Origin of the sequence: Azohydromonas lata (genome assembly GCF_034427735.1) — a bacterium.
In the GTDB taxonomy this organism is placed as follows: domain Bacteria; phylum Pseudomonadota; class Gammaproteobacteria; order Burkholderiales; family Burkholderiaceae_C; genus Azohydromonas; species Azohydromonas lata.
In genome coordinates, this window is the sequence record NZ_JAXOJX010000041.1 from 1 (window position 1) to 56,571 (window position 56,571).

A 56,571-nucleotide genomic window follows, 5' to 3' on the forward strand; every position below is an offset into this window, starting at 1 on the left:
CGTTGCGCCGCCTGTAGATAAAGGTCTAAACCCTATTGGGGGCCAAGGGGCTGCACCCCCGGCGTCTGTGGACAACCCACTGAACCCTGAACAGCCCGCGCCTGCTGAGCAGCTGCAAGGCACGGTGCTGGATGAGGGCGTCCACGTCCCAGCCGTGCTGGCGCCGCTGGTGCCGCTGCTGGGCGGCCGGCGCATAAGGAAGGCCATGAGCATCGCCAAAGCGGCCCAGGTGCGCGTGGAACACATCCTGGCGCACCGGCTGGAGGGTTTACGCAAAGCGCGCGACCCTGAAGGTCTGCTGGTCCACCTGATCTGCAGCGGCGAGGACTGGACGCGGCCCGTGGCGGCCCCGAAGGGGAGGAGGGGCGACGCCGCCACGGTTGATGGCCCGCCCGTGGCAGCTCAGGATGCCGCCGCAAAAGCCTTTCTTGCAGCGCATGCCGGCCAGTGGCTAGCGCGGCGTGACTGCACGGTACTGGTGGAAATCTGTGCCAGTGGTGCCTATGACCACCGGCAGGTGGATGGCTCATGGCTGCGCACTGAGATCCAGCGCCCGGCGATGCCTGCACTACTGCAGGCGGTTGATGCGGGTCGCTTGAAGTTCCTGACAGTGCCAGTCGCGGCGGCCATCCTCGGTGACGGAGAGGCGAAACGGCAGGCGTTTTTGGAGCGTCAGCGCAAACGCCGCTCACGCGGCATAGGTGTCGCGCTGGTTTGAGCAACGGCTACGCCATTGCGTGGTAACACGGTGGCCGCTAGGCCGCTGCATAAACGACAAGGATCAAGCCCGAAAGGTCGGAATCCCAGCACGAAATTTGGAGGCGAAGCGCGCAGAGCCCGGTCTTGAGCTGCAGGCTCAGGAGTTGCACTGGTATTCCAGCTAAGTATGGGTTTCTACCTTACTTAGCCTACCATCATGGGGTATGCATAAGTCCAATGACGACATGCCGACCGGTTGGGTCAAACCGGTGGCTAAACCTACCCGTGAATCTCTCAAAGCCCGTGTAGCCGAGTTGCGCGCAGAGCTGTCCGAAGCCGAAAGGCAACTGCGCGAAATTGAAGAGGGCGAGCGCTTGGAGGCCTTGGTGAAGATAAGGAACCTCATGCGCGGGTTCGACCTGACACCGGCGGACCTGGGTTTTACGCAAGCGCCAAAACGTCGAGGCCGGCCGCGCAAGGCGGCACCTTGATGTCGCAGGGTTCCACCGCAGTGACGCTGCGGAGTCCGGTTTCCGGCCCACCAAGGATCAGCTAGAAATTCTGACTTGATCGCCGCCTGTGTCTATGCGTTGCCCGGCCACTGCACGGCATCCGGGCCCGGCTCGACGAAGGAGAAATCAGCACGCCGCTGCTGGCCCAGCCCATTGCTCAGCGCGTGGCGTATCAAGTCGGCAAATTCTAAATATTTGCCAATAGGCTCTCCAGCAAAATAAGCCATGGAAGTAAGCTGGTGAGTGTTCACAGAAAGCTGGCCTTCTCTTCTATTACCCCTGAGGGCGAAACCCACTTTGCTCGAGTCGATTTATCCAGCACTTGCCATGCGCTTGCGGCAAATGAAAAGATCGATGCCGTGCTTGCCGAGGCCTTGGAGCGGTGGGAAAGGGTCTCTGGTGTTCAGGTCGTTGATTTGTCGCGTGAAGCGTCAGAGACGCCTGCCCGTGAAAATGAGGCGGCAGGCGCTTTTTTCCACTGAATTTGGCAAAGGCCGCGCTTTATTTTCGGTATGCGGCGTTATGTTAAATCAAGCTCTGCCAACTGAAAAACCTTGGTTGAATTAGCGGCCCAGTTTAGCCACTGGCTAATTCGCTTTTTACTTTCTCGTCCTTCATCTTAATTACAGCAACCGCACGGGGGCTTGGCGAGCCCGGACAGGATATGTAATTTATCCTTGATCCTACTTTAAGTATCCCTCCAGCGATGACCTCTTCGTTGTGTGTCATGACGCTTTCTCCGGTCTCCGAGCGTCCCCACCAAACACCGCCATATTTGCCCGCCGATGTGATTACTGCGCTTTCGCGCACTCCGCTTAAATATCCGAGTGCTCCCAAGTTGCTGGCCAAGGACTCAGCAGTTGGTCGAACGGTTGGATCAGAGACGAGACAGCCTTCAATGATTTTCTGTAACTTCTGCGCAAGATGGGACGTTATCCTTGATGCAGTAATTGACGGAGCCCACGGCTTGCGTTGTTCGGTTAGTATATTAACCGCCGCCTCTAATCCTTTGCCAAAAGGATGTTCCCCCGCTAATAGCCAGTAGCCTATTGCTCCAAGACTCCAAACGTCAGACGGCAAGTTTATCTGTGGTGCTCCTTGGTTGCCTTTCTTAAGAACTTCTGGAGCCAAAAAAGGGATTGCTCCCAGCATTGTGCTAGTAAGGCCTTCCGTGTGATTATTGTTCAGCCTTTCAATATCTTGGTCAATTTGACTTTGCGCCAGCTTTGCAATACCAAAATCTGTAATTTTTATATTGCTAAAGCTGAGATCGCGACTAACCATTATGTTGGATGGCTTCAGATCACGATGAATCACATTGACTCTATGTGAGGATGCAACCCCTTTGGCCAAATGATGCATCACTCTAGCGCACGTATCAGCATCCAAACGCGGGAAGTGAGCGTCCATGCAATCTTGTAAATTTATGCCGTCAATCAACTCCTCAACGTAATACTCCTTTCCGCCTTGATCTATATAATCAAGAGCGGCTGCGACGTTAGGATGACGAACTTTCGCGCTCAGTCGAGCACTGCTTGCGAATCTTTTAATTGCACCGGGCGAAAAGGGCGATTTGATTGCAATATTTCGCTCTAAACTTAAGTCTCTCGCTTGCCATACTCTTTGCATTCCGCCATACCCAATTTCCGACTCGATCTTATATCGATCGGCAATCACATCGCCAATAGCAGTACTCATTTATATGACAACTTCAGGAGTAAATTTTCGAAACGGGGCAAACCCACGGTCGCGTCCACGCGAGGGGTTGCCAAACATTATCAGACAGCCCTCGCTTAATGAGGCGCCGATAGTGGCTGTTATATTGTTAATAAACACCTCTCCCTCAACTTGCTCAATTTTAAAACTGTAGTCGTCATAGGATATTTGCAGTGAGCCAAGAGAACTCTTTATGGTTTTTCTTCTGTTTGAGGCATTGATTTCTGTAACGCTCTCAGGGAGTGATATGAATGCTTCATGCCGTCCTTTTGTTAACTCGGCGCAAAACACTGAAGCAATCGTCTTCATTCCCGGCCGCTTCTCCGGCTGCCATTGCAAACATGCATCTACTGTTGATACGATGCGCTCAGGAAGACGAGCTACGGTTGAAATCGACGGTAATGGAAAATACGAGGCATCTGGTAGATTATATTTCCCTACTGTAGGGATCGTTCCAGTAAATAGCTTCCAGCAGCATATACCAAAAGCGTAAACGTCTGACTTGAGGCTTACTGTTGCAGGTTTTGTATAATATTCGGGGGCGGAATAGCCGAAAGTACTTCTCGCTCGTGCTGTTTGTATAGAATAAGCAGCCGTCGATAGACCAAAATCAACTATTTTCAACCGACCGTTGCTACCTATTACCGCGTTTTCTGGTTTTACGTCCCGGTGAATAATTGGCACGGAATGCAGATCGGAAAGCCCAGAAGCAAGCTGGTAAAGCGCTTTAATTGATTCAATTTGGTCTAGCTTGCTATTTTCACCAAAAATCTCGTCCAAACGTTGTCCATCGATATGCTCCAAGATCACCCCGAAAAGGGTGCCATGATGATCAAAAATAAGCTCATATATCTCAACAACGTGTCTAGACATCGCGGTGGCAAGAATTTGCCATTCGTTTAGTAGTTGCTCTTCTCCTTCCGAAGAGTTTAGCCACTTTATCGCGACATTTCGATCCAGCATTTTATCGTGCCAGATCTCAATGACCCCATGAGCACCGGCTTTAGTCGGTAGACTTGTCTTTGTGTATCTGCTGGGCGGATTTGGCTTTGTCATCATTTGATTCTTCTTCGGCAACTACTTCTATTGTTTTGTTGAGCTTCTTGATGCTATTGCTCAGTGAGTCTTTTTCTTTTTCGGTGATGTCGGGTTCAAGCGTTTTCTGTTTTTTTATGCCCGCTGGCCCCCAACTTTGCACGGAAATGTTCTTGCTAAATTGAGGCGAAGGATGCCGCTTGCTGCGATTCTGGTTTGTCGCCAAGTTAGGTAGAATTATAGTCTTCCCTCCAGGCAAGCAGATCGCACAATTATCTGGAGGTAACCAGTTCTTGGGGTCTCTAAGTGAGTTATATATTTCAGGAATTGACGGCAGTAAAATAGCGGTCGCATTATCATTCCCGCCAAGCCATTCACTGGACAAGAGAAGCCTGCGCGCGAGTTCAGAGCGATCGCTACATGCGGAAACCAATGCAGTTAAGGCGGTTGACAGCGGTTTCCATACTCCGTCGGTGCAGAGTAATAAATGTGTTGCTTCTGGAGCTTTCCCAATCCAGCTAGTGCAATTTGGCCGGAATGGCATGTCTGCACCAATCGCCTGAGACAATCGCTCTGCGATATCGTCATTCAATTGCTGAGAAATCCCAATAGAAGCACGATTTAATGCAGCCCCCAGAGTATCGTCGGTGGTGATTTGAGCTTGCTCTGCTGTTATGCTATCCAAGAATTCATAAGCTCGAGAGTCCCCTGCCCACCCTAGAGCGGCATCAAATCCTTTAACAAGCAAGGCAACCACAGTCGTGCTTGATTTGCCGCCAAATCTATTTAATACCTCTAAATGTGCTTTGCTTAAAGAAGCTTCCAAAATGGCTTGAGCCGACCCTTCTCCGTCCAATTCAGCTGTATGCTGAACAATGGTTGCACTGGCTAAGGCCGCTGCATGTTGGCTAGCTTGATTTCCACCTACCCCGTCACATACTACAGCCAAAAACCAGTTTCGATTAGTATGGTTTGAGGCAGAATAAGCAATCAGAGCACGATCTTGATTTGTACTCCTATGTCTAGAAATATCTGTGAACCCAAATGTGGAAAAGTTTTCTAATTTTATTATGGATTTTTCTTCGGCTGGGAGATCAAGGATTTGTGACGCAAGCCAATTGGTCTGAGCGTGCCAACCCTTTCCAAAGCTGTCTTGAGTGGCGTAAAAGATCATGGTTTATTATACTATGGTTACAAAAGTTTGGCAATACCTATGCTCTGTCTTGCGCCAGAAGCTTCATATTAAAATATTGGCTTTCGTGGAAACATTAAAAGCATTAAACACTGCTTTAGAGCCTATCCCATTTGGAGATTGGTTCGCCAAACAACAAGCCCGCATGCTAAATGCATGCATAGCCAAGTAGGTGTCGGCTCGCTTTTCCCATCGCACCAGCAACCGGCGAAATCGATTGAGCCAGCTATGGGTTCGCTCGACGACCCAACGGCGCGCCTTGGCACCAGCTTCCTTCTTCAGGGCCTTGGCTTCTTCGCCCCGGCTGCGAATATGTGCAGTGAATCCGAACTCCAGTACCACGTCGCGAACTTCGTCGTAATCAAAGCCTTTATCTAAACATAAGCCTTGTGGCTCAACGATTGTCGGTATGGGGCGTGGAACCACGATTGACGATAACGTCGCCTTGGACAGTTTCATGTCGTGGCAGTTTGCTCTGGCCACTTCTAACGCTATGGGTAGTCCCACGCCGTTGGTCAGCGTCATGCCCTTGGTACTTCTTTGCCTCTGTTTGCAGGGTTGGGGCCGATTTTTCTTTGCCTAGGTAGCATTTGCGTAAAGCCGTGGCAAGTGTGCTGAGCGAGTAACCAAGCCATGAAGCAGGATAATCTCGAGGTGAACCTTTCGACCAAGCGCACGCGCAAGCGCGAGTTTTTGGAGCAGATGATCGCGCCCGAGATGCATCAGTCCAAAAAGGGCAATGTCTGGCATTTCGAGATGAAGGCCCATATCGGCGTGGACGCGGAATCAGGCCTGGTGCATACAGTGCGGGGCACTTCAGGCAACGTCAGCGACGTGGTGGAGGGAAACAGCCATGCTGCATGGCGAAGAAAACGAGGCTTGGAACTATGCCGGTTATCAAGGCGCGCACAAGCGTCCTGATACCAAGCAGGACGTGCGCTGGAATGCCGCCATGCGCCCGGGCAAACACGCGCAGCTGTTCGCGCTGTCCAACCTTTGGATGGTGCGGCACAAGCTCATGAAGGTGCAGGGATGAGTGCGCCCGGATGCAGGGCAAACAGCCGGGCTGGGCTCTGATCCCTGCTGTGAACGGCATTGAGCGGCGAAACCAGCGCCGAGTTCGCTGCTGATCCGCCGACGCCCCGTCCATCAACGTCAAAACCGGTTAATGCAGAGCATCCTTAGGGCTCGATGCACTGCAGGCGACTGGCGCACATAGCTCTAGCGGCCGTGCGCTTTGACACCAAGTCAACTACTACGCCGGGCAACCGGTGCATGCCAGCAAGAACCCCATAGAGACGAGAAAAATGGCAGCCAAGGCTGCGGCAAGTGCTTGTCGCGCCAAAGCAAATCGGCTGATCCACGTAGAAACAGCGACTTAAGATAAATTTTCACTATGCAAGATTATGGGCAATTATCTGCGTTACAAAAATGCGATCAGCTTCCTCAACTCCTGTTCGAACCACTTGATCCGAGCCCGCGTGGCTAGAAAGCGTTTTTTGCTTTGGTTCAGCTGCTTGACTTTGGAGTTAGCACGGACGTGGGGTTGGAGAAGATTTCGATCAACGCCGCCATGAATGGCTTGACTTGACAATGTCAGGCAGTGCAATCGCTTGGTTGATCCGTCATCAATCAAAGGATTTGAAATACTGCTGAGTAGGCGCGAAAGTCTGCTCTTGCCTACAATGGGCACGTTTTTGTTAACAGGAATCGACTTTATGCGAGCTCGAGACCCCATGAGTGAACCTTATGAAGTCACTCAGTTCATCACCGAGGTCGGAACACGTATCCGTGTGCAGCGTTTAGCCCGCACGATATCCCAGGCTGATTTGGCGCAGCGAGCCGACATCAGTCGCCAGACCCTTATTGCCATTGAGGCGGGAGCGCTGTCGACGCGGTTCTCGGATGTCGCCCGAGTGCTTTGGGCTTTAGACGACACGAGCCTGCAGGCGGCCCTCGCTTCTGCGGCGCAGGACGAGGCTTACCAAGACGCTGTGCGCAGCCGGCTTCCCCGCTTCAAACGCAAGTCCAAAAGCGACGCATGACTCGGCGCGCTCCTGTTTACCGCTGGATCTTCGACGAAGCCGCTGGCCAGCGGGAGGCAATCCGCGTTGGCGAACTCACCCAGGAAGCATCCCGCTGGGAGTTTCGTTACGATCGTGCCTACCTGCAGCTGGGGCCTAAAGCCTGGGAACTTGACCCGACCGGCATCCGAACGAAGCAAAGCTCCACGTACACGCAGGTGGGCGTGCTGCCGCACCCAGTATTTTGCGAGGTAGCAGTGTCGGGCTGGGCGCTGGAGGCGCTGAAGCAACGTGGCCGCGTAAAGGTGCCTATGGCCGAGGGTGACGAGCCCTGGGGTTGGTGGGAACGGCTGGTTCATGCTCCCGCCGACGGGTTCGGGGCCTTGTTTGTCGGCGAACCGGACAGTAAGGTCGCCCTTGATGCCATGCTGAGAGCCGAGTTGCGCGAGACTGCCCGGCACACCGTGGCATATGGGCGGGAATCTTCGTCCGGCGTCATGGGCGGCGAGCGGCCCAAGTTGCCGCTGTACCTACCTAGTATTGACGGCGAAGTACCCGAGGAAGCTGTCCTATTGAAATTCGCGATGTCCAATGAGCGTAGCGACAGCGTGGTAGCAGAAGCAAGTGCACTGAGTCTTGGTGATGCCTTGGGCCTGACTGTGCCGGCTCACCGCGTGAGCTGGTATGCAGACAAGCCGGCGTTACGCATTGAACGCTTTGATCGAGGTCCGGGAATACAGGGCAAGGTATTTCACTGCGTCAGTGCAGCTACGGCGCTTGGCCTACACCCAGGCACGCTGCCGGAGGACCCGCGTCGCAGCTACGTACACCTGCGGTCCAAACTCCGGCGCCCCGGCGACGGCTTGGAACTCTACAAACGCATTGTGCTAAACGCTGTGGTGGGAAACACAGACGACCACCCATGGAACACGTCACTGCGCCAGCAAGGATTGGGTGACTGGGAACTCTCGCCACTCTATGACGTGATGCCCTTCTTTAACCGCTCCGGGCGGCCGGTATTCCGGATGGCTATCACCAATAGGAACGAACGTACGGGTAGCGTCGCGAACCTCATCAGTGCGGCGCGTGCGCTGGCAGGACTCAAACAAGACGAGGCTTTGCAGATAATCGAACACACAACCTCATTTGTTCGCCAAAACTGGCGCGAAACATTCGAAATGCATGCTCAGGGACACCTGAGCCCTAGTACGGTACAGGAATGGAAACGAGTATTTGAATACGAATGGGGCGCGTCTTCCTAACCTTTCTGGTACACACGTCTACTTTTTAGGATTCAATCTTACAAGCGCGCCCCTGATGGCGACAAGCTATTAGCACTCAAATGTTAAAGCATGCCAGTCAAACATTCCCAGATGCAATTCTCAAAGTTATCACAATGGTTTGCAACTCCCTGACTGCATACTCTTCCAGTGGCTTTGACGACCACAACGGGGTAATTAGTCGGGCCTGCGAAATTCGTTTTGGCGCAGTAGTGCCGTAGTTCGGCGCCAGGGCGGACGATGCTCACGAGCCTGACCAGGTCGGCGCCATGGCGGTAGACGGTTTGGGGGCGATGGCACGCCATCCAGCGAATAAGGCGGCCAGGAATTGCAGGCGCAAAAAAACCGCCGCGATACCCAGCCGGGCAATGGCGCGCAGCAGCCAGCGCAGGTTGTAGCCCGCAGCGCACAGCACCGTATGCAGCGCGTCGCCTTCCAAGCCCTTGAGCCAGCAGCGCTTGAGCCCGTGGTCATGCTTGGCGTGGCCGATGGCCGGCTCCACGGCCTGGCGCCAGCGCAGCCAGCGGCGCTGGAGCTTGGTCAGGCGCTTGATCTTGCCGCGGTGGATGAGCTGCACGGGCGCCTTGTCAACGCCGGCGACTTTTGGCTCTGACGCACTCCGTGTGGGGGTAGGCGGAATTTCCGTGCAGACTGGTGCGCCTTGAGGCCGATAAGGGAGGCGGACCAACGACTTTGCGGTCAGCCTGAGCAGTTGTCGTACAATTTTCCATATGTGCTTGTCCGGAAAAGAAAAAATGGCAGTCACCGCACCAATCTGCACGGAAAGTCCCTCTACCCCTAGCTGCTCATATTTTCTGCGCGACTATGTTTTAGAAGCCCCAAAATTTATAGAATGATCGATCTCTTCAAGTAATTTAATTAAATTTTCAGGTCGTGCGCAGATAATTTCCTTTGATGATTTATCCCACCCCAAGAATACCCCAGAAAATCTTATACTCAAGCCTGCGGAGAAAAAATTGCGTGGGTCAATAACGGATTCAATCACCGGACCGCCGCTATTACCATTAAATCTTCCGCCATCAACCCTATTGCCATTTGAATCAGTCGCGGATTTTTTATCAAACCTGAATCCAATAGGATTCTTGATGTGTGTCTTGGCTTTAACATTTTCAATTTTTTCAAAGAACGAGTAGCCCATAAGATTCCTATCTCTGCTTCCGATGTTGCCATTAATAATATTTTTTGCCCCAGGATATCCAATTAATATATAAATATTTAAGGATTGATCTTGGTCAGCTTTTAGCTTGATTGGTAGCGCGTGGACGCCATGAACTTTATTTGTTGTCAACCAAAAATCATGAAGCAGCGCTACAGCAATGTCTGCGTCTCTCGATATCTTGAATGGCAACCCATTTATTAATACACCTTTTCCTCCGATATTCGCAATAAGAGCTTCCCCGCTCGGCAAGTCGTTGATAACGTGAAGTGCCGTGACCAAGTAGAGCCTGTTTTTGTAAGCAGCTAAGAAGCCGCTCCCACAACCTAGCAAACGGTGTTTTGATTTATTATCTGCTACATAAAACGGCACAACAGTGCGTCCCCAAGATTTTGTTATGTCATCAACAATTTGAAAAGCGCTACTCGGATCAATTTCAATTGAATCGCAATTCTGTTTCATAAATGACTTATTTCGTTTTTATGAATTCATGTGTGTCACGCTGGCTAAAATTCCAGCACTAACCCGCTTCTCCGCAAGGTGCAAAAATATTTGACTCGTCCGGCTAGGACGGTGAACGAGCAGAACGAGGTGCTGTGTTCAGAGGAGCACATCCTGCACTTCGTCACCCCAGAGTTCCCGGGCCAGCCAGTTCATGAAAGCCACCTCGGTCATTTTGGAGACGCGGGCTTTCACTCGCAGGTTGGGCAGGCGCTGCTGGGCGTTGTAGCGCTCGCGCAGAGCTTCCTTTTCCGTGGGGGGTTGCTTGTCGTAGTGGGCACGGGCGAGTTCGCGGCGCTTTGCAGCGGCAGCGTCGCTCGCGTCCGGCGCACCGACGATGTCGGCCGATTCAGTTGCGGCTGCAACAGGCGCCGCTGCCCCGAAGGACTGCGGCATTGAGTCGTCGCCGGTGTAGCCCCAGCCAAGCTCCAGAGCGCGCCTGAAGTACGCCGCAGGCACTTCCAGCGGTGCTTGTTCGGCATCGGTCTGGCGCAACTCGGTGTAGCGCAGCGCAGCATGCAAGCGCGGCACCGAGTAGAGGCTAGCCATGCGCTTTGCCTCGGCAGTCGGCACACCCAGCCGCACGATGCGCTCGACCAGTCGCTCTGCCTCGACGGGAACCTTGATGCCCTGCTTTTTCGGCGTCACGCGGAACTGAACCTCGGCTACGCGTCGCCCGTCGCGAAACTCGATCATTTCAATTTCGTGGTCCGAGCAAGCGTTGACTTCCGCGATGGCGGGCACGAGCGCGCGCTTCTTGAGCACCTTCCAGTCGGCGAAAGAGGACTTCTCCGCGCCGTCGAGTACGGCGTCACGCAGTTCTTCCCAGCGTAGCCGCCGCGTCACGCCGATGCCCTCGAAGCGCACGCAGAACTCCCACAACTGCAACGCCGCCGCCGTCTTGAAGCGACGCATGACGGACATGTTGATGAGCGCGTAGACCTCGGGGCGCAGCAGCTCGCGGTAGATGTTCTCGCTGATCTGCCAGCGGATGTAGCCACCGGAGATGGCTACGCCGTTGAAAAGCACTTGCGCTTGCCACTCGTCGGTCTTGCGCTCGCTAGGTGCGAACACATCAAACTCGAAGATGATGCGCATGAGCGCCTTGGCCGCTTCCTTCAAATGAACTGTGTTGGTTGAGGCGAAACCCGTTTCCTGGCGCAGCCTCACTATCGGCATTTGCCACCAGCCGTCTCGCCCCCTAGGGTTCTCGATTGCGTGCTTCATCCACGCGTTGGCGATCTTGCGCTGAGTCACGGTCAGCGAGTGTCCGCGCGGGACACTGTGGATCACCTTGACGGTCTTTCGCCATAGGTCGTCGGGCTCAGTGGGCGCCGCTAGCAGCAAGCTGCCTTGCTGCGAGTCAGAGACTTCGCGTGATCTGCGGTTCAAGCGGGGCTCCATGCACCGGTGACATCAATGCATCGCAGTGTACCGGCTCGTTGTTCTCACTGAGGCTTTTGTTGGCCTACAGGCACAGATACCAGCGACCCTGGCTGGAACGGTTTTGTTTTTCTTTGCCTGAAACCCAGGTTGGTTTTTAACTTTTAAGAACCTTTAATACGTTTTAAACCTTTAGGCGGAATTTTTCTTTGCAAATCAATGGCTTGCAAGCGTTTCGGGGACAACCTTTGAGTGTTTAGGGGGCAACTTTTGAGTGTTTGGGGGTGTGGATATGAGTGTTTGGGGGACATCTTTTGAGTATTTGGGGGTGTGGATATGAGTGCCAAGGGGACAACTTTTGAGTGATCCAGGCACATCGGAAGCCTTTCCCTACTCAACGGCGGCACTTGTAGCGGCCTGGAGGCTGTCAAGGGGACAAGTTTTGAGTGCTTGCAGGACCAAGAACGCTTCGGGGGCTCAAAAGTTGTCCCCGTAGCGGGCACATAAGGCCGAAGAGGGACAGGTTTTGAGTGCTTGAATGTCTTAAAAGTAGGCGTAGCACTCAAAAGTTGTCCCCGCTGCAAGCGTCCAAGGCCCTAAGGGGACAGGTTTTGAGTGCTAGCCGACCTTCACGGGGGTTTGAGCACTCAAAAGCTGTCCCTCTTGCGGGTTCTTAAGGCCTAAAGGGGACAGGTTTTGAGTGCTGAAGGGCCGTAAAAGCGCTCAGGCACTCAAATCATGTCACTTGAGGGGGCAGCCAAGCCGCTGGCAAACAGGAGACAGCCGTTACGGCACTTCGATCACTCAAAAGTTGTCCCCGTTGGGCTGAACTCGCTCGTTCCTGTGCGCTGTGGCGGATCAAGTGGGCTCCAATCTTCGTCATCAGTGCCAGGCTCGCGTGTCCAGTGTGCGCAGCCATGTGCGGGCTGTGCCACTACCAGCGCCGCACCGGGCTTGTTGCAGCGCGAGTTCATCTCATTGGCCAGCAGCCCGCCGTAGTGCTGGCAATACCAGCAGGGGCGGCGTGCCTCGCGGGTCATGAGGTTGCCGCTCAACATCGTGTTCTCAATTCAGGGCAATGACTGCGGCGTGAGCTGCTGCCTGTCCGGCCTGCGTGATTGGGCCTCGGTCAGCCGCCGTGCGATGGAAAACAACACTCCGCGCTCGGCCGCCTCGTCAACCTGGTGCTGGAACCCTGCCCAGCCCTGAAGTTCGGAGCCAGGCCCAGGCCACATGTTGCCCAGCGCTCTGAAAACGTCGATAACGCGCGCGTCCTGCGCGTGCAGCAGCCCCCAGCCCGGCGGCAGGTCGGCCACGCCGATCACGCCAGGCGGCGCCAGGTAGAACCGGTACAGACCCAGGCCGCGGCAGGTGCCCCGGCGCTCAGGCTTGAGCCGGTCGGCCAGGAAATCGCGCCGGCTGGCTTTGGCTTCGACCAACACCGAGCAGCTTGAGCGAAAGCCAATCACATCGGCCACCTCCCGGCTGCCGCCGGCGTTGATCTCCGAGGCCACCACCGCGAACCCCTGTTGTTTCACCCAACGCACGCCAAGGGCGACGAGCTGTTTGTGCTGGTGGCTGGTAGCCATGTCACTCCCAATCCATTGAGGCGCCGCGCTTGCAGCGCTTGGCGCTGCTCACGACGCGAACGGCTTGGCCAGCGCATCGAGCGCCAGCCGCAGGTTGTACCCCGGCACCCGCTCGCCTGCGCAAGCGCGCTGCACCATTTCAATTGCCCATGTGCGTTCACGTCCTGTCCACGGCACTAACGGGCGCAGGCATTTGCGCCGGACTTCAGCCGCGCGCTGCGCCTGCTCTACGTTTATGGCCATGGTCCACCCCACGAGTTTTATAGACCGTCACCCATGTTGAAGCATGCGCCTTTAGCGCATCTATTGGCCAGCCAAAAATGGTTGCTGCTCTCGGGGTCAATATGCGCCGAGCAGAGCCCCCATGGCCTCATTGCACACAGCGCCTAAATCGTCGTGCGCGGCATAAAAGGCTTCTGCAAGGGGCCGAAGGCCCCCGCATATTGGTTAGAGGACTTGAATCAAACCGGCGACGAATGCAGTCGCAGCGCCAACTACGAAGCTGCAACCAATGCAGCGAATCACGCTTAATTGAAAGCGTGTGCGGGCGACTTCAACTTGGGTTGGGGTGCTCATCTGCATCTCCTGTTGGGACAGCTTAAATATACGCTTTAAATCAGGTTGAAACCTATACTTTAACAAACTGTCGCACATTAGATAGGGCTAAAACCTATATAAATAGGGATATCAAATTATAATTACTCCATGCACCAGGGCAGGTGCAGTAGGAGATAGCAGTGAATTCTCTTTCCTCTAACGCTCTCAGCTTCAACAGCACCTTCGGCACCTTGCCGGTTGAAATCCAATACGAAGTCGAAATCAGCGAGGACCACCGGGGCTCTGATTTTGAAATCATTCCTCTGGCCTGCATCGTTAACGGTCACGAAATTGATTTGTGCGAGGACGCCGGCCTGTTCCACGCAGACCAACTGAAGTCTTGGCTGGCTCAGGCTGAAGCCGCCTACAAGGGCTTGCTGGCCGATGACAGCGAACCCAATCAGTTCGTTGATCTGGACTACGAAGCGGCACGCGCTGAGGACCGCTTCATTGCCGAACGCGAGCGCGTCCACCACGCCCGCATGGGGTTCTAAATGGAAGGGCTGTGCATCACGCGCAGCCCGTGGCCCCCGGTGCGGGGCCATGCGGCAGCCTTCGGCCGACAGCTTTCTTCCCATGGCGTCGGTTTTGAACCCGGCCCGTACTACCTGGGAGCCAGCGGGCGAACCTTGCATCACGACAACCTGCCGAGCCCTGGCGGTCTGGTCGCCGTGGTGCCAGTCCTGGCGAACGCGCATCTGCTCAAGGCCGCGCCCGATCTGTTCGCCGTTGCTCAAGCCCTGGCGCATCTACCTGCTGCACCCAGTACCGAAGCCCTGGCGGTGCTGGTTGAAGCGGCGCATGTGGCCGTGGCGCGTGCCCTGGGAGCTATCTCATGAGTGCCGCTGTCCACCAGTCCGCCATTCACTGGCTCTCCGCGCATTTGCCCACGGACCCGTTGGAGCGCCGCCTCGTTGAAGCACTGATCCGCGAGCACGAAGCCGCCTGTGTGGCTGAGGAAGGCGACGACCCGGCTTGCCCGCCTTGTCAGTTCGAGCACCGCTGCCAGCGCGGTGCAGGGTGCCCGGTGCGGAATCAGAAGGGGTAGGCCATGCGCGATCTCTACGAAAGCGACGACGCCTTGGCTGAACAAGCCATGGCCGACACGTTCACGCACACGCGCAACGACCGCACCCGCTCCGTGGCGTGGGAAGTCGCCGGCTGCATTGCTGGCCTCGTCCTGGCGCTGCTGTCCGCACCCACGTTCTGGCGCTGAGTTTCCCGGGCTTTGGCCGGCGGCCCGCATGCCGGCTTTCTACCGTCCCTTGGAGTTGCACCATGTCCAACGCTCTCGGACCCGTCGTCAATAACCGGCTCGCCGGCGCCAACAAGGCCGTGTCCAAGCCGCACCTGCGCGAGCGGCTGGCGCAGCAGTCCAGCCGCACCACACCGCAAGGCACTCTCACCACAGATGCCCAAGGGCGGAAGTCGTTTGCGCCGAGCTACTTGCTGAGTGCGTTGAAACGAAGCGAGGCAAAGCCGCATTCCATGGCGCACATGGCGTTCCAACCTGGTCAACGCGTGCGCGTATGCGCTGCTGTAACTGAACTGCTGGCGCAGGAAATTTTTCCGTTTGATCCCGAGGACGCCAAGGCGCTTTCGGGCTGCGAAGGGGTAGTGATCGCGGATAGGGAATGCACCGCGCTGGGGCTGGTGCTGCTGCTCCTGGCCAGCGGGCCGTGGGCGTTCATGCCCGCGTACTTGCAGCACTTGCCGGCGGCCGAGGGCGACGACGAACTGGCCGCCATGGCGGACCACACCTGCCCGTTCTGAAGCAGAGGGCCGCGCCATGCTCACCGATGCCCAAAGAGCACTGCGCCGCACTGGCGTGGGCGCTTCCGAGTGCGCCGCGGCCCTGGGCCTGAGTCCGTACCAGACGCGGTTCGAGCTTTACCAAGTCAAACGCGGCGAAGCCCCTGCGGCCCCCGACAACCTGGCGATGCGCTTCGGCTTGGCCGCTGAGCCTTTCATCCTGTCCGAGTTCCAGCGCGCGCACCCGGACGATCTGCTGGTGGTTGCGCCGGACACCATGCGGCGCGGGCGCATGTTCGCGCACCTTGACGCCTGGGTGCCGGGCAGCTTCAACGTGCAGGCCAAAACCGCGCGCACGCGCCAAGGTTGGGGCGAGTCGGGCTCGCCCGACATACCGCAGCACTACCTGCTGCAAGTGCAGCACGAAATGCTGTTGGCCAGCGTCGAGGTGTCGTTCGTGCCGGTGCTGTTTGGTGGTGCGGACTACGACGAATTCGTGATCGAGGCCGACCACGAGTTGCAGGAGTTGATCGAGGACGGCATCGCCGAGTTCTGGCGGCTGGTGGAGCGTGGCGAGCCGCCTGAGCCGGTCAGCCTGGACGACATGCTCGCGCGCTTCGGCGGCATCTGTCGCGCTGGACAGGCCAGGGCCGACACCGATGTGCTGCGCGCGGTGCACGAGTTGCGCGCCATCCGCGCGCAGCGCGAGCAGCTGGACGCGGCCGAGGCGGCGCTGAAAGCGCGGCTCATGGGCGCGCTGCGCGAGGCCGACACGCTGGTGGACGCCACCGGCCACACCCTCGCCACATGGAAAGCGACCAAGCCCGCACGGCGCTTCGACGCCGCAGCGTTTGAAGCCGCGCACCCGGAGCTCTATCGGGAGTTTCTGCGCACCGGCGAGCCCGGCCGGCAATTCCGGCTCAAGGACGACAAGTGAGCTTTTTTGGGAATCGGCAGCGCCTACAGCGCGGGCCATCCCTGTTTCCCTTCACTGGAGAGATTCATGAGCGACGTTGAAGTGGTTCAGAACCCGTTTGATGCCGTGCCCGGCGCATCGCGCGGCGTGGCCGAGAGCGCCGGCGCACGTGCCGTGCAGGCCCGCGAAAGCGCCGAGGTCATGGCGCTGGCAATGATGGCCAAGCGTTTCCCGCGCAACGTCATCCAGGCCTGCGACAAGATCCGCAATGCCTTCACGCGGCAGACCCTGGCCGAGAAAGCGCAGTACCAATACAGCCGCGGCGGCTCGGACGTGGTGGGGCCGAGCATCCGGGCGGCCGAGGCCATGGCTCAGCAGTGGGGCAACATTTCCAGCGGCTGGCGCGAGATCAGCCGCTATGTCGGGCCGGACGGCGTGGGCGTGTCCGAGGTCGAAGCCTTCTGCGTGGACTACGAGACGACCAACCGCGAGGTGATCCAGTTTTTCGTGCGCCACTGGCGCGAGACGAAAGAGGGCGGCTACCGGCTCAAGGGCGAGCGCGACATCTATGAACTTTGCGCCAACCAGGCCGCGCGGCGCAAGCGCGCGTGCATCCTGGCGCAGATACCGGGCGACGTGACGGAAATGGCCATGGAGCAGGCCAGCGCCACGCTGCGCGCCAAGGCCGACACTACCCCCGAGGGCATCAAGCGGCTGCTCGACACCTTCTCCAGCGAATTTGGCGTTACCAAGGAACAGATCGAGCGCCGCATCCAACGCCGCATAGAAGCGATCCAGCCGGCGCAGGTGGTGGGGCTGAAGCGGGTCTATGTCAGCCTGCGCGATGAAATGAGCACAGTGGCCGACTGGTTTGAGCCAGTCGAAGTGCCGCCGGCGGCCAACGATGCGCAAGGGGCGGGCAGTGGTGCTGGCGCTGTCTCCCCGGCTTTAAGCGCCACCGATAAGGCCAAGGCCGCGCTGCGCGAGCGCGCGAAGCCGCCAGCCGCGCCCGCTCCAGCCTCGGCAGCCGATGACCAGGACGCCGCCGCTACCACGCCGGCATCTGCACCAGCGCGCCCGATGGCACCGCCGCCGCAGGCTCGCCGTGGCTTTGACGGCGATGCCTTTGCCGAGCAGATGCAGCGCGCAGCCGACCGGGGCGATGGCGAAACGCTTGATGCCCTGGGCGAGCAGTTACGCGACGTGCCCGACGAGGACCTGCGCGCCACGCTCACCGACATGCATGAGCGGCTGCGTGCGGGCCTGGACCAGCCGCCGCGCCAGCAGCCCGCTGCAGCACCGGCCCCGCAGCCGCGTCGGCGCACCGCGTCCTGACGGCCAGGCTGACGCAGTCAATCAAGTTTTCAGGGTGACACCAGCGGCGGTGGGGCGCTCCCCCGCTTCCTGCCCCGCGCAGCGCATGCGCTGCCACCCTTTTTTCTTCCCTTTTCAGGGCGACACCAGCGGCGGTGGGGCGCTCCCCCGCTTCCCCCCTCGCGCAGCGCACGCGCTGCCGCCCTCTTTCTTCCCGTTTCTCGTGCCAAGGAGAGTGCTCATGTCCGCCGTTCCTCTTGCCGAGCCCGTGGGCGTGGCCACCGGCCTTGCCCACACCCCACTGGCGTCAAAGCCGCGTCGACGGCGCCCTGTCGTTGGATGCCGCCCTGCAGCCGCGCGGGCGGCGATCAGCCGCATTCAAGCGCTCATGCGTGAGCACAGCATCACGGTGAGCGACCTCGGCGCGGCTTACGCGCTGGCGCGCATTCACGAGTTGATGGATATCCACGGCATCACCATTGGCGAGCTGGGTGGTGGAGTGCCGCCGGCGGATCAGCAGCTACCGCGGCGCGAGGTGCGAATTACGCACTGTCCGAGCGTCGGCCATGACCCGCGCTATCAACTGCCGCCAGGGGCACGTGTAGTAGGAGGGTTCACGGCTGAGTGGAACCGGCTGCGCGGAGGTGAGCGGTGAAAGCCAAGCGCAAACACGGGGGCCACGCCACGCAAGCGCAAGCGCGGCGCCACGAGCAACGCCAGCTGAGGCAGGCGCGACAGATTTTCGACGGCGGCCGCGGCGGCAGCCGCTCTGACCACGAGGCCCGCGTTTGGCGCGAAAGCTGCCGTGACGCTCGCGCGGCAAACGCGCAAGCAAAGGGCCGCGATCCGCGAGGCGTGGCGCGCTTGGCCAGGCCCTGCGACGGTACTGAGCTTCCGCTACATCGTTGATCTACACACTGGCACTCTGGACCAGGGGCGCCAAGTTGCGCCGGCACGGCGTTGAAAACGCATGCGAGATGGACCATTGAACAGAAGGCCACCGATGCCAGGAAAACAGCAACAGTGGACCGTGGACGGCATGGACAACGTGATCGTGACCGCGGACGAGGAGCTGACTGCGGACCAGGTGCGTGCCGCGCTGCGCTTTGACGGTCGCGTCATGGTTCGCGTTGAACTGTCTCCGCGCGAAGCGCAGATGCCCAAAGGTTCAACGCCCAGGTCCGGTAAGCAGTCCGAGTACTGCGCTCCTGCACTGATCTATGCGCGGGAAGGCCTGGCTGTTGTCCAGCCGCGATACCGCGTCCAGTTTCCTCCAGCCAGGCTGAACACCCTAGGACCGAGGATCGGTGTCGAGCTTGCCCGCATCGCGGCGAGCAGCTGGGCCACGTGTGTGGTGCATTGACCGTTGTGCGAGGGCAGCAGAGTGAGACGCCATAACTTGGACCTCTTTCCTGAGTTGCTGCCGCCCCGGGCCCGGCCGCGGGTCTTGATGCACGTCTTCGATGCGGGAACAGCGCATTGCGGGCGGGCTGAAGACCTTGGAAAGCCGATTTGCCGTATGTCCTGCAGCCGCTGCAAGGTCAAGTCGGGGTGGCTGGTGTTCGACACGATTTCTGAAGCGAAACGCGGCGTCGCGTGCCCGAAATGCAATCCGCCTGGGACGCCCGGCGTGCTCAATGCTGACTACCTCGAACGCCAGGATCTCAATGGCAAACCACCTGCGGAGCTTTCACCATGAATTGCTTTTTCACTGCCAAGCACGCCGGCGAGCTGGAGGACGGCGCGGCCGGGGTGGGCTCCTGTGATTTGGGAAGCTTGACCAGGTCAAGGCGCTGCCTGCGTCGTGCTGCGCCAGCAGCTAGGTGCCATGGAACAGCGCACACGCCGGCGCGCGCTGGCCGGGCCGCCACGGCTCCCGAAATTTGCCCGGGAGACCGCATAGAACAAGGGCCTAACATTGGTGGCCAAATCCATTCGAGGGAACACATGATGTCTGCGACCAGCGATGGTGCTGCGCCGCCCGAGCGCCCCAAGCGAGGCCGGCCCAAAATCGTCATCGAGCCGATTTATCCCGAGCTGCCCGAGCCCACTGGAGAACAAGTCCGCGCGGTCCGGCTGCGTATGGGATGGACGCTGGATTTCACCGCCAGCATCCTCGGGCTGACGGACGCACAGGGAGTAAGCGACATCGAGCGAGCTTCTGATCGCTCCGGCAAAGCACGCAAGCTCAACAACTGGCGGTGGACGCTCATGCTGCTGGCGGCGGGTGAGCATCCGACGTTGATGCTGACGAAGCGCACGCAGCCGCTGGAGCAAGAAAGCCTGCCGCTGGAATAACCAGCGCGTGTAATCGCTCGGATTCCAACGGGAACAATGACTTACACGAGGGGCGATTGCATGTCTCCGTGTCGGCAAGACGACCATACAACATACTTGTTTCTTGTTGGCTGACTGCCTGAGCGTTTTCCGTCTCTGTGCGCTGTTGAAGTGCGGAGAAGGGAAGGGAAAGGGGAGTTAGGCCGTGCGGTATAGGACACCTCACCTTGTAAGGAGAATGGGGCTCCAAGTACCCAGTATGTTGTTATGTGGTGATTGCGCTGAGCCGTTCAACGAGACGCGCCGGCGGCTGCCTGCAGCTGCGCCAGTAGTTCAGCGCTGCGTTGACGCTCGGTCGCCAGCTCGGCACGCAGCGCCGCTGCCTCGGCCTCGGCCCGCAGTGCGTGGGAATGCCACCCGGTCCAGCTATCGGCTCACCACTCCTGGCCAGCGGGTGAGGCAGGTAGGGCGGCAAAGGGTTTGGTGTTCATCATGGCAACGGATCAGGCAACAGCCACGCCAGCGAGCTCGCGCGGATAGTGCTGCGCGGCATGGATGGCCCACGCTTCCCATGTATCCCACCAACACGGGAAGGAACCGTCGCGCCGCCCCGCGCTCACGCGCTCAATTTTGATGAGCCATGCCAAAGCGCCGCAGTCCAGTTGATCGCGCCACGAGAACCGAATGCCGATGAGGCCGGACTTGTCCAGATAGCGAGTCACGCTGCCGGCCGGGATGATGTGCGGCGCATCTAAACAGCCGTCAGCCATCTCGCGCCGCTCACTACGCGGAATGTCGCCGCGCATGGCGTCAACCAGGTTGGTGATGCGGTCGCGGCCTGCGGTGTGTTCAAGCATGGGCGCCGTGGTGTTGCCCAACGGGATCAGGCCGGGCGCGAAGCCGACGCCGGGGGCAATGGAGTCGTAAGGCACGGTCAGGCTCCTTCAAACGGCGCGCTGGGCGCCGTGCAGCAGTTGTTCAGGGGTGAGGCGTTCGATGCGCTGCAGCTCGTAGCGCAGCACGTTGAGCGCGGTGTCGCAGCCAGGGGAAAAGGGATTGGCGTCGCCGGCGCCGTGAACGCGCTCCGCGGCGCGCTCCCTTGCCACCTGCGCCAAAAGTGCTCGCTGGGCCTCGGCGGGAGAGACAGTGCTCATAGCTGATTTCTAGGGCGTGGCATTCATGGGTGCGGGGAGCCCGCAGCAGGCTCCCCGCTTTGCATCAGGAGGCGATGCCCTCGGCCGGCATCGCGCCCGCCGCCGTTGCCAGGGCGCGCACGCCGTCCCAAGCGCGCAGCTTCAGCCCCTCGCCGGCACCAAACCATGCTGAGGTCATGCGCGTGTCATCAGTGCGTCCGCGCTCGTGGTCTACGTAGTCGGTCACGGCGTTGAGCAGCGCCCATGCACTGCGCGTCCCGCAGAGGTCGGCGCCGATTTGCGCTCCGCCAAAGAGGCCCATCAGCCGCTTGTAGCTACGGCTAGCGCGCACGTCTGGCAACGGCTTGCCCTTGGGCGCGGCCTGGATCGACAGCAGCAGGTCCGCCACGAACTTGTCGGCCTGCGCCTCGGTAACGTCCACCTGGGCGAGCAGCCGGGCTTCGACCAACCAGCGGTCCCACGCCGTAAGCACGATGCCGAGTTGCTGACGCACAGCGCCCGCGTCGAACTTGCGCATGTGCGGCACCCGCACGCACTGCACGACCGGGCCTTCAGTCGTGTCCTGCTCGGACTGCCAGCCGGCACCATTCATCGAGCCGCCCGCCGCCATGGTCAGCGTGTTGTTGCACACGACCCTGATGCTGGTGAATTTGGCCGTGGTCGCCATGGTGCCGTCGTAGCTCGTGGCGAGCAGCAGATACGGCCGCACCATGTCCTGGCCGACGACCGGGGCGCCGTCGTTGACCTTCGCCAGCCCCCACACGCGCTTGCCATCCGACAGCGCGCCGGCCGTCTCCAGCACGAAGCCGCCGGCCTCGGCGAGCTTGCCGAAAAAGTCCAGGACCTCGCCCGGCTGCACGACCTGATAGCCCCGGCTCACGACCGACAGCGCGGTGCCCGTGTCGGAGCGGTAGAGCACGTCCCGCCCTTCCATCGCCTCGACGCGGTCAGTGGCGCCGGCATCGGCGCGCTGGAACAGGACCGGCGTGCGCTGGACCGTGTACGCCAAACCGGCTTCACGGCGCCAGGTTTCGAGATCCGCGCCAGCGGTCAGCCGTTGACCCAGCTTGTGCCAGGGAGCATCGCCAACAAAAGCCATCGCAGCTTGGCCGGTGGTGCAGTCGATCATGTGTGCCATCTGGGAATCTCCACGTAGAAGGTTGCAATCTGGAATCAATGAAGCATCACTAATTCAGGTGCGTGAGTCATTGGTTCCATGTCTCTAATATAGGGTTCAATCCTATTTAATACAGTTCTATTTGGTTTGGCTTGTAAGAGTTTAATCCCGATTCTCCACGCCCTCCCGGAAAGCAGATATATTTAGGTCTAGGTCATAAGTAATTCATTGATCTACGCGCCGGGAGACTTCCCGGATTATTTGCAAAGTCATTGCTGGGTTCAAAGCCCGATATTTTTTGGAGTAGCACATGGACTTCTCTGAAAAAACTCAGATTGCCGAAGCCGTCAAGCAGGTGCAAGGCCGGGAAATAACCGTGCCGCTGAAGTATCTTTTCAGGGATGCCCTAAACGTCAGAAAAAAGAGCCCGGCGCGAAGTGTCGAAGAATTGGCGGCGCTGATTTATTCGCAGGGCTTGCTGCAAAACCTCATAGTGCGCGCCGAACTCTCGGGCAAGAAGGCACCCAAGCCCACCGGTCGCTATGGCGTTGTTGCCGGTGGTCGCCGCTTGGAAGCTCTGAATCTGCTGTTCACTCAGGGCAAGATTCCTGCTGATTTCCCGGTGCGCTGCCTGGAGGTTTCCCAGGAGGACGCGCTTTCGGTTTCTTTGGCCGAAAACTGCGGGCGAGAAGCACTGCATGGAAGCGATTTGCTCAATGCCTTCTTAGCCATGCTTGACCAAGGCAAGACGGTTTCTCAAATTGCCGACGCCTGGGGTATCAGCGTGCTCACAGTAGAGCGCCGACTGAAAATTGCCAAGATTAGCCCCAAGCTCATGGCGCTGTACCGGGATGACAAAATCGAACTTGAACAGTTGATGGCGTTGACCCTGACGGAAGATCATCAGCTTCAAGAACAGATTTGGGAAAACTCGTCGTCCTGGGAGCGGTCTGCGCACAATCTGCGCCGGAAACTGACTGAGCGCGATATACCGGCAGACAATTTCTTGGCGCGGTTCGTCGGCTTTGCAGCCTACGAGGCGGCGGGCGGGAATGTGCGCCGTGACCTTTTTTCCGACGACGCAAACTCGCCGGGGTACATGACAGAGCCCGCCCTGCTGGAGCGGCTTGCGCTGGAACGCCTGGAGCGTGAGGCCGAAGCTGTGCGCGCCGAGGGCTGGCAGTGGGTGGAGGTCCGCACCAGCCTGAGCTACACCGACCGGCAAGTGTGGGAGCGGTGCCGCACTCTTGATGTGGACCCGACTGAAGAACAGCAAGAACGCCTGGACGCCATCGAGGCGCTGGTGTCGGAACTGGAAGGCCAGATCGAGGATTTGGACCCGGAGGCCGACAGCGCGGCCATCGACGCCCTAGAAGCGCAGCAGCAGCAGGCCGAAGCCGAGCGTGAGGCGATTGAACAGACCCTGCAGCAGATCGACCCCCGCGATCTGCCGCTGGCCGGCGCGGTGGTGTACGTCGATCAGCGCGGCGAACTGGCCGTGCTGCGCGCCCTGGTGCGTGTTGAATATCGCAAGGCACAGGCCGCACCGGGCACCACTGGCGCGAGCACGGCGCATGCCAAGGCAAAGGCCGACTACTCGGAAAAGTTGCTGCGGCAACTGACTGCACACCGCACGGCCGCACTGCGCGCCACGCTTGCGGACAGTCCGGCCGTGGCGCTGCGTGTCCTGGCCTATCAACTGGCCGTGCAAACCGGTTTGTCGTCGCGCTGCGCCTCCGGTGACAGGCCCGTCGAGATTCGCGCCGATACCGCCGATGTGCGAAAGGAAGGCGCGGACTTGGCCGAGTGCAAGGCGCAGCAAGAAATGGAAGCGCACCAAGAGCGGTGGGGCAACCTGTTGCCCGGTGATCAGCGCTCGTTGCTGGCCTGGGTGCTCAAAGCCGATGACTCGCAGGTGCTGGACCTGCTGGCCGTCTGTAAGCGGCTGGCGAAGTCATGGTTGAGCACCAGACGCTTTAACGGTGACGATCGTGCCCATGAGCGAACAAATGGGCACGATCGAAGAGAAGAGTGTGAAGCGCCGCCGCCGCTACAACGCCGAGTTCAAGCAGCGCGTGCTGGCCGAGTGCGCCGAGCCCGGCGTGTCGGTCGCAGGAGTGGCGCTCTCGCACGGCCTCAACGCCAACCTCGTGCAGACGTGGCGCCGCGAGGCACGGGAGGCCTGCGCGCCGCGGCCACCATCATCTCCACCACTGGCAACACCGCCAAGCGAACCGGCATTCATCCCCGTAGCACTGCCACCGGCTCCCGCGCCGGTGGCCAGCGACATCCGCATCGAACTGCGCCGCGGCGGCACGACAGTCGCTGTGACCTGGCCGTTGGAAGCCGCTGCCGAGTGCGCGACCTGGCTGCGCGAGATCCTGCGGTGATCCGCGTCGAAGCCCTGTGGCTGTCCACCGCGCCGCTGGACATGCGCGCGGGCATGGACACGGCGCTGGCCCGTGTGGTGGCCGTCTTCGGTGCGGCCCGGCCGCACCATGCGTACTGCTTCGCCAACCGGCGAGCCAACCGCATGAAGGTGCTGGTGCACGACGGCATCGGCATCTGGCTGGCGGCGCGGCGGCTCAACGCCGGCAAGTTCGTCTGGCCCCGGGACGGCAGCGCGACCTTGACGCTGAGCCAGCCGCAGTTCGACGCGCTGGTGCTGGGGCTGCCGTGGCGGCGCATCGGCGAGGCCGGCGTCATCACGGTGGTGTAGCGCGGCTCAATTGCCGGATGTGCCTATGGCGGCTTCGCCGCCAGAGCTGGCACGATCACGGCCGTGATCACCGACGACCGCTTCGACACGCTGGACCCTGAGCAGATGCGCCAGGTGCTGTTGGAGCTCATGGCCGAGGTGGCGCGCAAGGACGAGCTCATCGCGCAGCGGCAGCGCGAGATGGACCTCAAGCAGTCCACCATCGACAAGCTGACCTACGAGATCGCCCAGCTCAAGCGGCTGCGCTATGGCGCCAAGAGCGAGCACTTCGACCCTGGTCAGAAGCTGCTCTTCGACGAGGACATCGACGCCGACATCGCGGCCGTCGAGGCGCAGCTCGAAGCGCTCAAGGCCTCGGTGCCGCGCGACAGCGAGCCCAAGCAGAAGCCGAAGCGCGCCCCGCTGCCAGCCCACTTGCCGCGCCGCGACGTCTACCACGAGCCCGAGGACACGAACTGCCGCTGCGGCTGCGCGATGAAGCGCATCGGCGAGGACGTCAGCGAGAAGCTTGACTACACGCCCGGCACCTTCACGGTGGAGCGCCACGTGCGCGGCAAGTGGGCTTGCGCGCACTGCCGCACGCTGGTGCAGGCCCCGGTGCCGGCGCAGATCATCGACAAGGGCATCCCGACGGCCGGGCTGCTGGCCCACGTCGCGGTGGCCAAGCACAACGACCACCTGCCGCTGTACCGCCAGGAGCCGATCTTCGGTCGGGCGGGCCTGGCCATCCCGCGTTCCACGCTGGCGGCCTGGCTGGGGCAGTGCGGCGTGCGGTTGCAGCCGCTGGTGGACGCGCTCAAAGCCGAGCTGCTGCGCTGCGCCGTGCTGCACGCCGACGAAACGCCGGTAGGCCTGCTGGCTCCCAAGACCGGCAAGGTCCACAAGGCCTACCTGTGGGCCTACGCCTCCGGCCCGATGGAGCCGATCAAGGCCGTGGTCTACGACTTCGCCATGAGCCGAGCGGGCGAGCATGCCCGAGCCTTCCTCGGGCATGACGACGAGGAGCACAAGGAAAAGCGCTGGCTCGGCAGCCTGGTGTGCGACGACTACACGGGTTACTCCGCGCTGTTCCGGCAGGGCGTGACCGAATCAGGCTGCATGGCCCATGCAAGGAGGTACTTCTTCGACTTGCACGTGGCCAACAAGAGCACGCTCGCTGAGAAGGCCCTGGAATACTTCGGGCTGCTCTACGACGTCGAGCGCCTCATCAAGGGCAAGAGTGCGCAGGAGCGGCTGGAAAAACGCCGGGAGCTGGCCGTGCCCATCGCGAAGGCGTTGCTCAAGTGGCTCAAGGCCGAGCGTGCGCGCGTCACCGACGGTACGGCCACTGCCACGGCCTTCGACTACAGCCTCAACCGCTGGGCTGCGCTCACGCGCTACCTCAGCGACCCGGCCCTGCCGATCGACAACAACCACGACGAGCAGCAGATCAGGCCTTGGAGCACCGGTCGCAAAAATTGGCTCTTCGCAGGCACGCTCCAGGCCGGCAAGCGCGCCGCGGCCATCACAAGCTTGATCCAGTCAGCAAAGCTGAACGGACACGATCCCTACGCGTACCTTAAGGACGTGCTCACGCGGCTGCCGACACAGCGAGCCAGCGAGATTGACGCGCTGCTGCCGCATCGCTGGAAACCGGCCGGATGAGTTCCTCGGCCGTCAGCGCCGTCCCGGCGCTGCATGACTTCCCCAGCCGCTTACGGCCGTCTGCACCGCAAGCACGCTCAATGCGGTGCAGGGGCGCGAGGCTCCGCAGCCCATCGCGGACGCCATCGCCGCCGCCGTCGATCTGGACATGGGCGACTGGTGGGAGCCGACAGCCGAGAGCTACCTGAATGCCGTGCCGAAGGCCAAGGTCGTTGACGCGGTGCGCGAAGCCGCAGGCGCAGAAGCGGCGGCGGGCCTGGAAGGGCTGAAGAAGGGTGAAGCCGTCGCCCTGGCGCAGCAGCGGCTGCAGGGCACGCGGTGGTTGCCGCCCGTACTGCGGGCCAAGGGCTGACACCGCGCCTGCCCCTGCTGCAAAGGCAGGGGCCAAGAAATAGCAGGGCCGCGCTGTGCGCGTCACGGCGGCCCCTCTAGGCCCAGCGAGGACCAATAGATGGACAAGGTACTCACCGAGCGCCAGCGCGTGACGCAGCGCCGCGCTCTTGATGGCCGGCTTGTGGTGTTGTGCTTCGGCGCCGGCGTGGACTCCACCGGCCTGATGGTGGCACTGTGTGCCGCAGGCCTGCGGCCGGATGTCGGCCAGTCGTTCTACGACGATTTGGCCGACGACGACTGGCCGGAGTAGTCGCTTCGAGCAGGCCTTAACGCCCCGCCAGTGCGGTCTCCAGGCAGGGGGCTTCTGCAACACCCAACGCGATAAGTTCCGCGACCAGGTGGAGCAGGTCGGCGCCTAGAGTTGGATCGAGGGGTCCGTCATCGCTGCCAATCGCCGCCTGGACAACCTTGCACCACCGGGCGCCCATGCCGAAGTCCACCCAGAAAACCGGGAAGCCGGCGAATGCTTCAAGCCAGCGGCGGCAAGCCACCGCGAGCAGAGGCAGATGCTCGGCCCGCGGTGACACCGCCAGCAAGTTCAGCAGGACCTCGGCAACCTTGTAGGACGGACCAGCAGCAACGAGCTTCTGAAGCACCGGAAGGAAATCGCCCAAGCGATCGATATCCAATGCGTTGAGGTAGCAATTCGACGGCGCCATGATGCTTTGGCTGTTGAAGAACATCCCAGCGACCGCCATGCTGAGATAGCGCTCATTGAAGCTGTCCTTCTCTCCTTGTGCGCGACGCCAGCCCCAAGTGGTGATGAGATGGTCAGCAAGCGCCTCACGGATGCCGACGGCGACCGTAGTCGACGGACGGCGCGCCGGACCGAAGTAGTTCTCGTCGAGTGCGCGCGTGAAGATGCCCGTGAGGTCGAAGAAGTTTTGATCGCCCAGCTTGAACATGGAGCTAATCAGGGTCAGCGCCTTCTGTAGATCGTCGTGCGGAAGCGTCCGTGCGAGGAAATCGAAGAACACCTGATTCCATTCGCCTGGCGCATCACTGACTTCCCCGCCGTCGGTCATCTCGGCGCCGTTGGCCGTCATCGTCCAAGGCATGTAGGCCTCAACCATCTCCGACAGCCAGGGGAACCCGTCTACGGGCATGCCGCTCAACTGCTTCAGCCAGAGGGCGGCCGACTGCTGGCTGAACCACGGCGGGTCGATCTCGTCTTCGTCGTCAAAGAGATCAAACGGGACTGCCGGCTCGTCCTGTTCCGGTGCCGACAGCGCTTCTTCCAGCGTGACGATCTTCTCGGCGGCGGCTGGTAGCATCGGGATGCGGATGCCCGCGCGCGGGCGCGGCTCCCTGCGCGGGGGCATCGGCCAACCCGGTTCGGCACCGGCGCCTGCCAACCATTGCAGTTCACCGGTGACCGCCTGTTGGACTAGCTTGTCCCGCTCGGCCTTCAGTTCGGCCTCTACTTCCGGCTTGGTATTCCAGCGCCGACGTGGACTGGTGCAGCTGTGCAGCGCACAACGAATCAAAGACTTGACCACCCGCGGATCGGCAGCCATGACTGCATCGATTGCCGCGCCTAACCCGTGCGCAACTTCATGGACGCCGCGGGCAGCTACCGTCAACACGGACTCGATATCCGCGGGTGTGCAGCGAAACCGCAGCGCGAACAAGCGCCCAGCGAAGCTTGTCGCCAACGGGTTGTAGTTCAGCCCGTCCCGGACCTGTAGCACGCCGTCCGGCTTGGGATCACTCAAGACCGCGTCAAAGCAGGCGCAAGCCCACTCAGCGTTCGGCTCGCGAAGATCCGCGTCGGCATCCCTTATCACGAGCAAGGCCACTGTCAGGACGGCCATACGTTCGTCCTTTGCCGCATCGTCGGGGCTGGCTGCAGCGGTGCTTGGGTCTCGCTCGGGCATTCGTGCCCACTGAATGGCGCCCTGCAACTGGTCTGGTGCCAGCCGTGTAGAGGATCTCAAGATTTGGTTGAGCCCCAACGTCATTCTTACGTTCTGGTCTTCCACGGCCCGAGCAGCGCGCAATCCGGACAGATGCGCCTCCTCTTCGGCAGGCGACATGTACCTGCGCTCCAAGACCTTGGTGCCATCCTGACGTGTAGCTTCGACATCTTTCCAGTTGGACCTGTCTGCCAGATTCAGCGCGTGCTTAACCATGAACGGCGGATTGGCGAGCGCGTGATGCGCCCTGTAGGGCCCGAGTCGCGTCGCTGCTGCCGACAGGGCATCGACGAGCTGGTGGCCCTTCTCGGGTCCGGCGCTGGCCATAAACTCTTCAACCAGCTCCGACAGGCGGGTACGGCGTGAAGGCCGTTTACGCAGTTCAGCAGTGCTCACCTCACCCTGAGGCTCGCGCGCCAACTCGCCCAGACCGAACGCCCGGGAGACGTCGAACAGCTCGCTGGGTGCGATCTGGTCACGTGCAGCGCGCTCAACATCCAGGCTGAGGAGCTCGGGAGACGATAAGAATGGCAGGGCGCTATCCCGAGACGCTGGCCAGTGCGAAAGCACCAGGTCGACCGCGACCAGCACGTACGCCGCACAAGAGCCTGGCGGACCGAGCACGTCGGCAAGCACCGCCGCGAACGGCTCACCCGCATCCAGCCGCCGGTGGGCCCACGCCTCCATCGCCTGCAACGCGCTGCTCATCGCGTAGAAGTTGCTCTCGCGAGACCACTGGTAGCTCCAGGTCCACGGGAACTCCCGCTCCACGCCCCCAAAGTTCAAGACAAGGCGGTCTTCGCCGGCGTCCCCACCTTTCGCGACCCATCCGATGGCCTGGGAGACGAGACGACGAACCAAGCCGAGCCCGATGGCCGGCCGATGGGTGAGAAGTAGGAAGAATGGCCCCTGCGCTGGCGAAACCGGGATGAAGTTGCTGTCTAGGAACGTGAAGGGCTCATTGCGCCCGTGCCCTATGTCATCGTCGTCAGACTTCGGGTCTTCGATCAAAGCCAACGCAACCAGCTCTGCAAACTCCTCAGGTGCGGCGAGCACCAGGTTGAAGGGGCGACATACCACATCCTCGGCAAGCTGCTGGTTGCGGTCCAAGTCATCGATCAATGCGCGCGTGTAAGCCTGCGCCAGATCTGGCGCCCGCTGAGCAAACATCAGGAAATTGTCGTGCAGGTCTTGCCGCAGATGGCGCCGTTCCTCCTGACCCAACCCAGTCCAATCGACGAGAGTGGGAGCAGGCGGATCGCGCCAGGAGCGCTTCTCCTGGGGTTCCAAGTCACGCAGCCAGATGCCGAACTGGCGCGTGATCGCAACAACCAGCGGCCCGAGGCCGAGCGTGCCGTACAAGTAGACGCGAAAAAGCTTAACGACATCAGGGATGGCAATCGCGGGCAGCGCAAGTCCCAGCTTCAGCAGCCACGCGATTAAGCTTGGCCAGCCTTCTCCCTTGGGCACGCGGAGAGCCAAGAGGGGGGCGGTCAGTTCGACGGACTGCCCCGCCAGCATCTCGGCCAGCGACTTCACCTCCACGGTGGATACCGTGCTGACGAACTCCTTGAGCAGTTCCGCATCCTCGGACAGGAATGCCGGCTGTACGCGAGGCAAAAGGCTGTCCGCCGCTTCAGAGCGAATCACGGCCAACAGCGCGTAGCGCTTCCAAGACCTATGGGCGCCTGGCCGACTGACCTGCTGCAGCAGCCCACGCCACTTCTCGTCGTTCTTTTCACGCTCCAGGCTTAGCCGGGCGGCGAGTTCGATACCTCGCGCCATGGCTGCGCTGGCCGGCTTGTCCAGCGGCAGCGAATCGATCAGCTTCGGGTGGTCGTGCAGCGTGAACCCGATGGCCCATTCCCGAAGCACGTCATGTTGGAACTCCAACCGGTCGCGCTGCAGTTCTCGAAGAGTTCCACTGGCCACCAGCGCCTCAACAGCCGGCGAGGGTTCGTCAGTGCTGTCGTACGCTTCCTGATGCTTGAGCGCTTGCTGTCCCATGGATGCGAGAAGGCGGCCTCGATCGCGCCAGCCGGCATCCTTGACGCCATCGGCATAGCTCCACCACAGATTCGCAAGTTCAACTTCGGTGCGCAGCGCCTGTTCTGCAGCCGGGCGCCGTGCCAAGCGGTCGAGGCGGAACAGATTGCCGCTGACCTTTCGCGCGGGGTGCTCTGGCGCAAGCAGTGGTGCCAGCGCTGGTGCCTTCACGCGTAGCTCGTCTCGCTCACCTTCGGACAGGTCTGTAATGACGACTGCTTTGCCGCGTTTCAGCGTCGAGAGCGCGTCCGCCGGGAGCCAGTCCGTGTCATCGACGCCGAAGCCAATGCGCGCCGTGGCGATCACGGACACACCGGCGATGCCAGCAGCCGCCCGCATCAAATCGGCAACGGTCGCCTGGATGCCCTCGTCATAGAAATCGAGGTTGTCGATGAACAGCGTGGCGCCGCCGTCCGCTGCCAGCTCCGCCAGCAGTTCGCGCGCGCTGCCCTGAAATCCCATGCACGAGCAGAACGCGGTGCCGCCCTTCGCGGGGCAGCGGCTCGGGCTCAGCACGATCACCTGGCCTTCCCTCAGCATGAGCTCGGCCATTTGGCGCAATACACCCGATTTGCCGACACCAGGCTCTCCGCGAATCTCGACGTAGCGGCCTTCGCTCAGGGCGCTGCGGACTTGCTCTAGCCAGTGCAGGCGGGCCAACTGCACGTCGCCCACCCGGACCTCGATGTCAGCCAATGCCTCTCTGGACGCCTCGGCAAGCGCGCGCCTGGCCTCCACGTGGCGCCGTTCGCCAGCCAGCCTGAATCCGTAGGGCTTCAACGCCTCCAGCAACGCCAAGCGATCAACGGCTCCCCCCTGCTTCGCGGCATTGAAGGCGATCACGGTGAGGGCAGCCCACAACGCGTCGGCCTTTGCCACGTCTTCGGGAGCAAGGGCACCGCGGCAGCGCTCGCGGGCGAGGTCTCGGGACGCTGAGCCCGGCGCTTCAAAGTCGAAGACCAGAATCTGCAGCCGTTGCAGAAGCTGCCAGACCGCTTCGTCATCGCAGGGAACCTTCTTCGCCTCCAAGTGCCCTGAGAAGGTCGCGACGAACTGGCGCATGTCAGGATTCCCGACGCCGGGCATGCCGATGTTTCGGGCGAACGTCGCGCCGCTGTCGACTTGGCGAGCCAACGCCAGCACGTCTTGGTAGGGCCCCTCGATCTTGGCTGAGCCACGGCTCGCGGCGATGGCCATTTCCACCGTGGAAGATTTGAAGCGTTCGGTCTGGCCGGTGTCAGCAATCTGCCCGGCGACCTTGATAAAGACCTCGTCTTTCGGGCTGAAGGTGATTGTCCGCTTTACCTGGATTTCCAGCGACTTTCGCTGCCCGGCGGCGTCGAGCACACTCACGATGACGTCGTCCAACGGGTACCCGCTGTTGCCCTGCTGGAGATCTACCGTCTCGATCCGTGCGCCGGGCATCCCGCGCGGCGGTGCTCCACACAACATGGCAAGCAGGTAGGAGGCCGCAACCTCCTGCTCGAAATGCGCGCCCGCCGGTCCGGATGCCGCGGTGCTGACGCCTTTCTCGATGGGGCTGGCCTGTGGCTGCCCGTCTCCAACGGATGACATCTCAATCACTCCTCCAGCGGTGCGCCGGATCGGTACACACGCACAGCCGTTTCGATGGACCTCCCGCTCATTTTCCTTCACGGTTGAGGCCGAACCTGCCACCAAACGAGTTGGTGTTGTGGCCGACCGAATTGCGTCGGCGCCGACACAGGTTGGGAATTAAACAAGCGGCAACTTGCTACGCGCTGGACCGCCCATCCGATAATTTCGTTCATGGGTTCGATCATCTATAGCCACCTGAATAACAGCCTGCTACTGGACAAGACGCTGATTGCCGATCAGTTCCAGGGTGTCTCGGACGTCGCGTTGCAGATCGCACTCAAGCAGTACCGCGACTTCTGCATCGCCAATTTCGACGACCTGCTCGAGGAAGTCTCTCCCGAGGCAGGAAAACTCTGCCTCTTCGTCGGCGAAAACGCGGACGAGAGGATCTTGAAGCAAGGCGCCTTCTATCTGGACACGGTGATCATGACCGACCCGCTGTTCAAGTTGACCCGGCCGGACCATGAGATCACTTCGGCATGGTCCAAGGCGTTCGGCATGCCAAACCCAGAAAGACTGGATCGGGACGGAGTCGTCCAAGCGGCAAAAACTCTGCTGTCCTGTCGATCTCTGGTCGCGAACGGCTACGTCCGCTTCTTCCCCACCACCCTTGAAGACGAAGCGCCAGCTGAGATCCCGATCTACGCTCCCAGCGACGGCTTCGAAAGCGTCTTGCCACCTCACCTGCGGGCGCTCTACAAGGAAGCCGCCGACGTTAGGTCGGTCGTCGCAAGCCCGAAAGGCTTGTTGATTCAGCCGAACCTCAAGCTCGGTCGCAGGATTAGCATCGACTTCGATGGCATGGAGCGTGGAAGAGCCTTCGGCTACAACCTCGCTGAGCAGGAGGTTGTGTCGTGGGATCGGGAGTCCGGGCGAGCACAGGTCGCGATGCGCATGCCCAAGACGCTTCCATCGAGAGAAGTGTTCGACGCGTGGGTGTCGCAGTCGGTCAACAGTTCGGCGGGAATGCACTTCGAAACCCTCTGCCGCGACATCCAGTGGTCAGCACGCTTCGGCTCGCAGTACATGACACGGTCCCGCTTCGCGGCTTCAGTACTCGACAGCACTGAGGAGGTGACGTCCAGCAGCATTCCAACGGCGACGTCCAGCGGCTGGCTAAACCTCAACTTGCCGATCTTCGACAGCGTTTCGATGGGGCGGTTGATGGCCGCCCGGTCAGACGAAGAGGCGTTCCGGCGGTTTCGCCTGCAGTTGGAGAAACACTATCGGGAACTGCGGCTGGAAGCCGACTCTGAAAAGCGCCGTCAAAAGACCGAGAACGCCATGCACGAGTTGGTGGAGATCCAACTAACCGAAGTTGACAGCGCCATCCGCCGACTCAAACGCAAGGGAGTGTTGACTGGGTTGGGCGCGGTCGCCTGCCTTGCCGCAGCAACCGCCACCTCCGGTGCCAGCCTCATCGCCACGATGTACGCGGCCTACGCTGGTTACAAGACCTTCGAGGAGTACCGCATTTCCACGAAAGAGAGCCCAGCATACTTCCTCTGGCAGGCAATTGGGCAGAAACGGGTGCAGTAGCCGGGGCAAAGGCGGCGCATCAGGTGAAATGGAAAGTGCTGAGGTTTGCTCACGGCTGACAAGATATGGCAGCCGCGCCGAAGGTTTGCATATCCCTTTGAAATGTCTTCCGGACGATGCCAACTTACGGCCCTCACAGCACCCATTTAGCGTTGGCCGGAGTCCGATTGCGGGCCTTGCCGACAGCAGGCGGCCAGGTCGGAACGGCTTACATTAGCCTGGACCAGTCCTTCAGTCTGTTTGTCCGAAAGGCCGATGATAACTGCTGGATAGAGCACGGACGCAAGCGCGATTCTCTGCCACCGCTCGGGAGTTTTACCCCATAACGCACACCACACGCTAAATTTCGCAGTCCGAATATCAACAACAATCACCATTTAAGGGTCGCTTCGGATTTTAACGATAAATCAGCTTTCATGAATGGACTTTCCATGGCCTTTATCAATTCTTCGCTTACTCTAATGTCAGTTATGGTTAAAAACCAAATCTCTTCGATATCACCTAGAAGAATTTCACCTGGAAACCCTGACTCCAGATCCGGGACAACTTGTTGCCCGTAGGCCTTTTCTTTCTGCCAAGAGCGCCAAGTAATCAACTGCTTATGGGCAAACGGAGATAAAAACATAAATACAGTCGTCGCCCCCCACCCCTGGCCAAAAATTCGATAGTCTGACAAAAATCTCTGTCTAGTTACACGCGGCTTTTTATTATTAACGAGATCGCAGACCGATACGCAACCCTTGTTTGCAAAATAGCTACTACAATTCCAATTCTTCGGAAATACCCCATTTTGATTGTTGCTTATTGCCCCCGATTTTATTATCGAAATGAAGTTGGCTGGGCTCGTGATATGAAATACTCTACCCTTGAGTCGCGGCACAATTTTTCGGGTTGCCGATCCATAGGACAAGGAAATTGCTTCAAACTTCATTTCAAAAACACAAAAACATCAAGATATAGTTTGCGACTGACGTTCCAGCGGAGGCACCGAGCAATTTATTTTCGACTCACAAATGTTTCGCAAGTCCTTGATTTCATTGAATCGCATATTCTGCGACCTGAATTGCCCAGCGTTTTCCTAGAAACGCGTATTTTGGCGACCCATGGCAGACTGTTGCAGCAAACGGGAGGCAGATGGTTATGCCATGTCCACACGATTACCACCATATCTCTATCGCATAGGCCACAAGCGAGTTTTCCCAGTGTTCAGTTATTCATCTCAAGCAGCGTTTGCCCCTTGTGCTGCACCAAAGTGAAAACTGGTTTCGCACTGCAAAGTTCACACCGGAAGTGGACTCGTAAACCATGTCGCCGCCTGCTCGGATTACCATCGAGAGTTGTGCGAATCTCAGCTTTTTCGCCCTCGATCACTACAACGAGCCCGCGATTAGCGTCTTCAGCGCAATCGTATACTTCCACGCGCTCATGATGTAGGTAGTTGCCGTCGCAGCTTGGGCATAACAATTCGGCTTCCTCACTAAGAGGATCATCTGTAAATTTCGGAACCATGCTTTCCTCTCTACTGTTGCTGTAGCTGTTGCAAACTCAATATTGTAGACTTATCCAGCTTGAAAGCCAATAATTTTAGCGTTTTGCATATGGCTTGTCGTCACCTACGTTTGCCCCCCACTCCTTATGCACGCTCAATTTCAGAAATACCAAATGAACATCGCTCATAACCAAACATGACACCCACCCTGATTTCCCCATCTGGGGTACGCACTATGTAATCCACTTCTCCCAATTGGTTGTATCTTGAGGATTTTTTGTTGACCACTATAATATCTTCGCCCACTTTAAGATTTTCATTATCAATCACAAACCTTCTCCTTTCCTGCGAAACCACATACGACTTTAGAACTTGTTTCCATGCCTAGCTACCAGACCCCATCGATGGAAGGTACTCGCGCCGTTGTCAGCGGTTTCGGAGTTGCAACGTAGCTGTCGCCCATCATGATGTCTTTTCTCAGTGCCTTGGGTGGCCTGCGAAACCACTCCAAACAAATATTTTTGAGGTCTTCAAATTGGTTGGATTGCTGGTTATTGAGGACTATTTCCGCAAGTGAAATATCGTGCACGACAAAGAAGTCGCCGACGCGCTGAAGCTCCGAAAGACTTGCCTTTTGATCAGAGAGTCGTTTTTGCAGCATTCGCCGCGGAACTTTTATATTGCCTCCGTCCTCTCGAAACGCTACACCCATGATAGGAGCCATAAAATCAATCATCCATCCATTGCACTCGACCCATGCATGGAATCCATTCTCGTCGCAGACAAATTTATCTTCCTCTTCGCGCCCGTACACCACGACGCTGTCTTTTTCCTCGTCCACCATCAACGCCATGCATCCCACACTTATTGTGGCCGGCAGCTTATAATCCTTTCTGAGCAGCAGCATGCCAACTGAGGAAAAGAATAAGCAAGCCCTATGGGTAATAGCGATTTCCGATGCTTCAAGGACGCTGTAGGCGACCTGGAAAATCCGCTGATAGTCAGGCAAAGAGAGCAATGGTGTTCGCTTCATAAAACAGTGAAAACAAGTTATTAGTCTTCGGGACTTTGTATTTTGGCAATACCAGCCAAATGCTGGCCTATAAGGAAGATTCCAGCCATTGGAATTGAGCGGACAGGGCCAATTTCGCTGCCGTCATCAGCACGTGTCCACGTGATGCCATCGGTTCGCACCGCCTCAAGAACCGGAGTGAAGTCAAAAGCTTCTTTGCACTTCAGCTTGCCACCGCCGCGCACCAATGCGGCCATGGTGCTGTGGTTGCCGTTATCGACCCACACGACAGGCCAAGGCTTCCAAGCGACGGCGCGGTGATTGCGATCCTGTTTCCACGGTCCCCATGGGCGGCCCTGGCCAAGCCCCCCTATTGCCGCGAACAGGCGCCACCGTTCCCAAGGCGACGGGAAAATGGCCGTCTCGCTCATCTCGACGCTCGGCGCGCGGGGCAGCTTGCGCATCAAATCCAGCATGGACTGGCCGGCGGCGTTGAGCGGTAGGCGCTCGTCCCACAGTAGATCCTCGACGTCTTGCGGCGGCTTGTGATGTTCCTCGGCATTGAGGACGAAATCTTCCAACTCCCGCGCGACGATGATGCGGCCCAATGCGACCGTGAGTCCCTTGAGCCCGTGCTTGCCGCTTTCGGCTGCGGATTCAATGGACCACAGCAGCGACAGCCATTGGCGCTGGCGCTTCGCTGAGCTGCTTTTGCCCTTCGGCAGATCGGGATAGGGAACTCGCCGCGGCATGGTGCGTTCTTTTGGCAGCCGGTCTATTTGGTCCAACATCGCGCTCAGCGATTCAAGTTTGCTGCGATCCACCGTCGCGCCGCTAGGCATGCTGGCCCGCAGTTCGGGCTTGATTCAGCGCGAGCAGTCGGCGCAATATTTCCTCGTCGCTCAGCAATTCCACAGCTTCGGTCCAACCGTAGGCTGCGGCCACCGCAGCATCAAGAGCTGCGTGGGCTTCAGTAAGCCAGGCCGGTGGTTTGTTATAGAGATTGGTCAAAGTCCGCTTCTTCAACTCGTTCTCAAAATCCGATTTCGGAATAATGCGAACAGGATACGGCGACGTTTTTTGACCGAGCGGTGCCACCTCGGCTACCTTCTTGATCCACGCGGGCGGGTTGAGCCAGTTTTGTCGTAGTCTCTCCAGACGATAAGCAGCCAGGGCAATTGCCTCCGCATGCATTCGCACATCTGTTGGCAGCTTTGCTGGAATACTGGTTCCAGAAGACAGTGTCTTAATGCGCTTATGGACGGTATCCGCGGGCGTAAGACCAGCAGGAAAAGGATATGTTTCGAAGGTAGTAGTTGGCGTATAGCGAGGACGATCTTCCAACGACGTACCCATGCGCAATGCCCATACCATGTGCATCCTGCTCTGCAGGATACCAAAAGTAGCATCATCAGCGCGCGCGATGACGATCAAGTTTTTGTCTGGCATCACAGCGCTGGGCAGCCAAGCAAATATTCGATGCTTTGAAACTTCGGGCGTAACGATAAATCGAGAAAGTCCAGCAACCGCTTCCCTCATGGCAGGACGAGGCCGATGAAACAACCACCATTGGGCAGTTGTGCCAGCTTCGCGATTCCCTGCCCTAGTAGGCTTTACATTTTCCAGAACATAAGCAAAAGGGGCCTCATACATTTTGGCCTTCTTCAGCGGCATATCCACGCCGAAATCATTAATCCACATATCACGATTTCGGCGCACGACATCAAGCCCGTTCCACCATGGGCGCAATACATCGCTATTCGAGCAACCATCCGGATTAGGCAGCTTCAACCATTTACGCGCCAAATCTCCGTCAATTTCGAATGGTCCAGTTTTCTGGATGCCCAAATACGATGCACCGAAATTTTCATTAAGCGCTGCAGCCTGAGTTAAATCATCTTGACCATTTTTTCCTGCTGCAGTGAGATCAGCTGCAATGGCGGTTACTGCGCCACCATTTAACTTCGCACGCTGCTCGCTATTACCGAACGCTGCTAAGGAAACCCGTACTGCAGCGCCATTGTTCACCCAAGGTTCGTCACTCCATGCCTCAAAAATCCTAGATGTATTGACAATGCGGTGCAGAACCTCACGATTGCGGCCACCGCGAATGGAGCTAGTCGCAACGAGTCCGGCTCTTTGCAAGGTACCCGCTTCAATGTTGGCGCGAGCTTTCTCAAACCAATAGCACACTAAGTCTGCACCACCGGGTACACGGCCGGCATACAAAGCTCGTAGATTCTGCGTGTAGTCGTCGCCTAGTTCCGCACGCATGCGTTTGTCGCCTACGAATGGCGGATTACCTACCACGACGTCTGCTATTGGCCACGCTGTCTCTGTTCCATCTGGGGCCATTAGCGCGTCGCCGCACATGATGTGGTCCAGCGACTGCAGAACTGGGTTCATGCGAAATCCATAGCCGTGCTGGATGCGCCACTGCAGTTCGCCGATCCACACGGTCACACGCGCTAGCTCCGCGGCATATTCATTAATCTCTAAGCCGAGCATGTTGTGCGGCCCTGTCACGTCGATCTGCCGCTGCAAGCCCAGAGCCTCGGCCTCCAAGCCGGCTTGGTGTTCCACGTCTTTTAGAGCCTTGAGCGATAGGTATAGAAAATTACCGCTTCCACAGGCGGGGTCGAGCACGCGGAATTCGCGCAGTCGTTCGAGATACCCAGAGAAGGCAGCTTGGGCCTCACGGTGTGCCTTATCGCCAACCCGCTTACTGCGTGCCAGCGCTGCGGCAATGGCGTCACGGCATGGGTTCCACTCGTCGAGCAGCGGCCGGCGCACAACAGGCTCGATCAGACGCTCAATGGTGGCGGGATCGGTGTAATGGGCTCCGAGCTGACTTCTCTTCAGAGGGTCCAGTCCTCGTTCGAACAGCGTGCCGAAGATGCTGGGGTCAATGGCGCTCCAATTCAATGCGCTGGCTGTGCGCAGCGCCTTCACATCCTTTATGGCCAAGGGCGGAACTTCGACTTGCAAAAACAAGCCACCGTTAAACCAAGGCACATCGTCCACGCCAAACATGCCGCCGTCGCGCATGGTGCTGAAGAGCGCTTGTAACTGTGCCCGTAAGCGATCAGGGGCTACCGATACACCCACCAGCCGTTCAAATAGCCTCGCTGGCAGAAGACCAACGTCTTCCGCAAAGAAGCAAAAAAGGCACTGAGTGAGGAAGTGAGAAACCTGCGCTGCGGGTACGCCAGCAGCACGCAGGCGTGCTGCAGTCTCAGCAAATGTGCGCGCAGCCTCCTCAGTAATCTGCCGGTTCGTGCGCGCGGGCCGAAAGGCTTCTGGGTTGATAAATACCTGACGAAGGGACTGCCGCGCCAACGGGTCGGCTAAATCCTCCAACGAAATGGTATGGCAGGTGCTAGGAGTTCCAGTGAAATGGGTGTGGATCTCGATGTGCAATCTGTCGCTGACCACGAGCAGAGGCGGGTTCTCTAATGGCAGTGCGTACTGCATGAGCTGCTTCAGTGCAACATCCAGTTTTGCACCCGGTGATTTGTACTCCCAGCCGAAACATCCGCGCTTCCATACGTCGGCCCAACCTTGCGCTGCGCCGGTGCGCTTCAAGCCACGCTCAAAGCAGTAGTTCTCTGGGTCGCCAGGCTCATCGACGTCGAGAAGCCGGCACAGGTCGATGAAGTGGGCCTGCGCTCCCGCACGCTCGGACAGCCCGTAAGACCGTCCACCTGGTCCCCATTTTTTTATAAACGTATGTGCGGCGGCCGCAGCCGTGTCAACCTTCGTGTCCATCTCCCTCGCCCACTCTCTTGTCAAGTAATGGGCGAATCGTAGAGGACAAAACGGCCGTTCCCTTGACCTACGGCGCTTCGCTGTTTGAGGCTGAACGCGATCAGCCAAACCTGCGCAGCAGTGCCTCATTTACAAGCACTCTGCAAAAACCATTGTGGCTCAGGCACTTAGTGCACTTCACAGGCACTTGCAAACAGCCCTGTGCATAGCTTCTGAGGATAGGTGCGGCTGCTAGGAAATGTGCGCTGGCGAGTGCGTAATCCTCGCCTAACACCAGCCGCCTGCGCGACATCAGCGTGGCCGTGCTGGCGTGAGCCGCAGTCCCTCACAGATCCCATTTGGTCGAACAATTCACCGAGATTGAATTTGGGGGCTAGGCGCTAGAGCACTTGACCATTGCCTGATTACTAAAGGGACCAAATCGGCCATGCTACAGCTTTTAAACATAACAACGACATGGCCACTTTTAAAAGCCAAATTCGGCAAAGCACAATTAATACGCTTCGCGAAAAAGTTGCTCGCAAGCAATACGGCAAATATCTCTTAAAAGTCAATTTGGTTCATGTGCGAGGATTGCGCGAGCAAACCGTCAATTTTGATTTTCCCGTAACGGCGCTGATTGGGCCAAACGGTGGCGGCAAGACAACGATCTTAGGCGCAGCAGCTACTGCCTACTCAGCGATCAAGCCTCGTCAGTTCTTCACGAAAAGCGGCCGGTTCGACGACAGCATGGCGAACTGGAAAATGGAATACGAGTTGATTGATCGGGCAGTTAATCAAAATGATACCTTTAGGCGTACGGCAGCGTTCCACAGCAGCAAGTGGTCACGCGACGCAGTTGAAAGGCCTACCATCACGCTCGGCGTTGCACGCACGGTCCCCGCTAGTGAAAGACGGGAAATGCAGCGGTGTGCGTCAGGATCGTTTGAGCCCGACGTTTCGCTTGTGGAATCAATTCAAGCCCCCGTTGTAGACGCAGTAGAGAAGATTCTTGGCAAGAACATTTCCCGTTACTCACATGTCCGCGTGGACCGAAACGGTCGAGTATCGCTCCTGACCGGGCAAACCGATGGTGGCGTTGGTTATTCCGAATTCCATTTTGGAGCGGGCGAGTCGAGCATTATTCGAATGGTCATGCAAATCGAGGCGATGCAGCAGAACAGCCTCGTGCTGATCGAAGAAATTGAGAACGGTCTGCATCCTGTTGCAACGGTGCGACTTGTTGAATATTTGATTGAGGCTGCACAAAGAAAGAATATTCAAGCGATTTTCACCACCCACTCTAATGACGCGCTTCTCCCTCTTCCTGCCGAAGCAATATGGGCATCAATTAATGGGCGTGTCTTTCAAGGCAAACTGGACATCGGCTCTCTCCGAGCAATTACGGGACAGATTGATGCCCGCCTTGCGATATTTTGCGAAGATGAATTTGCAGCAGCTTGGATTCGGGCGATGTTACGCAGTCGCAGAAGCATCGCTGTGGATGCGATAGAGGTTCATCCTATGGCAGGCGATGGAACGGCTGTGAAAATCAACCGCCATCACAATCAAAGCCCAGCAAGAAGATTTCCGTCAATTTGTATTCTTGATGGTGATTCGCGACAAAATGAAAGTGCCGAAGATCATGTTTACCGTCTCCCAGGTGCTAGTCCTGAGGCGTACGTCTTTGATCGCTGTATCGAAGCAACAGCGGAACATGGACGCTTAGCTGTTCGACTCAATCAACCGTTCGCTGAAGCGGCAAATGTAGTTCAGCTTTTGCAGCAAACGCGGATGGCAAATCGAGACGCTCATTTGCTTTTTTCAATTGTCGCTGAACGACTGGGATTCATGCCAGTCGATGTAGTTCGGGAAGCTTTTTTCGCTACTTGGAACGATGCCTATCAAGACGAGCGTGACGCATTGCTTAACAAATTTGCTGCCTTTCTTCCGTCCGAGGGAGATGAAATTGCGATAGGCACCCCGAGTGCTATGGCTTCAAGCCCTAGTGGGGATAGTATTTAACGACGTAGCAAATACTGTAATACCGAGAGGTGGTTTATGGCATCTGACAACTACTCCCCGTATCAGCCACCAGTCACGATCACGCTGCAGGTACCAAGCGAGCAGGTAGCCGAGTTTGAGCAGCTACTGAAAGACTTCACCAGCGGCAAGGTCCGCGCACTAGCTCCAGCCTTCGACTTCGACGCGCACGACTATCGGGGCGCGGCGCAAGCCTTGGTGCACGACCCGGATACGACCTACGCGTTGCGTGCCCGGGTCTTGGAGGACGATAAGCGAGATCCGACCGCGGCGCTGGCGGATGCGGAGCGACTGCACGCGCTGGCCGCCAGGCGCTTTGCCGAGGCCGGCTCCACAGCGTCAGTGGCCGATGGGCGGGATGGACTAGAGGACGTGGGCGTGCAGGCGCTGCAGCGGCTGTTCAAGATTGCCAAGGGCAATTCCGGTCAATGCGGTCGCGTCGCGCGCTTCCTACTGGGCCTTTACAACGGGTGGCGATTCCCATTCGATCTCACACTGCTGCGCGGCGTGGACGAAGCGACCTTTGAGGATTGCGTGCGGGTGCTGCGAATGGACGCAATGCTGGCGCGACGTGAGGTTCACGAGCACCTGGCCAACGGCGGGCCAGAGTTCGAGAAGCTGGCTGAAACCTGGCGCATGCAGGATGTCGAACTGCTCAAGCACAAGGCCCAGCAATTCGCAGAGGACGTGGGCTTCAGCGGTAGCCATTCAAAACCTGCCGCTGAACTTGTGGAATACATCCAGAACCACCGCTGATGATGTGCCCACCCGCAGCTTCGAGGTACATGTACGTCCTTCGAGAACATGCAGTGCTTCAGGATTAACCCTATTGAATGCGTAAAGGACACAGTTACAAATTTTATTTATATAAACTTTCAGCCTGTTTTAGCAGTCGCTCCTCCGGGTCGACCGCTTTCTGCTTGCAACCAGCGAATTTTTTGATTTTACACAGGGGGTTCACAATGGCAGACGACTTGAACGGAACGGCAAACCTTCCTCGTCAGTTCAGCGCCTATACGAAGCTAGAGCAGGATGAGGGAACATTAGTTGCGTCGCATTTGACAGCCAACCATTTGCGAAGGAAGGGAGTTGATACTTCACCTCAGGAAGTTCAAGGCTGGCACAAAATCAATTCGGCATGCGTGACCCGTGGTGTCGACATCCAAGGAGCAGTGGACGCAGCGAACTTTCAGGCTCAGGCATGCGCGAATGCAATCCTACAACCGCTATCTGGCCACGATGCGGATGACACGTTTGTGCCGGCATTTTCCTTTGCAAATAATGGCGAATCGGATTCAGACGATCCCGACGAAAGCGATCCCGACGACAGTGAGATACTAAGCATAAATGAGCTTTACGGCTTTGATAACCCAGATGACAACGACGAAGCGGCAATTGATGACATATTGAAGATTACCGGCGGATAATTGGTTTTTGATGCCTGGTCCGATTTGGACTGGAAAATGGTTGAGTGCTGCGAGGTTACATCAACCGTGGCAAACCGCTTTTCCAGCCAATCGGCCCATTTGAGCGCCTTACGCGTGATGTGGCCGCGATAAACCCGGTTGAACCGAGGCGTGCGGGAATGGTAATTCGCTGCTTTCGTCCACAAGTCGCCCCTGTCATTTTTGATGTGCATGCGCAACCGCCACGCGGCGAGCTGGTAGGGGTAGCAGCCGCGGGCAGCTACGTCCTCGGGCGTGATGCCGTAGCGCGCCAATTCGCGCAGGTATCCGGTGCTGAACTGCATCGCTCCTACATCGACCGCGCCGTTGGCGTGCCGCACCCACTGGCCCGGCTTGCCGTTCTCCTGCTCGGCCACGGCCAGCAGCAGGTTCGCCGGGATCTCGTACTTCGCCGCAGCAGCGATAGAGCAGACAACGCGCTCTTGCATCTGCGGCGGGAGGTCAGCAACGGCCGCCAGCATCAGCGCCACCACCAGCCGTTGCCGGAGTTGGCCGCGTCTTCGGCTGCGATACGGGCGTTGTACTCGGCCAAGGCGCGCTCGTAGTCCCAGGCTTCCACCCAATATCCGCCGCGTTCGGGCATGCCCACGTACACCGGCAAGGTGCTGGTGGATTGGTAGCCCGAATACGCGTGGCCGTAGAGAGCTTGGCAATAGCCCGGCATGGTGTTGCCGATGTATACCGGGCCGCCGTCCATGCCACCGCCATAGCTCAGTGTGGCGTTGAGGTAGGGCGCATCACAGCGGCCGGCGCCCTGGGACATGGCCGCGACCAGCGAGCGCATTTCAGGTGTCTGCTGCGCTACGGGACAGAGGTTGAGGAAGTCCAACCGCGCGCGGAAGGTGTCGCGCAACTTGCGGCGGTGGATACCGAAGTACCGGCTCAGGGACGGCTGGCATTCGCCAGGCCGCACGCCCGATGAAAGGCACAAGATAGCTTCGCACGAGAGCTTCGTGTCGCCGGTGAACATTTGGGCTGAGGCGCCGCCAGAAAAGCAGGCCGCCGCCGCTGCCAGAATCAGAAGCTTCATCGTCACGCCTTGTTGGAGTCGCTGTCGAACATGTCCTCCCCGTCGACCGTGCCCGGTTCGACGTCAGGAGGTTCGGGCTGGTCGGCGCCCTCGGCGAACGCTGCGACCTCGGCGTCGGCATCAAAGACCGTGGCGTTGGCGTCGCCTGCCAAGTTGTCCCCGTCGAAGCTCGGGCCGCCCGCCGGCGTCGATGCAAAACCCGCAGCGCCGGCACCTCGCGTGGCAGGAATTTCGCCGCGGATCGCTGATGCGATCTGTGCACCAGGCGTGTCGGCAACGCGCTGTGCGAAGTTCGAGACCGCGCCCCTGGCCTTCTCACGCGCCACCTGAGCCGCGCCGCGCGCGAGCTGGTTGCGCACGGCGTCCATGCGCTGGCTAAAAGACGGCTTGTTGCCGCCGGATGTTCCACCCGCACCACGTCCAGCAGCTGCAGCGCCTGCGCCGCTGGCGCCGGTAGCACCAGCAGTAGAACCGCCTTGGGCCTGCTGTTCACCACCGCCGGATTCAACCGTCAAGCTTGATGCCGTGTCCGAGCCTTCGCTACCGTTGCCGTTGAAGCCGGCCGCCTTCGAGAACGGCGAGTTCGTGCCGTCTCCGCCCCCGCCTCCGCTGGAGTCGCTACCGCCACTGCCCCCGCTGCCGCCTTCCCACTCCAGGCCAGGGATACCGCCCCCGCCGCTGCTTTCTCCGCTGCCACCACCGCCGCCACCGCCTTCGCCAGCAACCTTGAAAGCTGCCATCAAGGCTTGTGCGCCGCCGGCGGCCTGTGCAGCACCAGCTACGGCCATGGCTGCAGCCATGCCGCCGGCTGCGGCCAGCATGCCGGCAGCCCCCATGATCATCCCCGCACCGGACGTGCCGATCCCACCGCCGCCGACAGGGCCGCCCGTGGCGACGCTGGCGATGAACCCGGGCAACTTGCTGACCAGGACCACCATGGTGATGGAGACGCCAATCATCACGCCGAGTCCCTTCAGCGTAACCATGCCCTGACCCATACGGGCGTAGTAGTCGTCAACAAGCGACTTTCCGATGCCCACCAGCAGCACCATGATCATGAGCTGCACACCAAGATGCAGCACGGTGCGGTAGTAGTTAATCGCCATCTCCGAGGTCCACCGGCCGCCACCGAAGCCAAGGAAGATCACGCCGCCGAATGCCAGAACCCAGCCCGAGATGAGCAACAGCAGCATGTTGATGCCAACGATCAGCAGGCACACGAGAACTGCAATGCCCAAAACCTGACCGATCAGGCTGTCCCATGGCTTCCACCAGGTCGTTTGGTCAACGACTTTTGCAAAGACGAGGTAGCCAACGTCCACTATGCCCGAGGGCGAGAGTCCGCCCACGCCCAAGCCAGCAGCTTTACCCGCGACCTGGCGCAAGCTATTCATGATGCGTTGGGCGAAGTCCGGGCCGTTGACGAGCAGCCACCAGAAGAAGCCCAGCGTCATCGTGAACTTCACGAACTCGGCGAAGAACTCGCTAAGTTCAGCGCGGCGAAGCGCCATGAAGCCGAACGTCATGACGAGCGAGATGATGGCCAGGGTCCAGAACACCCAGGAGGCCGCATCGACGATGACACCGGCCCAGCCAGCAGCGGCGTTCCTGTAGCGCTCGGCGACATCATCCAGTAGCCCGGCGCTGTCCTGGGCGTGGGCGTCGAGCGCGAAGGTTGCCAGCGCCAGCAGCAACAACAACGCCAAGGTGAATCTATAGCGGGTAGTGGTGGTCATTGCTTCTCACCATTGGCGGGGAGGACTAGGGGTGTATGTGCCCCGGTGAAAGCAAGCTGAGCCAAACGCCTGCCGAATTGACTTGGGCAGGGCGGCGACGAACTCCGGCTTGCAGTTCGCGTCGTTGACCTCCGGCATTACCGGTGGTGGTGGTTCTTCCTCGGGGCGCGGCGCGCACGCCCCCAGGAAGGTCGCCACGACGGCCAAGGTAAGGGTGTAGCGAAGGCGCATAGGCTTACCACTCGCGCGGTGCGCTACGGGTGTAGGTGCCGCTGCGGGCAGCCTCGCTTGCCGCGTCCTCGCGCGCCTCCCGGTCGGCCTGGGCTTGCATGCGCGTCACCAGCGCCGCGTTCTGCGCAGCCATGAGGCTGCGCATCTGCAGCAGTTGGTTCGACTGCTGGCTGGCCAGCATGTTTGCTGCGCCAATCGCCTCCATGTGCCCTTGAGCACCCTGAGCGTTCTGCTGCAGCTGCTCCAAGCGCTTCGCGTCAGCCTGCATCGCCTGTTGTTGGGCATCTACCGTTCGCAGCAATGCCTCATTGGCCTTCTTTTGCGAAGTGGATTGCACGTCTTGTCGGCCACGCATCTGCGCCACGTCCTCCGCGGTACAGCCTCCTTTCTTGAAACACGGCGACTGGCGGTAGTCGCTGGTGTCGTTGAACTGGCGCAGATAGAAATTGATGTCGCCGATCTGGCGCCGGTAGTACTCCAACGTGTACATGGCATCCCGCAGTTGATCCATGGTGCGCGTGGCTTGGTCCCACACGTAGGCTGCAGGCGCTGCGGCGTTCTTGATCTGCAAGAAATACTGCTGCAGCTGCGTCTTGTATTCCTCCACCTGCTGCATCGTCTGCTTGATGCCTTCTTGCGCAGCAATGGTGTTCTGGACGTAGTTGCCAATGTCACCTGTCGGAATGCCACTCACGCCTTGCGCTTGGGCCTGCCCGCCCAGCGTTGCCGCGGCGAGGACGGCGGCGGCAGCAAACTTCGTGATGCGAGTTTTCATCGCGCGCCCCCTTCCTGGTTAGTGGTCCCACAGTTGCAATTGCGCGCAGTCAGCGCATTGAGCTGCCCCTCCAGTTGCATCACTCGTTGCATCAGCAGCATGCTTTCTTGCGTCTGCTGCTTGTGGAACTCCAGCAGCCGCGTGATGACAACCCGGGTTGCTGGGTCAGCGATATAGAGCGAGTCCGGCGCCGGTATCGCAGCCCTTGGGTCCGTGGTCGGAATCCCGTTCTGGGCATGAGCAGCGACAGACAACACCGCCGCGGCAAGCACGGGAATGAAGCGAGCTTTCATTCAACACTCCTTGGGATCGTGCCCTTGTACGGGCCGGGGAAACGCAGGTCCTTGGCCGCCACGAGGGTGAAGCGGTAGCCAGGTCGGATCTGCAGCGTGGGAGCCAGGTTCATGTTCTTGTTGAGCATCTGCGCGGTGGCTTGGCCAAGCTGCTGGCCTACCGCTTCACTCAATGCGCCGCTGAACGTGGGCGCGCCGTAGGGGTTCTGGCTGCTGCGTTGGCTGTAAGCAATGCCGGCCGTAACGCCGCTCATCAAGAAGGCTGAGCCGAAGATCCGCACATAGTGGTTGTCCACTCGGTCCTTCAGGCCGGCGTAGCCTTCGGAGTCAGCGCCAGGCATCGCGCCCAAGTCCATCACGCTGTCGTCCGGGAAAATCAGCCGCTGGATGGCGATAAGCACACGGGCTTGGCCGTAGACGACTTCGCTGGAGTACGCGCCTTGGGCCACGGTGCCTTGCGGAATCAGCAGGTGTTGGCCGGTGCGGGTGTCGAAGATGTTGCGGGACACCATTGCCTCGATCTGCCCTGGCAGCTCGGAATTGATGCCTTTTTGAAGGATCAGCGGGATCGAAACCTTGCCAGCGCGCAGCAGGTACGGCGTGTCTGCGGCTTCGACGGTTGAGTCAAGCCGGAAGCGGTCGCCGCCCTGGCGGTTGTCGAACTGCGCCATGCCGTTTCGCGCTGGCGCTGGTTGCACTGCAGCCGACGGCTGCACGCCATTACCTGCACCACCAAGGCCCGCTTGCACCTGTGCCAATCGCGCACGGTAAACGGCCATCGGGTCTTGCCCCTGCGTGGCACTCTCGGCTTGCTGCTGAAGCTGCGCCATACGGGCGAGCATTTCTTCTCGGTTTGCAGGCGCACCGGTTGGACCACTACCTTGCGATGGTTGTTGAAGCTTCACCGTCACGCTGCTGGGCGCGAGCACCGCGGCCATGAACTGCTGCATGCGCGCCTGCTGCATCTGCTCTGCGGCCTGGTCAACGCGCTCCGATTGACCGCCAGCGCCCGCGCCACTGCCGGTGTACTGCCGGTCGACGCCTGTGCTCACATCAGGCCCACCTTGCGGTCGAGGCGGTCGGTCTAGATCCTCCTGGCTGGGCCGCGCGACTTGAATAGGCGCGCTGGCAGGGCCACTTGCAGCCGGCGGGGGCGCCTGCACGCGCGCATTCACGATGGCGCCGCCAGGATCTCCGACTACGGCCTTTGCCATGGCCAGCGAGCTCGCCGCGCTCGTCTTCTTCGGCTGCTCCGCGGGCGCCGTTTCTGCGTGCTGAGCGGCCGCGCGCTGGTAGGCCACCACCGCCATGACGCTCACGAAGCCGGCAAGCGCCCCGGTGAGCAAGATCATTGGCACCTTGTTGACGCGCCTGACGCCTGCTTGGCCGGGCGTCGCGCTGGGCGACATGAGGTCAGGCTTCGACATGCCTTACTCCTTGCGCACCCAAGCACCTGCCGGGACCAGCGTGCCGTTGCTTTCGGTGTATGCGCGTGCCAGCGACTGACTGCCGACAGCCACCACCACGCGGTACAGATTCAGGCCCGTGGCCTGGTCTGCGATGTATCGCAGCGGCTGGGCCTCGCTCGGCGTGCCCTTGGCGTCCTTCTCTTGCACCGCGTAGCCGCTGCTGCGCAGTGTTTTCAACAGGGCTTGGCCGAAGGCGTCGGGGGCGTCCTGCAGCAGCAGCAGCCGAGTCTTTGCAGGCGGGTAAAGCAAGGACAGTTGACGTACGGCGTCGTTCACCAGCGGCTGCGGGTCGATGCGCGCCGGCAGAAAGCCGCCGTGCGGCAGGTCAGTGGTTTTGGTGGTGGCGCAGCCGGCCAGCGCCAGCGAAAGCGCCGCGGCAGCCAGGATGTTGCGGGGCGTCATTACTTGGCCCTCCGGGTGATTTCCACGCGCTCCTGATCGCTGCCAACACCGGCCACGAGGATGGCTTTGTCGAATACACCATCAACCGTGTACCGGCCATTCACAAACCGCGTTGTCAGCCTCTCCAGCTTGTCATCCGAAAATACGCCGCCACCCTCACGCAGCACTAGCAGCGACAGCAGCTCGCCGTTTTGCATGTCCGGCGGCATCTCCACCACGGTCTTGCGGCCGTTGTTGTAGACGCGCGCCGGCTTGAGGTGCTTCGGACCCTTGATGTCGTAGTCGAAGGACAGCTCGTCCAGGCTCTCGCCGGTTGCAGGGATGGTCCGCTCTTGGCGCTGCTGCTGCGCGGCTCGCTGCTGGGCCTGCACGGCGGCCAGCTTGTTGCGGGCGTCCTCCGGGTACGTAAATGCCACCAGCGGCATGTTGTCGCTGCGGTGCGAGCGCAGGACGATGTGATACATGCGGCGGTCGGTGTAGACGAACAGCGAGGTCCGCAGGCCGACGTCCATGGGCTTGAGCACCAAGTGCACCGTCATGTTGGCGCCGGTGCCCATGACAGCCGGATCGACGTGCCACCGCTCCTTGTCGAGTAGCTTGAGGTCCTGCAGCAGCTCACCGGGCTCCAGCGCAACGTCGCAGCCGTCGAGCACAGCACACACGAGGTTGGCTTGCTGCGTGCCGAAGGAAAACACGATCACGCCGTTGGGACCGGGCACGGGTGCCAAGCCGGTTGCAGAGTTGGCAGACCAGCGCTTTGTGATGGCCAGGGCGTCCCTTTCCTGCTTCGTGAGCTTTGGGTTCGGGCGGCCGGCGAAGTACTTGTCGGCCAGTTCGTCGGAGCGCGCAAGCAGCGGCGCAGCTAACAGTGCGACGCAGGCCGCGGCAATCAGATGCTGTTTCATGGTGGCCCCGCTCACTTAATTTCGGTCCAGTTGGCGTCGCGGATAAAGATGCGCGCCGGGTTGAGCTCCATTTCCTCCCGCTTCGTTTCTAGGGTCGGTTCAACGACGTAGTAGGTGGCGCTGGCGCGGTACTTGACCTTGGGGCCGGTGGGTACGCCCTTTCGGTCATAGGTGACTTCTGTCCAGTCGATCTGCAGCGTTTCCTTGCTCAAGCGCAGGACCGAGAAGTCCTCGGTACTCACGACGAAGTCTTGAGCGCGCTGGAAAGGTTGGTTTGCCTGGAACCAGGCGTTCACCTTGGCGGTGATGGCATCGCTGCCGGTCATCTTGGAATAGACGCGGTCCACCGCCTTGCGCTGCACGGCAGCGTCAGGCGTAACAAGCCGCATGTCCTCGAAGAATCGCCGCACCTCGGCCTGGATCACAAGATCGCTGCCTTGAGCAACAGCGTCGGCTGCACCGAGGGCATAGGGTTGGCTGTTGCGGTCCACGCCGTAGACGAACGGCGTGAACTTGCTCATGCTGCCGATCTTGACGACGCCGCCGACCGCGGCCAGGGCAATCAGCATGGCCAGCAGCGCCATCATCTGCCACATGAAGCGGCTGAAGATCACGCTGCCGACATGCAAATTCCACGTCCTCGCAGCGTTGAGGTACGGATTTGCTGTCTCGGTATCAGGCCGCTTGATGAACAGATACTTGAAGCGGCTCAGCGCCACGCTGGCGCGGGCCTTCATGGTTGTGGCGCTCATGCTGCCTCCAGATAGTCGTCCAGCTTGAGCCCGCGGCGTGCGAGCCATTCATGAACCCAGGCATCGCCAAGACGAGCCTCCAGTTGCTGGATGGTTGCGATGGAATCCCTGTCAGTGGCGCCCACGAAGGCCAGCGTGAGCGGTCCCAAGTCGAGCTGGAAAAGCCTGTTTCCCTGCTCGGAGATTGCGTAGTAATCCTGGTTCGCTGCAGCCTCCGCCAAGATGGCGATCTGGCGTGAGTTGAGGCCGACGCGTTGGTACAGGTCTTTGGCCTCGGGTTGGTGGGCGTTGGGGTTGGGCAGAAGAATTTTCGTTGCCGTCGATTCCACAAGCACGTCGAAGATCCCTGACGTGGACGCATCGCTGAGGTTCTGCGTCGAAAGGATCACCGTGCAGTTGAGCTTCGCCAAGGTCTTGAGCCACTTGCGAATCCACTCCTTGAACACCGGGTGCGTGAGCATGAGCCACGCCTCGTCGATGAACACCACCGTGGGCTTGCCGTCGAGGCTCCGTTCAAGGCGACGGAACAAATAGAGCATTGGCGGCAGGGCGTACTTCTCGCCCATTTCCATGATTTCGCCCAGCTCAAACGTATTGACACGGGAGAACTGCAGGTTGTCCGATGGGGCGTCCACGAGATAGCCCATAGAGCCGTCCACGGTGTACTGCTCCATGGCCTCACGGACCTTTTCGTCCTGGATCAGCGACACGAATTCGGAGACGTTCTTGGAGCCGCTGTTGTGCATGCTCACAAGAGCGGTCCCAATCTTGTTGCGCTGGTCTGGCGTGGTGTTCACGCCGTTGAGGGCCAGGATGTGGTCGATCCACCGCATGGCCCAGGCCAGGTCACCACGAGTCTCCAAGTACTGCAGCGGTGCAAACTGCAGCTTGTCGGTCTCGCCACCGACGACGTAGTGCATGCCTCCCACCGCCTTCGTGAGCGCATACGCACTCATGCCGGCTTCGAACACGAAAATCCGCATTCCGTGGTAGCGCAAGAATTGCGCGATCAACAATCCCAAGAGCGTGGATTTTCCAACCCGGGTCGGGCCAAAGACCAGCGTGTGACCGAGCTGGCGCACATGCACGTTGAAGCGGAACGGCGTGCGGCCCTTGGTGATGCACTGCATGAGGGCCGGCGACTTCTTCGGGTACAGGGGGCACGGCGCATGCGCGCTGCCAGTCCAGATGCTCGACGTAGGCAGCATGTCAGCCAGGTTCATCGTGTTGACCATCGGACGGCGCACGTTCTGTACGCAGTGCGCCGGCAGACTTCCGAAGAACGCCTCCATGTTGTTGATTTCTTCGATGCGCGCGGTGAACCCCAAGCCCTGGATACGCTTCTCAACAAGATCGGCCGCAACCTTGAGCTTTTCACGGCTTTCGTCCATCAGCACGACGACGCTCGTGTAGAAGCCTTCCGCGACTAGGCCGCTATCAATCTCGGCGATGGCCGCCTCAGCATCGGCCGTCATCGTCACCGCGTCCTGGTTCACACCGCCAAAGTTGGTGTTGAACATCTGATCGAAGATGCCGCGGATCTTCTGCTTCCACCGCTTGCGGAAGGCGTCCATATAGCTGCGGGCTTGGTGTTGGTCGAGAAAGATGAAGCGGCTGCTCCAGCGGTACTCGACAGGCAGGGTGGACAGCGCCTGCAGCATTCCCGGATAACTATCCAGAGGGAATCCGTCGATGGAGACGCACTGGATGAACTTGCGGCCGATCTTGGGAATGCTGCCCGGCACGAAGTCCTGGCCACCGATCACGCTGTCCAAGTACGCGGGGTTGTTGGGCAGGCGAATGGGCTGATGAATGCCTGTGATGCAGTACTGGAGCCAAGAAAGCAGATCGTCTTGCGTGTAGTTCACGTTGAACTCGTCTTGCATCGCCTGACCGCGCAGCCGCGTCAGCTTGAAAGCCGAAGAAAGCCGGTTTTCGATAGCTGCAATGCGCGACTTGAATTGGTCAATGAGCAGGTATGTTTGCGTGGTCCTGTCTGGCTTGACGCTTTCGTCGTCAAACATCAACTCAGTGAATTTGCGCTGCGCTAGTAGCGGGGCAAGCCAGGTGAACGTGACGACGAAATACCCCTCGTAGGTCGAGCCTGGCTTTGTGAAATCCCGACGCCTTTCCTCATCGATGGCGCCCGACACAGGGTCAGGGAAATGCGAGGCATCGCGCGGCGGGTAGTCCGTGGCCTCGCGTCGCACGGCGTCAACGCTCATGGCCCAGCCGCTGGTGAGGGGCGCCAGCGCCTGGTTGATGCGGAAAGACATGGCCTCGCGCTCGGCCTCGGTGGCGCTGTCTTGGTCCGCACAGCGATAAAGCCAGGACGCCATGAACGAGCCGTCCTTGTTGACAATGATCCCGTCCTCAATCTCGGCGGCGTAGTTCAGCAGCTCGGGTAGGCCTGCATCCTTGGACCGGTGGCGCTTGAGGCGCATTTCGGCGTCGGCGGCTCGCATGCGGCCTACCAGCGCTGCCACCATCACCGCGCCCGCGCACGCGGTCGCAATGGCTGTAGTTTCAACGGCAATCATCTGTAGAGCTTCCTTTGCAGACGCGTGTTCTTGTGGAACGGCGTCGAGCGAGCGGGATAGACGTCCTGGCTGTAGCGGAGATGACGGATGTAGACCTTCCGCATGAGCGGGTCCTTCTTCGCCATCTCTCGAAGCGACCACAGCGCCGTAAACCACATAACCAGGCCGTAGCCCGTGGCAAGCCAGGTCTGCGCAGTGAAGATCAAGGACGCTGCCAGCGCCCCGGCAAACATCACCAATTCACGGTCGCCGCCCATGAAGAGGTTGTGCCGGTTGCCGGCACGCCTGATTGGTATCTTGCGCAGAGCCATTGCTTCAGCCCTCTGCGCCCGTAGCGGTGGCGTCGATCAGCGCGATTTCCGCGCCGCGGCCGAAGTAGTTGGCCATCACGTTTTGCGCAGCCACCAGCACTGACACCACGAGCACGATCAGGATGAATGTGCGAAAGAACGCGTTCAGCTCACCGCCGAATATGAGGATGGAGAAGGCAACGATCAGGCCGACGATGGACACCGTGAAAGCCACGGGCCCAGTAACGGACGCCCGGAGTTGGGTAAATGGGTCTTCCCATGGCAGGTTGCCGCCGGCGCCTACGGCGGCGTGCGCATGTTGAGGCATCAACAACAGCCCACCCAGCAGGAGCAGGACACCCATGCTGATGAGGGCGGCTTTGGAAAAAAATGGGCGAGCGAGGGCATTGGAGGCCATGACAGCTCCTTGAGGGTGGAGAAAAGCGAGGAGAACTAGAGGGACTTGGTGATGTAGTCGCCGTCCCTGAAACCGGAGACCTCCAGGATTCCCTGGACGCGGCGACCCTCCGGTGTCTTGGCGATCTGCACGATGAGATGGACCGCTTCGGCGATCACAGGCTCTATCGGCCTCGGGGACTCGGGGTGCATGCTGATGAGCAGCTTCAAGCGGCTCAAAGCGGCAAATTGGTTGTTCGCATGGATCGTGGCCATGCCGCCTTCATGGCCGGTGTTCCAGGCCATGCAGAGATCCAGCGCGTCAGCCCCGCGGGTCTCGCCCACGATGATGCTGTCGGGGCGCGCGCGCAGCGCATGCTTGATGAGGTCGCGCAGGCTGGTGGTGGACGTGGTGTGCCACTGCGCGTAGTTCTTCGCCGTGCACCGAATCTCGCCCGTGTCCTCGATGATGATCAGGCGGTCCCCGGGGAAGATGAGCACGCGCTTGCCAAGGATGGCGTTTGCCAACGTCGTCTTGCCAGAGCCGGTGCCGCCAGAGATGAGGATGTTCCGGCGCCGGCGGACCGCTTCAACGATCACGTCGAACTGGGCCTGGGTCATGATCCCCTTGGCGACGTAGTCCTCTAGCGGGATCACCACCACCGTATGCCGGCGGATTTGAAAGGAAGGCCGCGGCACGATGGGCGGGAGCTGACCAGCGAAGCGAGCATTGCCCAAAGGCCACTCGCATTCGAGCAGCGGCGTGCCCTTGGTGACTTCTTTGCGGTAGATGCCGGCGACTATCTCCAAGATCGCCTGCGCCCTGTGCGCGGCCATTGTGCCGATTTGGCGCATGGGCTCGCCCTGGCGTTCAAGCCACAGCGTCCCGTCGGGGTTGAGCATCAGCTCATTGGTCAGCGGATCGTTCAGGGCCCTCAGCAGCTCGGGACCCATGTCGCGCTCCAGCTTCTGCTTGGCGCGGCTTTCGACACTGACAACTTCTTGGTCCATCGGTAATGCACTTCCATCGCCGCTGAAAGCGGCGCGGGAGATACGTTATAACGGACGCTTTTGCAACACAACTATTTCGCTAAATCGGTAGAAACGAAGTGTGTTGGAACTGCGCTGCTTTAGCGTTGCAGCTGCTCCTGAGCTTGCTCGGCGTAAACACTAACAAGGAAGGCGTGGTAGTCCGAGACCACGGCCGACACGCGCTGGTAGCCGTCAGGAACGCTACTGAAGAACTTGGTTCCGGCCAGGCGGTCGAGAGCGTCTCTCGGCATATCGGTGCATTCCAATAGGAATGGCAACGGTGTTTCCAACGCTGCTGCGATCTTCTCCATCACCTTGATGGAAGGGTTCCCCGTACCTCTTGTTATGTCTGACACAAAGGAAAGCGACACGTCTGCTCTCGCTGAGAGTTCGTGTTTTGTCAGTCCTTGTTCCTCTAATAGCCGCAGTACGTTTGTGAAGAAGATGATGTAGTGGACCAAGACGACAGGCCTCGTTGTTAAGCTGCTAAACATCCAGCCGGCAAGTCAAGCTAAACTCCCCTCCCCGGGATTTAGCCTGTTGGAACTGCTGCCGTGGATATTTACAGCGGGCGAGATCTTAAAGGTCTCAAGGTTGTGTCAGCAGGCACGAAGGGACGATGCAGTGAACCGCTCTGACGACGTCAAGACGCAAGCGCCCCTTGGATGGGTCATGTTCCTTGCGTGCTGGCCGTGGCTTCGCTTCGTGCTGGGCTTCGTCTGCGTCGTTGCAGGCTTGGTTTTTGGAGCTGCAGGCTTCGTCCTGGCGTTCGTCGCACTGGCCGTCCTATCCTATAAAGTCGCCACAACTGACCCCTACACGCTGCGCTGAAGCGCAAGCCGAGCCCGAGATGC

The 56,571-nt window shown here is 59.5% G+C and carries 56 protein-coding genes and 3 pseudogenes; 25 read left to right on the forward strand and 34 right to left on the reverse strand.

Going from position 1 to position 56,571, the window contains the following annotated elements:
• Positions 1–67 precede the first annotated feature (67 nt).
• Positions 68–718: a hypothetical protein gene (locus SM757_RS21910; protein WP_322467025.1), complete on the forward strand. Its 651-nt coding sequence runs from the start codon at positions 68–70 to the stop codon at positions 716–718.
• A gap of 205 nt (positions 719–923) precedes the next feature.
• On the forward strand, positions 924–1,190 hold the full coding sequence (locus SM757_RS21915) for an H-NS family nucleoid-associated regulatory protein (protein WP_322467026.1): 267 nt from the start codon (positions 924–926) through the stop codon (positions 1,188–1,190).
• Positions 1,191–1,282: 92 nt separating this feature from the next.
• Here the strand turns inward: SM757_RS21915 and SM757_RS21920 are convergent, their stop codons facing one another.
• Positions 1,283–1,438 carry a hypothetical protein gene (locus SM757_RS21920; RefSeq protein ID WP_322467027.1) on the reverse strand — a complete coding sequence of 52 codons (156 nt, stop codon included), beginning with the start codon at positions 1,436–1,438 and terminating at the stop codon, positions 1,283–1,285.
• A 12-nt stretch (positions 1,439–1,450) separates the two neighbouring features.
• Here SM757_RS21920 and SM757_RS21925 point away from each other — a divergent pair, with 12 nt between their 5' ends.
• Entirely contained in the window at positions 1,451–1,693 is a 243-nt protein-coding gene (locus tag SM757_RS21925; protein WP_322467028.1) for a hypothetical protein, read from the forward strand.
• Between the two features lie 94 nt (positions 1,694–1,787).
• Here SM757_RS21925 and SM757_RS21930 read toward each other — a convergent pair whose 3' ends face one another.
• The 4 genes and pseudogenes from SM757_RS21930 to SM757_RS21945 form a co-directional block, all read right to left on the reverse strand.
• The gene (locus SM757_RS21930; protein WP_322467029.1) at positions 1,788–2,909 is read right to left on the reverse strand and encodes a serine/threonine-protein kinase; all 1,122 of its coding nucleotides are present in this window, start codon (positions 2,907–2,909) and stop codon (positions 1,788–1,790) included.
• Complete coding sequence (locus SM757_RS21935; RefSeq protein WP_322467030.1) at positions 2,910–3,986, reverse strand: serine/threonine-protein kinase; 1,077 nt, start codon at positions 3,984–3,986, stop codon at positions 2,910–2,912. It lies immediately after the preceding gene.
• On the reverse strand, positions 3,931–5,136 hold the full coding sequence (locus SM757_RS21940) for a PP2C family protein-serine/threonine phosphatase (protein WP_322467031.1): 1,206 nt from the start codon (positions 5,134–5,136) through the stop codon (positions 3,931–3,933). The genes SM757_RS21935 and SM757_RS21940 overlap by 56 nt, the downstream gene beginning before the upstream one ends.
• Positions 5,137–5,258: 122 nt before the next feature.
• Positions 5,259–5,726: pseudogene (locus tag SM757_RS21945) on the reverse strand (IS5 family transposase); the annotation flags it as partial.
• Positions 5,727–5,865: 139 nt separating this feature from the next.
• Here SM757_RS21945 and SM757_RS21950 point away from each other — a divergent pair.
• From SM757_RS21950 to SM757_RS21960, 3 genes and pseudogenes are all read left to right on the forward strand, one after another.
• Positions 5,866–6,190 (forward strand): annotated as a pseudogene (locus SM757_RS21950) (transposase); the annotation flags it as partial.
• A gap of 700 nt (positions 6,191–6,890) precedes the next feature.
• Positions 6,891–7,199, forward strand: a complete 309-nt coding sequence (locus SM757_RS21955) for a helix-turn-helix transcriptional regulator (protein ID WP_322467032.1) — start codon at positions 6,891–6,893, stop codon at positions 7,197–7,199.
• On the forward strand, positions 7,196–8,440 hold the full coding sequence (locus SM757_RS21960) for a type II toxin-antitoxin system HipA family toxin (protein WP_322467033.1): 1,245 nt from the start codon (positions 7,196–7,198) through the stop codon (positions 8,438–8,440). The genes SM757_RS21955 and SM757_RS21960 overlap by 4 nt, the downstream gene beginning before the upstream one ends.
• A 262-nt stretch (positions 8,441–8,702) precedes the next feature.
• Here SM757_RS21960 and SM757_RS21965 read toward each other — a convergent pair.
• The 5 genes and pseudogenes from SM757_RS21965 to SM757_RS21985 all read right to left on the reverse strand — a co-directional run.
• Positions 8,703–9,053 (reverse strand): annotated as a pseudogene (locus SM757_RS21965) (transposase); the annotation flags it as partial.
• 228 nt (positions 9,054–9,281) lie between these two features.
• Positions 9,282–10,097, reverse strand: a complete 816-nt coding sequence (locus tag SM757_RS21970; RefSeq protein ID WP_322467034.1) for a serine protease family protein — start codon at positions 10,095–10,097, stop codon at positions 9,282–9,284.
• A gap of 138 nt (positions 10,098–10,235) precedes the next feature.
• Positions 10,236–11,528 carry a replication initiation protein gene (locus SM757_RS21975; protein WP_322467035.1) on the reverse strand — a complete coding sequence of 431 codons (1,293 nt, stop codon included), beginning with the start codon at positions 11,526–11,528 and terminating at the stop codon, positions 10,236–10,238.
• Positions 11,529–12,589: 1,061 nt separating this feature from the next.
• Positions 12,590–13,108, reverse strand: coding sequence for a hypothetical protein (locus tag SM757_RS21980; RefSeq protein WP_322467036.1), 519 nt, complete (start codon positions 13,106–13,108; stop codon positions 12,590–12,592).
• Between the two features lie 48 nt (positions 13,109–13,156).
• Positions 13,157–13,351, reverse strand: coding sequence for a hypothetical protein (locus SM757_RS21985; protein WP_322467037.1), 195 nt, complete (start codon positions 13,349–13,351; stop codon positions 13,157–13,159).
• Between the two features lie 494 nt (positions 13,352–13,845).
• On the opposite strand from SM757_RS21985, the gene SM757_RS21990 reads away from it, so the two are divergent.
• From SM757_RS21990 to SM757_RS22035, 10 genes are all read left to right on the forward strand, one after another.
• Complete coding sequence (locus tag SM757_RS21990; protein WP_322467038.1) at positions 13,846–14,199, forward strand: hypothetical protein; 354 nt, start codon at positions 13,846–13,848, stop codon at positions 14,197–14,199.
• A complete protein-coding gene (locus SM757_RS21995; RefSeq protein ID WP_322467039.1) occupies positions 14,200–14,544 on the forward strand; it encodes a hypothetical protein in 345 nt (114 codons plus the stop codon). It abuts the gene before it with no gap.
• Between the two features lie 212 nt (positions 14,545–14,756).
• Positions 14,757–14,921, forward strand: coding sequence for a hypothetical protein (locus SM757_RS22000; protein ID WP_322467040.1), 165 nt, complete (start codon positions 14,757–14,759; stop codon positions 14,919–14,921).
• A gap of 62 nt (positions 14,922–14,983) precedes the next feature.
• Positions 14,984–15,478: a hypothetical protein gene (locus tag SM757_RS22005; protein WP_322467041.1), complete on the forward strand. Its 495-nt coding sequence runs from the start codon at positions 14,984–14,986 to the stop codon at positions 15,476–15,478.
• Between the two features lie 16 nt (positions 15,479–15,494).
• Complete coding sequence (locus tag SM757_RS22010) at positions 15,495–16,394, forward strand: YqaJ viral recombinase family nuclease (RefSeq protein ID WP_322467042.1); 900 nt, start codon at positions 15,495–15,497, stop codon at positions 16,392–16,394.
• Positions 16,395–16,460: 66 nt separating this feature from the next.
• The gene (locus SM757_RS22015; protein WP_322467043.1) at positions 16,461–17,708 is read left to right on the forward strand and encodes a hypothetical protein; all 1,248 of its coding nucleotides are present in this window, start codon (positions 16,461–16,463) and stop codon (positions 17,706–17,708) included.
• 220 nt (positions 17,709–17,928) lie between these two features.
• Positions 17,929–18,342 carry a hypothetical protein gene (locus SM757_RS22020; protein ID WP_322467044.1) on the forward strand — a complete coding sequence of 138 codons (414 nt, stop codon included), beginning with the start codon at positions 17,929–17,931 and terminating at the stop codon, positions 18,340–18,342.
• Positions 18,343–18,726: 384 nt separating this feature from the next.
• Positions 18,727–19,050, forward strand: a complete 324-nt coding sequence (locus SM757_RS22025) for a hypothetical protein (RefSeq protein WP_322467045.1) — start codon at positions 18,727–18,729, stop codon at positions 19,048–19,050.
• A 36-nt stretch (positions 19,051–19,086) separates the two neighbouring features.
• Positions 19,087–19,386 carry a hypothetical protein gene (locus SM757_RS22030; protein ID WP_322467046.1) on the forward strand — a complete coding sequence of 100 codons (300 nt, stop codon included), beginning with the start codon at positions 19,087–19,089 and terminating at the stop codon, positions 19,384–19,386.
• 248 nt (positions 19,387–19,634) lie between these two features.
• Positions 19,635–19,985, forward strand: a complete 351-nt coding sequence (locus tag SM757_RS22035; RefSeq protein WP_322467047.1) for a hypothetical protein — start codon at positions 19,635–19,637, stop codon at positions 19,983–19,985.
• A 482-nt stretch (positions 19,986–20,467) separates the two neighbouring features.
• Here the strand turns inward: SM757_RS22035 and SM757_RS22040 are convergent, their stop codons facing one another.
• From SM757_RS22040 to SM757_RS22050, 3 genes are all read right to left on the reverse strand, one after another.
• On the reverse strand, positions 20,468–20,896 hold the full coding sequence (locus tag SM757_RS22040) for a hypothetical protein (RefSeq protein WP_322467048.1): 429 nt from the start codon (positions 20,894–20,896) through the stop codon (positions 20,468–20,470).
• Between the two features lie 12 nt (positions 20,897–20,908).
• On the reverse strand, positions 20,909–21,118 hold the full coding sequence (locus SM757_RS22045) for a hypothetical protein (RefSeq protein ID WP_322467049.1): 210 nt from the start codon (positions 21,116–21,118) through the stop codon (positions 20,909–20,911).
• A gap of 64 nt (positions 21,119–21,182) precedes the next feature.
• On the reverse strand, positions 21,183–22,256 hold the full coding sequence (locus SM757_RS22050) for a DUF932 domain-containing protein (RefSeq protein WP_322467050.1): 1,074 nt from the start codon (positions 22,254–22,256) through the stop codon (positions 21,183–21,185).
• Positions 22,257–22,545: 289 nt separating this feature from the next.
• Between SM757_RS22050 and tnpB the strand changes: the two genes are divergently transcribed.
• The 4 genes from tnpB (at position 22,546) to SM757_RS22080 (ending at position 27,241) form a co-directional block, all read left to right on the forward strand.
• The gene (gene tnpB / locus SM757_RS35660) at positions 22,546–24,954 is read left to right on the forward strand and encodes an IS66 family insertion sequence element accessory protein TnpB (protein ID WP_456062121.1); all 2,409 of its coding nucleotides are present in this window, start codon (positions 22,546–22,548) and stop codon (positions 24,952–24,954) included.
• Positions 24,955–25,059: 105 nt separating this feature from the next.
• Positions 25,060–26,598, forward strand: a complete 1,539-nt coding sequence (gene tnpC, locus SM757_RS22070; RefSeq protein ID WP_322467095.1) for an IS66 family transposase — start codon at positions 25,060–25,062, stop codon at positions 26,596–26,598.
• A gap of 85 nt (positions 26,599–26,683) precedes the next feature.
• Entirely contained in the window at positions 26,684–26,950 is a 267-nt protein-coding gene (locus SM757_RS22075) for a hypothetical protein (protein WP_322467051.1), read from the forward strand.
• Positions 26,951–27,049: 99 nt separating this feature from the next.
• Complete coding sequence (locus SM757_RS22080; protein ID WP_322467052.1) at positions 27,050–27,241, forward strand: hypothetical protein; 192 nt, start codon at positions 27,050–27,052, stop codon at positions 27,239–27,241.
• Positions 27,242–27,257: 16 nt separating this feature from the next.
• Here the strand turns inward: SM757_RS22080 and SM757_RS22085 are convergent, their stop codons facing one another.
• A complete protein-coding gene (locus SM757_RS22085) occupies positions 27,258–32,528 on the reverse strand; it encodes an ATP-binding protein (RefSeq protein ID WP_322467053.1) in 5,271 nt (1,756 codons plus the stop codon).
• A 213-nt stretch (positions 32,529–32,741) separates the two neighbouring features.
• Between SM757_RS22085 and SM757_RS22090 the strand changes: the two genes are divergently transcribed.
• Positions 32,742–34,109: a hypothetical protein gene (locus SM757_RS22090; RefSeq protein WP_322467054.1), complete on the forward strand. Its 1,368-nt coding sequence runs from the start codon at positions 32,742–32,744 to the stop codon at positions 34,107–34,109.
• A 370-nt stretch (positions 34,110–34,479) separates the two neighbouring features.
• On the opposite strand, the gene SM757_RS22095 is transcribed toward SM757_RS22090, so the two are convergent.
• The 5 genes from SM757_RS22095 to SM757_RS22115 form a co-directional block, all read right to left on the reverse strand.
• Complete coding sequence (locus SM757_RS22095) at positions 34,480–35,040, reverse strand: hypothetical protein (protein WP_322467055.1); 561 nt, start codon at positions 35,038–35,040, stop codon at positions 34,480–34,482.
• Between the two features lie 702 nt (positions 35,041–35,742).
• Positions 35,743–35,928: a hypothetical protein gene (locus tag SM757_RS22100; RefSeq protein WP_322467056.1), complete on the reverse strand. Its 186-nt coding sequence runs from the start codon at positions 35,926–35,928 to the stop codon at positions 35,743–35,745.
• Between the two features lie 58 nt (positions 35,929–35,986).
• Positions 35,987–36,631, reverse strand: a complete 645-nt coding sequence (locus SM757_RS22105; RefSeq protein ID WP_322467057.1) for a DUF2026 family protein — start codon at positions 36,629–36,631, stop codon at positions 35,987–35,989.
• A gap of 20 nt (positions 36,632–36,651) precedes the next feature.
• The gene (locus SM757_RS22110) at positions 36,652–37,434 is read right to left on the reverse strand and encodes a DUF6710 family protein (protein WP_322467058.1); all 783 of its coding nucleotides are present in this window, start codon (positions 37,432–37,434) and stop codon (positions 36,652–36,654) included.
• A gap of 10 nt (positions 37,435–37,444) precedes the next feature.
• Positions 37,445–40,195 (reverse strand): class I SAM-dependent DNA methyltransferase, encoded by a 2,751-nt coding sequence (locus tag SM757_RS22115; protein WP_322467059.1) that lies wholly within the window; start codon positions 40,193–40,195, stop codon positions 37,445–37,447.
• Positions 40,196–40,834: 639 nt separating this feature from the next.
• Between SM757_RS22115 and SM757_RS22120 the strand changes: the two genes are divergently transcribed.
• From SM757_RS22120 to SM757_RS22130, 3 genes are all read left to right on the forward strand, one after another.
• A complete protein-coding gene (locus SM757_RS22120; protein WP_322467060.1) occupies positions 40,835–42,382 on the forward strand; it encodes an AAA family ATPase in 1,548 nt (515 codons plus the stop codon).
• Positions 42,383–42,418: 36 nt separating this feature from the next.
• On the forward strand, positions 42,419–43,156 hold the full coding sequence (locus SM757_RS22125) for a DUF1949 domain-containing protein (protein WP_322467061.1): 738 nt from the start codon (positions 42,419–42,421) through the stop codon (positions 43,154–43,156).
• 206 nt (positions 43,157–43,362) lie between these two features.
• On the forward strand, positions 43,363–43,827 hold the full coding sequence (locus SM757_RS22130) for a hypothetical protein (protein WP_322467062.1): 465 nt from the start codon (positions 43,363–43,365) through the stop codon (positions 43,825–43,827).
• On the opposite strand, the gene SM757_RS22135 is transcribed toward SM757_RS22130, so the two are convergent.
• From SM757_RS22135 to SM757_RS22200, 15 genes are all read right to left on the reverse strand, one after another.
• Positions 43,755–44,339 carry a transglycosylase SLT domain-containing protein gene (locus SM757_RS22135; protein ID WP_456062122.1) on the reverse strand — a complete coding sequence of 195 codons (585 nt, stop codon included), beginning with the start codon at positions 44,337–44,339 and terminating at the stop codon, positions 43,755–43,757. The genes SM757_RS22130 and SM757_RS22135 overlap by 73 nt on opposite strands.
• On the reverse strand, positions 44,327–44,896 hold the full coding sequence (locus SM757_RS22140) for a TrbM/KikA/MpfK family conjugal transfer protein (RefSeq protein ID WP_322467063.1): 570 nt from the start codon (positions 44,894–44,896) through the stop codon (positions 44,327–44,329). The genes SM757_RS22135 and SM757_RS22140 overlap by 13 nt, the downstream gene beginning before the upstream one ends.
• A 2-nt stretch (positions 44,897–44,898) precedes the next feature.
• On the reverse strand, positions 44,899–46,632 hold the full coding sequence (trbL, locus tag SM757_RS22145) for a P-type conjugative transfer protein TrbL (RefSeq protein ID WP_322467064.1): 1,734 nt from the start codon (positions 46,630–46,632) through the stop codon (positions 44,899–44,901).
• Between the two features lie 6 nt (positions 46,633–46,638).
• Positions 46,639–46,863: an entry exclusion lipoprotein TrbK gene (trbK, locus tag SM757_RS35600; protein WP_407655790.1), complete on the reverse strand. Its 225-nt coding sequence runs from the start codon at positions 46,861–46,863 to the stop codon at positions 46,639–46,641.
• Between the two features lie 4 nt (positions 46,864–46,867).
• Positions 46,868–47,638 (reverse strand): P-type conjugative transfer protein TrbJ, encoded by a 771-nt coding sequence (gene trbJ, locus SM757_RS22150; protein ID WP_322467065.1) that lies wholly within the window; start codon positions 47,636–47,638, stop codon positions 46,868–46,870.
• The gene (locus tag SM757_RS22155; RefSeq protein ID WP_322467066.1) at positions 47,635–47,931 is read right to left on the reverse strand and encodes a hypothetical protein; all 297 of its coding nucleotides are present in this window, start codon (positions 47,929–47,931) and stop codon (positions 47,635–47,637) included. Before SM757_RS22155 ends, trbJ begins: the two co-directional genes overlap by 4 nt.
• Positions 47,928–49,358 (reverse strand): TrbI/VirB10 family protein, encoded by a 1,431-nt coding sequence (locus tag SM757_RS22160; protein ID WP_322467067.1) that lies wholly within the window; start codon positions 49,356–49,358, stop codon positions 47,928–47,930. The genes SM757_RS22155 and SM757_RS22160 overlap by 4 nt, the downstream gene beginning before the upstream one ends.
• 3 nt (positions 49,359–49,361) lie before the next feature.
• Complete coding sequence (locus SM757_RS22165; RefSeq protein WP_322467068.1) at positions 49,362–49,802, reverse strand: conjugal transfer protein TrbH; 441 nt, start codon at positions 49,800–49,802, stop codon at positions 49,362–49,364.
• Complete coding sequence (gene trbG, locus SM757_RS22170) at positions 49,802–50,707, reverse strand: P-type conjugative transfer protein TrbG (protein ID WP_322467069.1); 906 nt, start codon at positions 50,705–50,707, stop codon at positions 49,802–49,804. The genes SM757_RS22165 and trbG overlap by 1 nt, the downstream gene beginning before the upstream one ends.
• 11 nt (positions 50,708–50,718) lie before the next feature.
• A complete protein-coding gene (locus SM757_RS22175) occupies positions 50,719–51,459 on the reverse strand; it encodes a VirB8/TrbF family protein (protein ID WP_322467070.1) in 741 nt (246 codons plus the stop codon).
• Positions 51,456–53,999, reverse strand: coding sequence for a VirB4 family type IV secretion/conjugal transfer ATPase (locus SM757_RS22180; RefSeq protein ID WP_322467071.1), 2,544 nt, complete (start codon positions 53,997–53,999; stop codon positions 51,456–51,458). The genes SM757_RS22175 and SM757_RS22180 overlap by 4 nt, the downstream gene beginning before the upstream one ends.
• On the reverse strand, positions 53,996–54,310 hold the full coding sequence (locus tag SM757_RS22185; protein WP_322467072.1) for a conjugal transfer protein TrbD: 315 nt from the start codon (positions 54,308–54,310) through the stop codon (positions 53,996–53,998). The genes SM757_RS22180 and SM757_RS22185 overlap by 4 nt, the downstream gene beginning before the upstream one ends.
• 4 nt (positions 54,311–54,314) lie before the next feature.
• A complete protein-coding gene (locus SM757_RS22190) occupies positions 54,315–54,707 on the reverse strand; it encodes a TrbC/VirB2 family protein (protein WP_322467073.1) in 393 nt (130 codons plus the stop codon).
• Between the two features lie 35 nt (positions 54,708–54,742).
• Positions 54,743–55,696 (reverse strand): P-type conjugative transfer ATPase TrbB, encoded by a 954-nt coding sequence (trbB, locus tag SM757_RS22195; protein ID WP_322467074.1) that lies wholly within the window; start codon positions 55,694–55,696, stop codon positions 54,743–54,745.
• 119 nt (positions 55,697–55,815) lie between these two features.
• Entirely contained in the window at positions 55,816–56,178 is a 363-nt protein-coding gene (locus tag SM757_RS22200; protein WP_322467075.1) for a helix-turn-helix domain-containing protein, read from the reverse strand.
• A 79-nt stretch (positions 56,179–56,257) separates the two neighbouring features.
• Here SM757_RS22200 and SM757_RS22205 point away from each other — a divergent pair, with 79 nt between their 5' ends.
• Positions 56,258–56,548, forward strand: a complete 291-nt coding sequence (locus tag SM757_RS22205; protein ID WP_322467076.1) for a hypothetical protein — start codon at positions 56,258–56,260, stop codon at positions 56,546–56,548.
• Positions 56,549–56,571 lie beyond the last annotated feature (23 nt).

What these genes read in the sequence shown, in the direction of transcription:
- SM757_RS21915 (WP_322467026.1), top strand. Translation starts at nt 924, where the DNA reads ATGCATAAGTCCAATGACGACATGCCGACCGGTTGGGTCAAACCGGTG.
- SM757_RS21920 (WP_322467027.1), bottom strand. Translation starts at nt 1,438, where the DNA reads ATGGCTTATTTTGCTGGAGAGCCTATTGGCAAATATTTAGAATTTGCC.
- SM757_RS21930 (WP_322467029.1), bottom strand. Translation starts at nt 2,909, where the DNA reads ATGAGTACTGCTATTGGCGATGTGATTGCCGATCGATATAAGATCGAG.
- SM757_RS21935 (WP_322467030.1), bottom strand. Translation starts at nt 3,986, where the DNA reads ATGATGACAAAGCCAAATCCGCCCAGCAGATACACAAAGACAAGTCTA.
- SM757_RS21940 (WP_322467031.1), bottom strand. Translation starts at nt 5,136, where the DNA reads ATGATCTTTTACGCCACTCAAGACAGCTTTGGAAAGGGTTGGCACGCT.
- SM757_RS21955 (WP_322467032.1), top strand. Translation starts at nt 6,891, where the DNA reads ATGAGTGAACCTTATGAAGTCACTCAGTTCATCACCGAGGTCGGAACA.
- SM757_RS21960 (WP_322467033.1), top strand. Translation starts at nt 7,196, where the DNA reads ATGACTCGGCGCGCTCCTGTTTACCGCTGGATCTTCGACGAAGCCGCT.
- SM757_RS21970 (WP_322467034.1), bottom strand. Translation starts at nt 10,097, where the DNA reads ATGAAACAGAATTGCGATTCAATTGAAATTGATCCGAGTAGCGCTTTT.
- SM757_RS21980 (WP_322467036.1), bottom strand. Translation starts at nt 13,108, where the DNA reads ATGGCTACCAGCCACCAGCACAAACAGCTCGTCGCCCTTGGCGTGCGT.
- SM757_RS21985 (WP_322467037.1), bottom strand. Translation starts at nt 13,351, where the DNA reads ATGGCCATAAACGTAGAGCAGGCGCAGCGCGCGGCTGAAGTCCGGCGC.
- SM757_RS21995 (WP_322467039.1), top strand. Translation starts at nt 14,200, where the DNA reads ATGGAAGGGCTGTGCATCACGCGCAGCCCGTGGCCCCCGGTGCGGGGC.
- SM757_RS22000 (WP_322467040.1), top strand. Translation starts at nt 14,757, where the DNA reads ATGCGCGATCTCTACGAAAGCGACGACGCCTTGGCTGAACAAGCCATG.
- SM757_RS22005 (WP_322467041.1), top strand. Translation starts at nt 14,984, where the DNA reads ATGTCCAACGCTCTCGGACCCGTCGTCAATAACCGGCTCGCCGGCGCC.
- SM757_RS22010 (WP_322467042.1), top strand. Translation starts at nt 15,495, where the DNA reads ATGCTCACCGATGCCCAAAGAGCACTGCGCCGCACTGGCGTGGGCGCT.
- SM757_RS22015 (WP_322467043.1), top strand. Translation starts at nt 16,461, where the DNA reads ATGAGCGACGTTGAAGTGGTTCAGAACCCGTTTGATGCCGTGCCCGGC.
- SM757_RS22020 (WP_322467044.1), top strand. Translation starts at nt 17,929, where the DNA reads ATGTCCGCCGTTCCTCTTGCCGAGCCCGTGGGCGTGGCCACCGGCCTT.
- SM757_RS22025 (WP_322467045.1), top strand. Translation starts at nt 18,727, where the DNA reads ATGGACAACGTGATCGTGACCGCGGACGAGGAGCTGACTGCGGACCAG.
- SM757_RS22035 (WP_322467047.1), top strand. Translation starts at nt 19,635, where the DNA reads ATGATGTCTGCGACCAGCGATGGTGCTGCGCCGCCCGAGCGCCCCAAG.
- SM757_RS22045 (WP_322467049.1), bottom strand. Translation starts at nt 21,118, where the DNA reads ATGAGCACTGTCTCTCCCGCCGAGGCCCAGCGAGCACTTTTGGCGCAG.
- SM757_RS22050 (WP_322467050.1), bottom strand. Translation starts at nt 22,256, where the DNA reads ATGGCACACATGATCGACTGCACCACCGGCCAAGCTGCGATGGCTTTT.
- tnpB (WP_456062121.1), top strand. Translation starts at nt 22,546, where the DNA reads ATGGACTTCTCTGAAAAAACTCAGATTGCCGAAGCCGTCAAGCAGGTG.
- tnpC (WP_322467095.1), top strand. Translation starts at nt 25,060, where the DNA reads ATGCGCCAGGTGCTGTTGGAGCTCATGGCCGAGGTGGCGCGCAAGGAC.
- SM757_RS22080 (WP_322467052.1), top strand. Translation starts at nt 27,050, where the DNA reads ATGGACAAGGTACTCACCGAGCGCCAGCGCGTGACGCAGCGCCGCGCT.
- SM757_RS22085 (WP_322467053.1), bottom strand. Translation starts at nt 32,528, where the DNA reads ATGTCATCCGTTGGAGACGGGCAGCCACAGGCCAGCCCCATCGAGAAA.
- SM757_RS22090 (WP_322467054.1), top strand. Translation starts at nt 32,742, where the DNA reads ATGGGTTCGATCATCTATAGCCACCTGAATAACAGCCTGCTACTGGAC.
- SM757_RS22095 (WP_322467055.1), bottom strand. Translation starts at nt 35,040, where the DNA reads ATGAAGTTTGAAGCAATTTCCTTGTCCTATGGATCGGCAACCCGAAAA.
- SM757_RS22105 (WP_322467057.1), bottom strand. Translation starts at nt 36,631, where the DNA reads ATGAAGCGAACACCATTGCTCTCTTTGCCTGACTATCAGCGGATTTTC.
- SM757_RS22120 (WP_322467060.1), top strand. Translation starts at nt 40,835, where the DNA reads ATGGCCACTTTTAAAAGCCAAATTCGGCAAAGCACAATTAATACGCTT.
- SM757_RS22125 (WP_322467061.1), top strand. Translation starts at nt 42,419, where the DNA reads ATGGCATCTGACAACTACTCCCCGTATCAGCCACCAGTCACGATCACG.
- SM757_RS22130 (WP_322467062.1), top strand. Translation starts at nt 43,363, where the DNA reads ATGGCAGACGACTTGAACGGAACGGCAAACCTTCCTCGTCAGTTCAGC.
- SM757_RS22140 (WP_322467063.1), bottom strand. Translation starts at nt 44,896, where the DNA reads ATGAAGCTTCTGATTCTGGCAGCGGCGGCGGCCTGCTTTTCTGGCGGC.
- trbL (WP_322467064.1), bottom strand. Translation starts at nt 46,632, where the DNA reads ATGACCACCACTACCCGCTATAGATTCACCTTGGCGTTGTTGTTGCTG.
- trbK (WP_407655790.1), bottom strand. Translation starts at nt 46,863, where the DNA reads ATGCGCCTTCGCTACACCCTTACCTTGGCCGTCGTGGCGACCTTCCTG.
- trbJ (WP_322467065.1), bottom strand. Translation starts at nt 47,638, where the DNA reads ATGAAAACTCGCATCACGAAGTTTGCTGCCGCCGCCGTCCTCGCCGCG.
- SM757_RS22155 (WP_322467066.1), bottom strand. Translation starts at nt 47,931, where the DNA reads ATGAAAGCTCGCTTCATTCCCGTGCTTGCCGCGGCGGTGTTGTCTGTC.
- SM757_RS22160 (WP_322467067.1), bottom strand. Translation starts at nt 49,358, where the DNA reads ATGTCGAAGCCTGACCTCATGTCGCCCAGCGCGACGCCCGGCCAAGCA.
- SM757_RS22165 (WP_322467068.1), bottom strand. Translation starts at nt 49,802, where the DNA reads ATGACGCCCCGCAACATCCTGGCTGCCGCGGCGCTTTCGCTGGCGCTG.
- trbG (WP_322467069.1), bottom strand. Translation starts at nt 50,707, where the DNA reads ATGAAACAGCATCTGATTGCCGCGGCCTGCGTCGCACTGTTAGCTGCG.
- SM757_RS22175 (WP_322467070.1), bottom strand. Translation starts at nt 51,459, where the DNA reads ATGAGCGCCACAACCATGAAGGCCCGCGCCAGCGTGGCGCTGAGCCGC.
- SM757_RS22180 (WP_322467071.1), bottom strand. Translation starts at nt 53,999, where the DNA reads ATGATTGCCGTTGAAACTACAGCCATTGCGACCGCGTGCGCGGGCGCG.
- SM757_RS22185 (WP_322467072.1), bottom strand. Translation starts at nt 54,310, where the DNA reads ATGGCTCTGCGCAAGATACCAATCAGGCGTGCCGGCAACCGGCACAAC.
- SM757_RS22190 (WP_322467073.1), bottom strand. Translation starts at nt 54,707, where the DNA reads ATGGCCTCCAATGCCCTCGCTCGCCCATTTTTTTCCAAAGCCGCCCTC.
- trbB (WP_322467074.1), bottom strand. Translation starts at nt 55,696, where the DNA reads ATGGACCAAGAAGTTGTCAGTGTCGAAAGCCGCGCCAAGCAGAAGCTG.